Genomic DNA, 56,896 nt, shown 5'->3' with positions numbered 1-56,896 from the left:
CCAATGGCCGGCGCCCTCGAGGATCAGCTTGTGTTTCAGATTGGGCAGCACGCGCTCGAGCTCGTTGACGCGCTTCGCCCCGATCAGGCCGGTGATGACGGCGTCCTTCGAGCCGGCGATGAACAGTGACGGCTGCTGGATCTGTGCATCCTGCCAGGGCGCCGTCAGCTCCCAATTGCGGTCGATGTTGCGGTACCAGTTCAGCCCGCCGCGGAAGCCGCATTTGCGAAAGCTTTCGGTGAAATAGGCTAGGTCAGCCTCGCTCAGCCAGCGGGGCAGTGGCTCCTCGGCGCCCGCATGGCCGAGAAAGCCCTTGCCCTCCTGCACGAACATGGCCGCCGAGGGATCGGCGAGGCCGCGGCCGCCGAGCACGATGCGCATGGTGCGGGCGACGTCGCGCTCGAGCTCGGCCTCGGCGACGCCCGGCGTCTGGAAATATTGCCAATAGAAATTGGTGATGCCGCCCTGGCGCAGCAGATCGAGCGGCTTGCCGCGGCCGCGGAACGGCGGCGGCACGCTCAGGCCCGCGACCGCCGTGAAGATGTCGGGGCGGAACAGCGCGGCGTGCCAGGCGACCGGAGCGCCCCAATCGTGGCCGACCACCATTGCCTTGCTCTCGCCCAGCGCCTGCACCAGGCCGACGACATCGCCGACCGTGTCGAAGATGGAGTAGGCGGCCGCATCAGGGGGCGCCGCGCTCTGGCCGTAGCCACGCATGTCAGGAGCGACCACATGAAACCCGGCGGCCGCGAGTGCCGGGATCTGGTGGCGCCAGGAATAGGACAGTTCCGGCCAGCCATGGCACAGCACCACCAGCGGACCCTGGCCCTGCTCGCGGATGAAGAGCTCGATCCCGTTGGCCTTGATCATACGGGTTGAGGACATTCAAGTTTCCGCCTTGCTTCAGGGGTTTGGTCGGCAAATATAAGATGCCACGATAGGGGCGCGAGGAGAATCGTGCAATCTCAGGGACAGGCGTCCACCTCCGTGTTGTTCGCATCTGTTCCAACTGGTAGAACGCCGCTCTCAGGGCTTGGCCATGACATTTCGTCCTTCTTTGCTTCGTCGCCCCCGGTTCACCGCCGGTGCGCTGGCGCGCGGGCTGATCGCGGCGATTCTGGTCGCGGGCATCGGATGGGGCGGGGCGCTCTACGCCGCCAACCAGAGCGTGCAGGGCGCCAAGAAGGCGGAAGACACCGGCTTCGACGGCGACGCCCCGACTGCGATCCTGATCGAGGCCTCCTCGGGCAGCGTGCTGTTCGAGAAGAACGCCGACGAGCTGCGCGCGCCCTCCAGCATGATGAAGCTGATGACCGCAGAGGTCGTCTTCAACGCCATCAAGAAGGGCGACATCAAGCTGACCGACGAATATCGGATCAGCGAGAACGCCTGGCGCCGGGGCGGCGCGCCCTCCGGGGGCTCGACCATGTTCGCCGCGATCAACAGTAAGGTCTCGGTCAGTGATCTCCTGCATGGCGCGATCATCCAGAGCGGCAACGATGCCTGCATCGCGCTCGCCGAAGCCATCGCGGGCAACGAGCGGATTTTCGCGACCGACTTCATGACCAAGCGCGCACGCGAGCTCGGCCTCACCAGATCGACCTTCGCCAATTCCAACGGCTTGCCCGATCCCGGCAACAAGATGACGGTGCGCGAGCTCGGCATCCTTGCCCGCCACATCATCCTTGATTTCCCCGAGTTCTACAAATTGTTCGGCGAGAAGGAGTTTACCTGGAACAAGATCCGCCAGCCCAACCGCAATCCGCTACTCAATTCGATGGAAGGCGCTGACGGGCTCAAGACCGGCTACACCAAGGAAGGCGGCTACGGCATGGTGGGCTCGGCCGTGCAAAACGGCACGCGACTGATCGTTGTCGTCAACGGGCTCGATGATCCCGAGGACCGTGCCACGGAAGCCAAGAAGATGCTGGAATGGGGCTTTCGCAATTTCGAGACCCGCACCCTGATCGCAGCCGAACAGCCCGTCGGCTACGCCAAGGTGTTCGGCGGCGAGAGCCGCTCGGTCAAGCTCGTGGCCAAGACGCCCGTGAAAGTGATGGTCCACAAGAACGGCAGCGACAAGCTGATCGCCCGCATCGTCTATCGCGGCCCGGTGCGCGCGCCGGTCGAGGCCGGCCAGCAGGTCGGGGTGGTCAAGGTCTGGCGCAGCGGCACCATCGCGGTTGAGACGCCGGTCTATGCCGCCGAAGCGATCGGCACCGGCTCGACCATGCGCCGCGCAATCGACGGCGCCAGCGAGCTCGTGATCGGTATGTTCCGCGCAGGCGCCGAGAAGCTCTGATCATGAGTGAAAGCGCGGTACGCTGGCCGTCGGGACGCGGGCGCTTCATCACCTTTGAGGGCGGCGAAGGGACGGGCAAGTCGACCCAGATCAAGAAGCTCGCCGACCGCCTCACGGCGGCAAGGATGCGCATCCTCGTCACGCGCGAGCCGGGCGGCTCGCCTGGCGCCGAGATCATGCGACATCTGGTGCTGTCAGGCATGGGCAAGCTGCTCGGCCCCGAAGCCGAGACGTTGCTGTTCGCCGCTGCCCGCGACGACCACGTCCGCACCGTAATCCAGCCCGCGCTCAGCCAGGGCGTCTGGGTGCTGTGCGACCGCTTCGCCGACTCGACGCGGGCCTATCAGGGCAGCCTCGGCCGCGTGCCGGATGGCCTGATCAACGCGATGCAGCGGGTCACGATCGGCGATCTCAAGCCGGATCTCACCATCATTCTCGACCTGCCGGTCGAGATCGGCTTGCAGCGGGCAGCCACGCGCCGCGGCAGCGCCGCACCCGACAGGTTCGAGGGCGAGGATCTCAAGTTCCACCAAGGCCTGCGCGACGCCTATCGCAAGATCGCCGCGGAAGATCCCGCGCGTTGTGCGCTGATCGACGCCAATTCCGATCCTGACACGGTTGCCGGGCGCGTCTGGACGGCGCTGCGCGAACGTCTCCTTGCCACGCCCGCGGTGATTTCCGCATGAGCCCGCGTCGGACCGAGCGCGAAACCGCCATTCCGCATCCGCGCGAGGCATCGAAGCTGTTTGGGCATCGCGAGGCCGAGACCGCGCTGCTCGCAGCCTATCGCAGCGGGCGCATCCCGCATGCCTGGCTGATCGGCGGACCGCAAGGCATCGGCAAGGCAACGCTGGCCTACCGCATGGCGCGCTTCGTGCTCGCCCACGGCCAGCCGCTGGCGCCGTCCGTGCAGCGCGCCGAAGACCTTGCGATCGATCCCGACGATGCCGTGGCGCGGCAGGTTGCGGCGAGTTCGCATGGCGGGCTGTTGACGCTGGAGCGCACCGCGAATGATCGCGGCGTGATGCGCACCGTGATCACCGTCGACGAGACGCGCGAGACGATCGGCTTCTTCGGCTCGACGGCTGCCGCCGACGGCTGGCGCGTCTGCATCGTCGACACGGTCGACGAGCTCAATCCAAACGCGGCCAACGCGCTTTTGAAGATCCTCGAAGAACCGCCGCAGCAATCGCTATTCCTGTTGGTGAGCCACGCGCCGGCACGCGTGCTCGCCACCATCCAGTCGCGTTGCCGCAAGCTGCGCCTGCGCCCGCTCGCCACCGATGACGTGATCAGTGCGGCGGCTTCGGCCGGCGACCTCGATCCGAATGATCCGGCGCTGCACGAGGCGGCGGAGGCTTCCGAGGGCAGCGTGGCGCGGGCACTGACGCTGCTCGGCGGTGACGCGCTCAAGCTCCAGCAGCGCACCGCGGCACTGCTCGCGCGTCTGCCGCAGGTCGATCCGCGCGAACTGCACACGCTCGGCGATTCGCTCGGGACCGGCGACCGCGTCGCGCTTGCCGCCTTCATCGACGGCATCGATCGCTGGATCGCCGAACGCCTGCATGCGGACGAAGCCAATACGAACCAGAATCTGCCGCGCCTTGCGCGTCTAGCTGAGGTATGGGAAAAGATCGTCCGCGCCGCGCGCGACACCGAAACCTACAATCTGGAGCGCAAGCCCTTGGTTTTCTCGGTGTTCGGCTGGCTGGCGGACGCAACGCGCTAGGCGCAGGTTCGTTTCCAATTTTCGAGAAGCCGGTAAAGGAATTCGTGGTGGCAACGCGAGCTAAAAAAACCGCCAAGGGCAAGAAGAAGGCTGCGAAGAAAGCGGTCAAGAAAGCCACGAAGAAGGCTGTGAAGGCGCGTGCGCGCAAAGGTGCCAAGACGGTCAAGAAGACCAAGAAGGTTGTCGCCAAAAAAGGCGTGAAGAAGAGCGCAGGGAAGACGGCAAAGAAGGCCGGCCGGGCGGCGAAGAAGCAGGTCGTCGCCAAAAAGGCCTCGAAGAAAACCGCCGCCCAAACGCCGGCCAAGGCTCCGGCGAAGAACGTGGTCAAGAAGGCGAGGGTGACTGCGCCTGCCGTGATCGCCGCGCCAGCTCCTGTCGCCGCTCCTCAAAGAGCCGCCAAGCTGAAGGCGCCGCGTGCGCCAAAGCCCGTCGCAGCGCCGCAAACGGCCGCGCCCGTTGCCACCCCCGCGCGCGATAACGTCTTCTACATCACGACCGCCATTGCCTATCCCAACGGAAGCCCGCATATAGGCCACGCCTATGAGGCGATCGCGACCGACGTGCTGGCGCGCTTTGCGCGGCTCGATGGCAAGGACGTGTTCTTCCTGACCGGCACCGACGAGCACGGTCAAAAAATGGTGCAGACGGCGGCCGGTGAAAACATGTCCGTGTCCGCGCTCGCGACCCGCAATGCCGGCCGCTTCAAGGAGATGGATGAGCGCCTGAACGTGTCGTTCGACCGCTTCATCCGCACCACCGAGGAGCAGCATCATCGCTCCAGCCAGGAGATTTGGCGGCGCATGGAAGCGAACGGCGACATCTATGCCGATACCTATTCGGGGTGGTACTCGGTCCGTGACGAGGCGTATTACGCCGAGGACGAGACGCGCCTGAACGATGACGGGTTGCGGCTCGGACCGCAGGGCACGCCGGTCGAATGGGTCGAGGAGAAGAGCTATTTCTTTCGCCTATCGGCGTACCAGGACAAGCTGCTCAAGCTTTATGCGGATCATCCCGATTTCATCGGGCCCGACTCCCGCAAGAACGAGGTGGTAAGCTTCGTCAGAGGTGGCCTGCGCGATCTCTCGATCTCGCGCACGACCTTCGACTGGGGCGTCAAGGTGCCCGGCGATGAAGAGCACGTGATGTATGTCTGGGTCGATGCGCTGACCAATTACATCACCGGCGTCGGCTTCCCCGACGAGAGCGACGAGAACTGGCGCTACTGGCCCGCCGACGTGCACATCATCGGCAAGGACATCATCCGTTTCCATGCGGTGTATTGGCCGGCGTTCCTGATGTCGGCGGGCATTCCGCTGCCGAAGCGGATCTATGCCCACGGCTTCCTGTTCAACAGGGGCGAGAAGATGTCGAAGTCGGTTGGCAACGTCGTCGATCCCTTCAACCTCGCCGACCAGTATGGCGTCGACCAGATGCGCTATTTCTTCCTGCGCGAGGTGCCGTTCGGCCAGGACGGCAACTACAATCACGAGGCCATCGTCGCGCGCATTAACGCCGATCTCGCCAACGATCTCGGCAACCTTGCGCAGCGCTCGCTGTCGATGATCGCCAGGCAGCTCGGCGGCGTGCTGCCGGAGCCCGGCGAGTTCAGCGACAACGACAACGCAATCTTGGCGATGGCCGACGGCATGATCGCCACGTCGCGTGAAGCCATGGCCACGCAGCAGATCCACCAATGGCTCAACGCCGTGTGGGCCGTGGTGGCGGAGGCCAACCGCTATTTCGCGGGCGAGGCGCCGTGGGCGCTCGCCAAGACCGATCCCGCCAGGCAGAAGACCGTGCTTTACGTCACCGCGGAAGTCGTGCGCCAGATCGCGATTCTGACGCAGCCGGCGATGCCGACCGCCTCGGGATTGCTGCTCGACAGCCTCGGCATCCCGGAAGCCGAGCGCAGCTTCGCCACCCTGGGTGGCACCTCGCGCATCGCGCCGGGCTCGACGCTGCCGGCGCCGAAACCGGCGTTCCCGCGCTACGTCGAGCCGGCGGCCTGAGGCGGTCGCGCGATGCTGGTCGACAGTCATTGCCACCTGGATTTTCCGGACTTTGCGGAAGATCTCGACGGGATCGTGTCGCGTGCGCGTGCAGCCGGCGTCAAACGCATGGTCACGATCTCGACGCGGGTGCGGAAGCTGAACGATCTCGTCGCCATTGCCGAGCGCTACGACGATGTCTATTGCTCGGTCGGCACTCACCCGCACAATGCGGATGAGGAGGACGGCATCGCGCCGGACGAGCTGATCGCGCTGACGCAGCATCCCAAGGTCGTCGCGCTCGGTGAAGCCGGGCTCGATTATTTCTATGACAACGGCTCACCGGAGGCGCAGGCGAGGGGCTTTCGCGCCCACATTGCCGCCGCCCGCGCCACCGGCCTGCCGCTGGTGATCCACACCCGCGAGGCGGACGAGGACTGTGCCAGCATCCTGGAGGATGAGGCCGCACGCGGATCGTTTCGCGCGGTGCTGCATTGTTACACCGGCGGGCGCGAGCTGGCGCTGAAGGCGGTCTCGCTCGGGCTGTATATCGGCTTCACGGGTATCCTGACCTTCAAGAAGTCGGAATCCCTGCGCGCGCTTGCGGCCGAACTGCCGCGCGATCGTATTCTGGTCGAGACGGACTCGCCTTATCTTGCGCCCGGAAAATTCCGGGGCAAACGCAACGAACCGGCCTATGTGGTCGAAGTCGCAAAGGTGCTCGCCGAGACACGCGGCGTGTCGACCGAGGAAATCTCGCGCCAGACCACCGAAAACTTCTTCCGTCTGTTCTCGAAGGTGAAAGCTTGAGACTGGGAGCCGCATGACACTGACGCTGACGATCCTGGGCTGCGGCTCCTCCGCCGGCGTGCCGCGCCCGGCGCTCGGCTGGGGCGCCTGCGATCCCAACAATCCCAAGAACCGCCGTCGCCGCTGCTCGCTGCTGGTCGAACGAAAGTCCGAGCACGGCACCACACGCATCTTGATCGACACCTCGCCGGACCTGCGCGAGCAATTGCTTTCCACCAACGTCGACCACATCGATGCCGTGTTCTTGACCCACGAGCATGCCGACCAGACCCATGGCATGGACGATCTGCGTTCGGTCGTCATGCACATGCGACGGCGCATCCCGACCTACTTCAACCAGTCGACCGCGAAGGACATCCTGTCGCGGTTCTCCTACTGCTTCATCTCGCCGGAGGGCAGCGACTATCCGCCGATCCTGACGCGGCATTCGATCGAGGCGGGCGAAAGTCAGACGATTTTGGGGAAGGGCGGCGCGGTGACGATGACCGCCTTCCTGGTGCAGCACGGCAATATTCCCGCGCTCGGCTACCGCATCGGGGATGCCGCCTACACACCCGACCTCAACGACATCCCGCGCGAGAGCTGGGGCGCATTGGAAAATCTGGACCTCTGGATCGTCGACGGCCTGCGCTACACCAGTCATGTCAGCCATTTCAGCATCAACGATGCGCTGTCGTGGATCGAACGTTTCAAGCCGAAGCGCGCGGTCATCACCAACATGACCGCCGACGTCGATTACGAGGTCATCAGGCAGTCGCTGCCCGCGGGCGTGGTGCCGGCCTATGACGGGCTGCGACTGGAGACGCACTAAACCCGCGGTGGAAATTCTCCTGGCAGCCGGCATACACCTTGCTTGTGGCCGCCTCATCATGTTGATCTAACGTCTGAAAGACAGGCGTCGGACAGGGCGATATTCAAGCAGGACCAGCACTTGACGTGCAATCGCCGGGGTCGGTTGAATCGCCTCATGTGAAGATGGGGATTGCGTTGGCAGCGGACGATGTAGCGGCTCGAGGACTGGTGCGACGCGCTCTGGACCTCCTTTATCTCGGCGCGGGCTACGCCGCGGGCGTCTTCCTGGTTGCGATCTTTGCAATCATGATGGTCATGTCGGTCGGGCGTCAGTTTGCGATCAACATTCCCGCCGGCGACGATTTCGCGTCCTGGTGCATGGCCGCGATGGCTTTCCTAGGACTCGCGCACACCTTCAAGCGCGGAGAGATGATCCGTGTCGGCCTGCTGCTGGAGCGTCTGCACGGGCGGACCAAGCAGGTGGCTGAGATCGTTGCGCTCGGCATTGCCGCGGCGTTCATCCTCTATTTCACCTGGCATGCCGTGCGGATGACCTACGATTCCTGGCGCTTTAACGACGTGGCGCAGGGCGTCGTCGCGCTTCCGCTCTGGATTCCGCAGCTCGGCTTTGCTGGCGGCCTTGCGATCCTGTCGATCGCGCTGATCGATGAAATGGTCAATGTCGTCGGCGGCAACCGGCCGAGCTACGAGAAGGGCTCGCCGGACGAGACGCCCGACGAATTCATCGAGCGCATCTCGCAGGGCGGCGGAGGTTGAGCATGGCCAATCTCGGCATGATCGAGCTGTCGTTCATCCTGCTCGGCGTCATGATCCTGCTGCTCGGCAGCGGCGTCTGGATCGCGGTCTCGCTCGGGCTCGTCGGCTTCGTGGCGATGGCGCTAACGACGAGTTTGCCGCTCGGTACGGTGCTCGCCACCACGACCTGGAGCGCGAGCGCGTCCTGGACGCTGGCTGCACTGCCGCTGTTCATCTGGATGGGAGAGATACTTTTCCGGACAAAATTATCGGAAGAGATGTTCCGCGGCCTGTCACCCTGGGTGCAGTGGCTGCCGGGACGGCTGACGCATGTGAATGTGATCGGCTGCGGCATCTTCGCGGCGGTGTCGGGCTCGTCGGCCGCGACCTGTGCGACCATCGGCAAGATCGCACTGCCGGAACTCGACAAGCGTGGCTACGACAAGGGCCTGAGCCTCGGATCGCTCGCGGGCTCCGGCACGCTCGGGCTCTTGATTCCGCCCTCAATCCCGATGGTGGTCTATGCCGTCACGGCGAATGTCTCCGTGCTCCAGGTGTTCCTCGGCGGCTTCCTGCCGGGCGTGCTCGTGATTGTGCTCTATTCCGGCTACATCATCATCTGGTCGCTGCTCAACCCAAAGAAAATTCCGCCGCGCGATCCGCCGATGCCGTTCCGGCAGAAGCTCCGCGAGTCGGCCAAGCTGGCGCCCTGCCTGCTGCTGATCCTGACGGTCTTCCTGTCGCTCGTGCTCGGCTTCGCGACGGCGACGGAATGCGCTGCGTGGGGTGTCTCAGGCGCGCTGCTGCTGGCGTGGTGGAGCGGCACGCTCACGCGCAAGAACTTCCTCGAGAGCATCATGAGCGCGACGCGCCTGACCTGCATGATCATGCTAATCCTGGCAGGCGCGGCCTATACGACGGCTGCGATGGCCTATACGGGTATTCCGGCGGCGCTCGCCACCTGGGTCCAGGGGCAGCAGCTCACACCCGGCATGCTCGCCCTCTATCTCAGCATCATGTACATCATCCTGGGATGCCTGATCGACGGCATTTCGATGATCGTCCTGACCGCCGTCATCGTACTGCCCATGGTCAGGCAGGCGGGCCTCGATCTGGTCTGGTTCGGCGTCTATCTCATCATCCACGTCGAGATGGCGCAAATCACGCCACCGGTGGGCTTCAATCTGTTCGTGCTCCAGAACATGAGTGGCCGCGATACGTTCACCGTTGCACGGGCGGCCTTCCCATTCTTCGTCCTGCTGCTGGCCGCCGTGTTCATCATCACGGAGTATCCGCAGATCGTGATGTTCTTGCCGAAGCTTGCTTTCCCAGACTGAGCATACCCGTCTTTCAGATTGACCTTAAGGAGAAGCCCGATGATGTCTCGTTTAGTCCGCGCGTGCCTGATCGCCGGCGTCGTGATGGCCGCGGCACCTGCTTTGGCCCAGACCAAATGGAATTTGCCGGCCGCCTATCCTGCCGACAATCCGCACTCCGAAAATCTGATCGCCTTCGCCAAGGACGTCGAGGCCGCCACGTCCGGCAAGCTCCAGATCACCGTTCATCCGGGGGCCTCGCTGTTCAAGGCGCCCGACATCAAGCGCGCGGTGGTGACCGGGCAGGCGCAGATGGGTGAGGTGCTGCTGTCGATCCACGAGAACGAGGACCCGCTCTTCGGTGTCGACGTCGTGCCGTTCCTCGCGACCAGCTTCCCCGACGCGATGAAGCTGTATCAGGCCTCCAAGTCCGCGATCGCCAAGAAGCTCGATGCGCAGGGCCTCAAGCTGCTGTTCGCCGTGCCGTGGGCGCCGCAGGGCGTCTACGTCAACAAGCCGCTCGCGACGATCGAAGACATGAAGGGCCTGAAGTGGCGCGCCTATAATGTCGGCACCGCGCGCATCGGCGAGTTGGTCGGCGCACAATCGGTCACGATCCAGGCTGCCGAACTGCCGCAGGCACTTGCGACCGGCGTGGTGAACTCCTTCATGTCGTCGGGCGGCACGGGTTACGATGCGAAGGCCTGGGAGTCGCTCAAATACTTCTACGACGTGCAGGCCTGGATTCCGAAGGACTACACCTTCGTGAACAAGGCCGCGTTCGAGGCGCTCGACAAGCCGACGCAGGAGGCGATCCTCAAGGCGGCTGCGACGGCGGAAACCCGCGGCTGGAAGGCCTGGCAAGACAAGAGCACCTGGTACATCGAACAGCTCAAGGCCAAAGGCATGACGGTGGAGCCGCCGAGCCCCGCCCTCAAGGCCGGCTTCCAGAAGATCGGCGAGCAGCTCACCGCCGACTGGCTCAAGAAGGCCGGACCCGATGGCCAGGCGCTGATCGACGCCTACAAGAAGATGTGAGGACAAAGCAAAATCCTGCCCCACCAAACAGGCGTGGGAGCAGGATTTACTCGCAGGCTGCGCGAGGTGACCTCAGGCCGAGATCGCCTTGGCCGAGCCGACCTCGTTGCGCAGCAGGAATTTCTGGATCTTGCCGGTCGAAGTCTTTGGAATCGGCCCGAATACGACAGCTTTCGGCGTCTTGAACCCAGACATGTGGCTGCGGCAGAAGGCGATGATGTCAGCCTCGCTCGCGCTGGCGCCGTCCTTCAGCTCGACGAAGGCGCAGGGCACCTCGCCCCATTTCGGATCGGGCTTGGCGACCACGGCGGCGAACAGCACGGCCGGGTGCTTGTAGAGGATGTCCTCGACCTCGACGGATGAGATGTTCTCGCCGCCGGAGATGATAATATCCTTGGACCGGTCCTTGATGATGACGTAGCCGTGCTCGTCGAGCACGCCGAGGTCGCCGGTGTGAAACCAGCCGCCCTCGAAGGCTTCCTTGGTCGCCTTCTCGTTCTTGAGGTAGCCCTTCATCACGATGTTGCCGCGGAACATGACCTCGCCGATGGTCTCGCCGTCGCGCGGCACCTCTTGCATCGTCTGCGGATTGATGACGGTGACGGCTTCCTGAAGCGGGTAGGGCACGCCTTGCCGGCGCTTCATGCGCGCGCGTTCGGCGGGCGGAAGCTCGTCCCAGCCGGGCTGCTCGGCGCAGACGGAGGCGGGGCCGTAGACCTCGGTCAGCCCGTAGACATGCGTCAGCTTGATGCCGATGCTTTCGGCGCCTTCGAGCACGGCGACGGGCGGCGCCGCACCTGCGATCAGGCCGACGACGCGGCGCGCGACCTCGCCCTTTGGCGCGTCGGGCGCATTGATCAGCGTGTTGTAGACGATCGGCGCGCCGCACATGTGGGTGACGCCGTGCTGCCTGATCAGCTCGAAGATTTTGGTCGGCTCGACCTTGCGCAGGCAGACATTGATGCCGGCTGAGGCTGCGATGGTCCAGGGGAAGCACCAACCGTTGCAATGGAACATCGGCAGCGTCCAGAGATACACCGGGTGCTGACCGAGATTGCCGGCGAGGATGTTGCTGACGGCATTCAGATACGCGCCGCGATGATGGGTGACCACGCCCTTGGGATTTCCCGTGGTGCCCGAGGTGTAGCTCAGCGCGATCGCATCCCATTCGTCGGTCGGCAGGACGGCCTCGAAGTTCGGGTCGCCTTGCGCGACGGCGTCCTCGTACTCGATCTCGCCGATGCGCTTGCCGCCCTTGAAGGCGGCATCGTCGACGTCGATCACGAATGGCCTTGGCCCGGTCATGTGTGCGAGTGCGTCACTGATGACACCGGAGAATTCCGGGTCAACCAGGATGATCTTGGCCCCGCCATGGTCAAGCTGAAACGCGATGGAAGGCGCATCGAGGCGGATGTTGAGCGCGTTGAGCACGGCGCCCGTCATGGGGACGGCAAAGTGCGCCTCGTTCATCGCCGGAACGTTCGGCAGCATCGCAGCAACGGTGTCACCGACGCCGATGCCCTTGCCTGTCAGGTAAGAGGCAAAGCGTCGGCAGCGCTCGTGCGTCTGCGCCCAGGTGAAGCTGCGGCCCTCATAGACGCTGCTGACGTGATCGGGATAGACGGCGGCGCTTCGCGCGAGGAAGCTCAACGGGCTGAGGGGCACATAATTGGCGGGGGTCTTGTCGAGGCCGATATTGTACTGGTTCTGCCGCTCACTCATCGACACCTCCTGAAAGCGCCTTAAAGGAATCCGATCGAGATCCAGGGGAAGATCGCGACGATGATCAATCCCACGAGCAGCGCCAGCAGATAGCCCCAGATCGGCCTGATGCCTTCGGCCGGGTCGACGCGTCCAATGGCGCAGGCGGCATAATAGCCGACGCCGAAGGGTGGGGCGAATAGCCCGATACCCATGGCGAGAATGATCACCATCGCATAGTGCACCTCGTGCACGCCGACGGCGCGGGCGATCGGGAACAGCAGCGGCCCGAACAGCACGATTGCCGGAATGCCCTCCAGCACGCTGCCGAGAATGGTGAAGGCCAGAATCGAGACGGCGATGAAGGTCGCCGCCCCGCCGGGCAATCCCGTCATGGCCGCCGCCAGCGAGCGCGAGAAGCCGGATTGGGTCAGGCCCCACGCCATGCCGGTTGCGGTGCCGATGATCAGCAGGATTGCGCCCGACAGCGCTGCGGTCTCGACCAGCATGGGAAACAACCGCCGCCAGTCGAAGCGGCGGTACACCAGAACGCCGACAAGGGCGCCGTAGACGATGCCGATGGTGGAGACCTCGGTGGCGGTCGCGATGCCCTCGACCACGGCGTAGCGGATCACGAAGGGCAGCGCGAGTGCGGGCAGGGCGATGATGAAAGTCCTGCCGACCTCGGATGCCTTGGCGCGGCGGACGTGGCTCATGTCCTCGTGGCGGTAGCGCCACCACACCAGCATGCAGAGCGTGATCGCCAGCACCACGCCGGGCAATAGACCGCCGGTGAAGAGGGCGGCGATCGACACGCCCGTGACCGAGCCGATGGTGATCAGCACGAGGCTGGGCGGAATGGTCTCGGTCTGGGCCCCCGTCGCCGCAAGGAGCGCGACGAGGTCGCCGGGCCTGGCGCCGCGCTGCTTCATCTCCGGGAACAGCACCGGCGCGACCGCCGCCATATCGGCGGCCTTGGCGCCGGAGATGCCGGAGACCAGGTACATCGCGCCGACCAGCACATAATGCAGGCCGCCGCGGACATGCCCGAGCAGGCTCGCCAGGAACGCCACCATGGCCCGCGCCATGCCGGTCATCTCGATCAGCAGCCCCAGGAACACGAACAGCGGCACCGAGAGCAGGATGAGGTGGCTCATGCCCTCATCCATCCGGCCGACCAGCACCATCACCGGCGTGCGCGTGGTCAGCGCCAGATAGCCGAAGATCGCGAGCCCGAAGCCGAACGCAATGGGAACGCCGGCAAAGACGCAGAAGCCGGCAACGCCGACGAAGAAGATGACCAGGTTGAGATTGCCGAGGGGGCGCAGCGATGGCTCCGCCAGCCAGAATGCGCCGATCAGGACCGCAACCGACAATACGGCGGCTGCAACCATCCGGTAATCGGCGGCGCGCAGCAGCCGCAGCAAGGCGAACGCCGCCATCAAGCCGATGCCGGCCGGCAGCGCCGCAGCACGCCACATATTCGAGATCTGGAGCGCCGGTGTGGTGATGTAGCTCTCTTCATAAGCATAGTCGCAGGACGGCCAGACGATCAGCACCAGGAACGCCAGCGCGGCCGATGTCGCGATCAGATCGAGATAGGCCCGCAACGCGGGCCGGGCACTGGCGACGACCGCGGTCATGCGCATGTGCTCGGAGCGGCGGAATGCGACTGCCGCGCCCAGCATGGCGAGCCACAGGAACAGGATCGAGGCGAGCTCGTCTGACCAGATCAGCGGCCGATGCAGTCCGTAGCGCGCAACCACGCCGGCAAACAGGATCGCGATCTCGGCGACGACCAGGATCGCCGCCGGGATCTCCACAAGAAGGCCAAGTGCGCGCTCCAGCGAAGCCAGCAACGAAGGTCGGCGAGGGGACTGAACAGTCGCCTCGCCCGCCACTTCGGTCACCTCGACTTCGACATGAGGCATGACGAGGCCTAACGCGTTACGACAGCTTGCCCACCGCCTTTTCCAGGAGGTCCCAGGCTTGATCGCCGTATTTGCCCTTCCATTCGGCATAGAAGCCGGCGGACCGCAGCTTGTCGCGGAACGGGGCCACGGCCGGCTGGTTGAAGGTCAGGCCCTTGCCCGCCAGCTCCTGCTGGAGATTGGCGTTGAGCTTGGCGGTATCCTCACGCTCCTTGACGGCAGCGGCGTTGATGTTCTTGGCGACGACGGTGCGTACGTCCTGCGGCAGCTTTTCCCAGGCACGGCGGTTGGCCAGGAACCAGAAGCCGTCCCACATGTGGTTGGTCAGCGAGCAGTACTTCTGCACCTCGTACAGCTTTGCGGTCGAGATGATCGCCAGCGGGTTCTCCTGGCCCTCGACGATCTTGGTCTGGAGCGCCGAATAGACCTCGGCGAAATTGATCGAGGCGGGCGCTGCATCGAATGCCTTGAACATCGAAGTCCATAGCGGCGACACCGGCACGCGGATCTTGAATCCCTTGAGATCGTCCGGACCGGTGATCGGCTTGGTCGACGATGTGGTCTGGCGGAAGCCGTTGTCCCAGATCTTGTCCATGACCTCGAGCCCCGCCTTCTTGATCTCGCCGCGGACGAAGGCGCCGAGATCGCCGTCCATGGCCTTCCAGACCGTGTCGTAGTCCGGGAACGCGAAGCCGATGCCGTTGATGGACGCCGCCGGCACCAGGGTCGAGAGGATCAGCCCTGACAGCGTGAAGAACTCGACGCCGCCGGAGCGGATCTGGCTCAGCATGTCGGTGTCCGACCCGAGCTGGTTGTTTGGAAAGATCTGGAGGTCGAACTTGCCGTTGGTCTCGGCCTTGATCGCCGCGGCCATCTCCTTGGCGCGCACGTTCAGCGGATGGCTGTCCGGCAGGTTGTTGGCGTATTTGTAGGTGAACTCGGCGCTCTGGGCGCGGGCCACATGGGGCGCACTGAGGCCGCCCAGGACCGCGGTCGCGGCGGAGGCCTTGAGAAGCGTGCGTCGGGAAAAGCTCATGGGTCTGCTTCCTCGGAGTTTGTTGTTGTTGTGAGATGCAAACCTATACGGACGCCGGGTCAGAAGGTCATCTGCGATCTCGCGAAGGCTCGCTTATTGCAGCCGGACAACGTCGCGGCAATATCGGCTTTCGGAGAGATGGCCGCACAAAAAATGCGAAAACAACCCCATGCACAGTAGCCGCCAAAGAGCCGGTGCGGCGGCCGGCGCAAACCCGAAAATGGGCCCGGATCGAAGGTGTAGTGGCAGGAATTTCATCTAAATGGCTGATCTAATTGTACATAAAGATATTCCATAATATACCTTATGCGAATCGTGGATATGGGCGTGCGCGGGTTGGGGCGCCTGACCTCCGAGCTATTCGGACCCTACTTCCGGCCCTAACATCAGGAGCCAACTGACCACCCGGCTATTAAGTCGGATGGTCATGATCAGGAATTCGCAGGCAGATCAAACCGCCGCGACCATGGGAGGTTCGTCATGCAGGAGACCGTTGCCGTTGCCGGCGCCGCCACCTCGGGCGCCATTCCGTTCGATGCCGCCAAGCTCGACCGTCTCATGGAGGCCGCCGGCCTCGACGTCCTGATCGCGACCTCCAAGCACAATGTGCAGTATCTGCTGGGCGCCGAGCGCGCGATCTTCTTCGGCTACATGGACGCGCTCGGCGTCAGCCGCTATTTGCCGGTCCTGGTCTATCCCAAGGGCGCACCTGAGAAAGCGGTCTATGTCGGCCACCGGCTGGAGACCCATCAGCGCGCGGTCGCGCCGCCCTGGGTGCCGCAGGTCCGGACCGAATCCAATGGTTCGGTGGACGCCATTGCGCAGGCTGCGGGCCTGATTCGGCAGGCCGGCGTGCCATTGAACCGGATCGGTATCGAGATGCCGTTCATGCCGATGGACGCCGGGAAGGCGCTGGCCGACACCCTGCCCGGTGCCGAGCTCAAGGATGCGGTGCTGGTGCTGGAGCGGCTGCGGGCAGTCAAGTCGGCGGAGGAATTGGCGAAGCTGAAGACGGCGTCCGAGCTCGTCGTCGCATCCATGCTGGCGGTGATCGCCGGGCACGGTCGGGGCACGACCAAGCGGCAATTGTCGGAGGCGTTGCGCCTCGCCGAAGCCAACCGCGGCCTGACCTTCGAGTATTGCCTGCTGGCCTGCGGCAGCAGCCACAACCGGGCGCCATCGGCGCAGCACTGGGAGCAAGGCGAGGTGCTGTCGCTGGACTCCGGCGGCAATTATCACGGCTATATCGGCGACGTCGCCCGCATGGCCGTGTTGGGCGCGCCGGATGCGGAGCTGAAGGATTGTCTGGCCGAAATCGAGGCGGTCCAGCGCGCCGCCTTCGCGGCCGTCCGGCCGGGCGCCTTGGGCGGCGACATCTACGTCGCGGCCGAACGCCAGCTCGCCCAGATCACCCAGCGCGACTGCACCGATTTCCTCGCCCACGGCATGGGGCTCGTCAGCCACGAAGCCCCTCGCCTGACCGCCAGAGGTCCGATTCCCTACGACGACACCGACGCCCGTCAACCGCTCGAAGCCGGCATGGTGGTCTCGATCGAGACCACAATGAAGCATCCGAGGCGCGGCTTCATCAAGCTCGAGGATACAGTTGCGGTGACGTCGACGGGCTACGAAATTTTCGGCGAAGGTGGCCGCGGGTGGAATCTTGGCGGCAGCGCCTTAGCGTAGCGGCGGTTGATCGAGCTGGCTCTGCGCCCTTCTTGACGCCCGCCGCGAACCAGCTCTGGCTCGGCGCTTCCTTGGCGAAGCATTTCGCGCAGGTCGAGATAATGCCGCTCGGCGCGGCCGCATAGCTGGGCGATGCCACGCCCTACTCTGCTGGCGTGAGCTGCTGCTGGCCGAGGCGCATCGCCGCGGTCTCGCGCGCGCGGACGCGGGCACGGCGCTTGCGCCACCAGATCACGACGCCGGTGACCGAGAGTGCCGCCACGACGAGGCCCATGATCGAGATCAGGATGCGGCCGAACAGCCCGACGATGCGGCCCGAATGCAGCGGGAATTGCGCCTGCACGAAGATGTCGGCGGCGGTGCCGACCCAGGGCAGCCGTGCGCCAATGGGGCGGCCATCCTCGCTGTCGTAATAAAGCTGCGCCGGGCCGACGCCGCCGGCGCCGTGATCATCGCCAGGATGGAAAAAAGCGGCGGCATAGACGCCATGGGCCGGGCCGTAGCTGATCGCGCCGACCGGGGTGGTCCACCCTCGCCCCTTGCCGTCGGCCGCCGCGCGCGCCGCAATCTCGGCAAAGGTGACCTTGGGCTCGATGGGATCGTCGAGATCGCGATAACGCCGCTGCTCATAGGGCGTCGGGGTGTAGTTCGACACCATCTTCATCAGCGGCGAGAACACCTCGAAATAGAGGTTCAGCGAGAATGCCGTGAAGGCGATGACGAACAGCACGCCCCAGGTCCACAGGCTGAAGGCACGGTGGATGTCGAAATTGATCCGGTAGGCGCTGCCCGAAGTCTTGATGGTCCAGGCTGGCGCCCAGCGCGCCCAGAAACCGCGCTCGAGCTGGCGCGTGACTTCCGGCGCCCGCGCCGCCTTGGCGCGCCTGCGCGAGGGCAGCGTCAGATAGAAGCCGACGAAGCAATCGATGGTCCAGATGATGGCGATCACGCCGAGCACGCGCATGCCCCAGCGGTCGCTGCCCCAGAATTCCGGGATGTGCATGGTGTAGTGCAGCTTGTAAAGGAAGGAGACGAAATTCTCCCGCGTCACCGGCCATACCGCGCCCCAATAGCGCCGGCCGAGCTCGGCGCCGGTGTTGGGATCGAGGAAGACCTGATTGTAGTCGAGCGGGTAACGCTTGCCGGTTGCGGGATCGATCCGCGGCATGACGAAGAACCACAGCGAGTGGCCCTCCTCCGGCGTCATGAAGAGATAGACGACGCGCGCGCGGGGATCGCGCTGCTCGATCATCTTGGCGAGCTCGATCGAGGGAATCGCCGGACCCTTGCTGCTGACGTCGAACAGGTGACTGTTCAGGACATCGTCGATCTCGTGATCCCAGGAGATGATCGCCCCGGTGATGCCGGAGAAGAACAGGAAGCCGGCGGTGAGCAGTCCCGCCCAGCGATGCAACCTGCCGAATATCGCTCTCATCGTCTCCCACTCTCATCCATCAGGTCCGGCTCCCCATTCCCGGACCTCGGTGCGAACTCACCAGCGGTAGGTCAACTTGCCGATCGCTTTGCGCCCCTCGGCATACATGCAGCCCGACAGGCTGTAACACGCAGCGACATAGCGCGTGTCGGCAAGGTTGGTCACGTTGAGCGACAGCCGCCAATTGTCACGGGTGTAGGCGAGCAGCGCGTCGAGCACGGTCGAGGATCCCACCTTGAACGTGTTGGCATCGTCACCCCAGGTCGCGCCGACATAGCGGATGCCGCCGCCGAACTGCAGGCCTGCGAGCGGCCCGTTTTGAAGCGTGTAATCGCTCCACAGCGAGGCGCGGTTGAGCGGCACGGTGACGGGGGCCTTGCCGACATTCACCGGATCCTGCGTGACCATGGCGTCGACATAGGCATAGGCCGCGCGCAGGTTCCAGCCGTCCGCGAGCGACATCGTGCCTTCGAGTTCGATGCCGCGCGATTTCACCTGACCTGTCTGTTCGGCAAAGACGATCCCAGGCGCGTAGGTGACGACGTTGTCGCGCGTCAGGTCGAAAGCGGCGAAGGTGAACAGCGCATTCCATCCGATCGGCTGGTACTTGACTCCGACTTCGTACTGGACGCCCGTCTCGGGATTGAGCATCTGCCCGGCCGGTCCTGTCGCGAGCACCGGCAGAAACGACTCGGAATAGCTGAAATAAGGGGCGATGCCGTTGTCGAAATTGTACATGACGGCGGCGCGGCCGGTGAAGGCCGAAGCATCCTTCGAGACCGACGTGTTGGTGATACCGCTGTCGAGCTGCGTCGTCACGAAATCCTGGCGGCCGCCGAGCTGAAACGACAGCCGACCGAGCTTGATCTGATCCTGCGCGTAGAGGCCGACCTGCGACTGCTTGACGCCGGTGTTGTCGTACATGCCGCCGAGGGTCCAATCGTAGCTGTAGACCGGGTTGAAGACGTTGACCTCCGGCGACGACGTCGTGACGGCAAAGGCTGTGTCGCGAAATGCGGTGTTGCGATAGTCGATCCCGACCAGCGTGGTATGGCTGAGGATGCCGGTGGTGAACTTGCCCTGGAGCTGGTTGTCCACCGCGAAGGAATTGATGTAGGAGTTGCTGTAGCTGCCGAAACGCCCCAGCTGCCCCGCCGCCTCGTCAGTGTATCCCGTGCCGTAGAAGGTCTTTTCCTCGTTGTGCTGATAGGCGTAGCGCAGGTTCTGGCGGAACGTGATGTTGTCGGTGAAATTGTGCGAGAGCTGGTAGCCGGCGGTCGCAATCTCGGTGTTGAACGCGTTGAAGCTCGGCACTCCCGCGAAGAACGAGACGGGGATGGTGCGGCCGTTGTTCGGCCACACCGTGCCCGAAGCCGGCAGGAACTGAAGGCCCCACCCTGCCCGATCCCTCTGATAGTTGGCGAGGAGCGTGATCGTCGTGTCCTCGTTCGGCTTGAAGGTGACGGCGGGCGCGATGAAGACGCGGTTGTCCTTGGTGAAGTCGACTTGGGTCTCGCCGTCGCGGACCACACCGGTGAGGCGCCACAGCACGGTGCCTTCCTTGTTGGCAGGGCCGCCCATGTCGAACTGGCCCTGATAGCGATTGAAGCTGCCGCCCGAGATCGAGGCCTCGCCGAACTGCTGCGCGGTCGGCAGCTTGATCACATAGTTGAGGATGCCGCCCGTGCCGCTGCCGCCATACATCGCCGAGGACGGCCCCTTGAGGACCTCGATGCGCTCGGCCCCGTAGGGATCGAGGCCGTTGAAGTGCACGTAGTTGCTGGATGGAATCCGCAAGCCGTCGACGTAGAGGCCTGACATGGTCGTGTCGAAGCCGCGGATCTGGAGGGCGCCGAAGCGCGTGTCCGATCCGCCATTGACGTCGCCGCTGATGCCCGCGCTGTAGCGCAGCGCCTCGCCGATCGAGACCGCACCCTGATTCCTGACCTGATCGGTGGTGACGACGGATACTGATTGTGGGGTTTCGATCAGCGGCGTATCCGTCTTGGTGGCGGTGCCGCTCCGCGTGGCAACGAAACCGCGCACCGGGCCATTGGCGCGTTCGCCGGTACCGCTGTTCGATGCCGATGCGGACTGGGTTGGCGCAGCCTGTTGCGCCGGAGCGCGACGATTGGCACGTGCGGTGCGTGTTGCCGACGACCGCCGGGACGAGGCAACGGCGGCCGGACGGCCGCGCTGCGCCGGCGCGTCGACGGTGACAGCGGGAATCTGAGTCTGCGCCTGCACGGAACTGAAGGGCACGGCGAAAGAGAATGTGCTGACCGCTCCGAGGAAAAGCACCTGAATCTGTCGAAGACGCGTATCGGAACGCGAAGGAAGTCGGAAGTCGGTCACGTCGCTCAAGGCCCCACGCACTGCCGGCTTTGCCGGTATCGTTTTTGATGCCCCGGCCTAACTCAGGCTGTTTCGGAGTGCGATAGGAACAGCGTTAGAATCTCTCCAGACGTGTGCGCAGCAAGTGCGGCGAATGCGCTCAGTCGCGATTCGGAATTTGGAATGTTTCCAGGCAGACAAGAATCTGCCTGTCGGGAATATCTCGAAACGGCGTCAGCGATGCCGCAGCCGCCGGTTGACGCGGCGCGCCAGATAGTCGCCCGCGCTCTGAACGAGTTGTACCAGCGCAATCAGCACGACGACGACGGCGAGCATCATCTCCGGCATGAAGCGCTGATAGCCGTAGCGAATGCCGAGATCACCTAAACCTCCGCCCCCGACGGCACCGACCATGGCGGAATAGCCGAGCAGGCTGACCACTGCGAGTGTCAGCGCCAGCAGCAGGCCCGGCAGCGCCTCGGGGATCAGCACCTTGAGCACGATCTGGATTGGCGAGGCGCCGAACGAGGACGCCGTCTCGATCAGTCCACCATCGACCTCGCGGATGGCGGCTTCGACGAGGCGTGCGATGAACGGTGTCGAGGCAATCGTCAGCGGCACGATCGCCGCGGTCGAGCCGATCGAGGTGCCGGCGACGAGGCGCGTGAACGGGATGATGGCCACGACCAGGATAATGAAGGGCGTGGAACGCGTCGCGTTGACGATGACGCCGAGCACGCCGTTGATGGCAGGCGCTGCAAACAGCTCCCCCTTCCGGCTGGTTGCGAGAAAGACGCCGAGCGGCAGCCCGAAGACGGTGCCGAGCAGCGCCGCGGTACCGACCATGAACAGGGTTTCGCCTGTGGCCTGGATGATCAGGTTGATGAGTTCAGGCGACATGGCCGAGACGCTCCGCCGGGAATTGATATCGAGAAAGCCAGGCGAACGTCCGCGTCACCGCGTCCTCTCCGCCAAAAATGCCAACGGGAATGCCAAGAACGAGTGAGCCGACGTGCTGACCGCTGATCTCGTCGATGCGCGCCGAGAGCAGTGCAACGTCGAGATCGAGCTCACGGGCAAGCCGCGCCACCAGCGTATCGCCGGCGCCGGCGCCGCGGACCTGGACTCGGATCACGGCCTGCCCGCCTGCGACCGGCTCCGGAACAATGCGGCTCGCCAGCGATACCGGCAGACTGTCGCCGATCACCTCCGCCAGGAAGGATTGCGTGATCGGGTGCCTGGGATGGGTGAAGATGTCGGCGACGTGGCCGCTCTCAACCACATGGCCGGCGTCGAGCACCACCACTTCCTTGGCGAGCTGACGCACCACCGACATTTCGTGCGTGATCAGCACGATCGTCACGCCCAGCTCGCGATTGATGCTCGCGAGCAGGTCGAGGATCGCGCGCGTGGTCTGCGGATCGAGCGCGGAGGTCGCCTCGTCCGACAGCAGCACACTCGGCCGCGTCGCCAGCGCCCGCGCGATGCCGACGCGCTGCTTCTGGCCGCCGGAGAGCTCCGAGGGATAGCGATCGTGCTTGTCGGCGATGCCAACCAGCGCCAGCAGCTCGGCGACACGGGCCTTGGTGTCGGCCTTGCCCCAGCCAGCGATTTCGAGCGGCAGCGCGACATTATCGGCCGCGGTGCGCGACGACAGCAGGTTGAAGTGCTGGAAGATCATGCCGATCGAGCGCTGCGCCAGCCGCAGCTCGCGCCCTGCAAGCGCCGAGATGTCTCTGTTATCGACGATGACGCGGCCCGTGGTCGGCTTCTCCAGCCCATTGATCAGCCGGACCAGGCTCGATTTGCCGGCGCCGGAGCGGCCGATCACGCCGGTGATGGAGCCGCGCGGAATCGCGAAGTCGATGTCTTGCAGCGCCTTGACCCCGGGCTTGCCGCGATAGGCCGGATAGGTTTTTGAGATGCCTGCGAACCGGACCATCGCGTCCGACTCGGTCATGGCGGGTGAAATCGCTTCAGACGTCTGGATCGGCTGTCCGATCGCAAGCGATTGGTGGGCGTTCATGGCGGCGGCCTTCATGCACAATGGTCGCTTGCCCGCAAAAGCGCGCGGGAAGCCGGGTCGCATCGCGCGACGGAGATGGAACTGCGATGAGGGCTCAGAAAGCGCGCTGCATCGCAGCACGCACCATCGCCCTTTCAGACCCTTCTTGCAATCTCAGATATCGGCGGGCAGTTGGACAAAGTTTTCCCGATCGCTCCTTGGCGAAGAAAAATCATCTGCCGGGCTGTCGTCTGATCCGAGCACGGCGAATCCGGACCTGCGGCCCTGGCATCGACCTCACTTTGCATCCTACCGTGGCGCCAGCACGCATCCTCGACAGGCGGGGACCTTTGCGCCTATCTTTCGTCCCATGAGCCATGATCACGACCACCATCACCACGATCACGATCATTCCGAACTATCGGAAACCGAGCTGCGCGTGCGCGCGCTCGAGACGATCCTGACCGAAAAAGGTTACGTGGAGCCGGCCGCGCTCGATGCCATCATCGAGGCCTACGAGACCAAGATCGGCCCGCATAATGGCGCGCGCGTCGTCGCCAAGGCCTGGACCGATCCGGCGTTCAAACAGGCGCTGCTGGAGGACGGCTCAAAAGCCATCGGCACGCTCGGGCATGTCAGCCGCGTCGGTGACCATCTCGTCGTGGTCGAGAACACGCCGCAGCGTCACAACATGGTCGTGTGCACGCTATGCTCCTGCTATCCTTGGGAAATGCTGGGATTGCCGCCGGTCTGGTACAAGGCCGCGCCCTACCGCTCCCGTGCGGTGAAGGACCCGCGCGGCGTGCTCGCCGATTTCGGCGTCACGTTGCCGAAGAAGATCGAAATCCGTGTCTGGGATTCTACTGCCGAGACGCGCTTCCTGGTGCTGCCGATGCGCCCCGAAGGCACGGAAGGCTGGAGCGAAGAGCAGCTCGCCGAGCTCGTCACCCGCGACTCCATGATCGGCACCGGCTTTCCCAAGACGCCGGGAGCGCCGTCGTGAACGGCGTGCACGACATGGGCGGCATGGACGGGTTCGGTAAGGTCGAGCCCGAGCCGAACGAGCCGATGTTCCACGCCGATTGGGAATCGCGTGTCCTCGCGATGGTGCGGGCGATGGGCGCGGCCGGTGCCTTCAACATCGACACCTCGCGGTACTATCGCGAGACGCTGCCGCCGGACGTCTATCTGTCGAGCTCCTACTACAAGAAGTGGTTTCTCGGGCTCGAGGAGATGCTAATCGAGAAGGGCTATCTCACCAGGGAGGAGGTCGCTGCCGGCCACGCGATGCAGCCCGCAAAGCCGCTCAAGCACGGCAAGTTCGATCTCGCCAATGTCGAGCGCGTGATGGTGCGCGGCAAGTTCGCCCGCCCTGCCCCGGCCCCGGCGAAATTTGCGATCGGCGATCGCGTGCGCGCCAAGAACATTCATCCGGCGACGCATACACGGCTGCCGCGCTATGTGCGCGGCCATGTCGGCGTCGTCGAGCTCAACCATGGCTGCCACGTGTTTCCTGACACGGCGGCGATGGAGCGCGGCGAAAATCCGCAATGGCTCTACACGGTCGTGTTCGAGGGCCGCGATCTCTGGGGGGCGGACGGGGATCCGAACTCGAAGGTCTCGATCGACGCGTTCGAGCCCTATCTGGATCCGGCGTGATGAGCCGCACGCTTGCGGCCGCCGCGACGGCGGCCATTCCGAGCATTCCCCGTGACGACGACGGCCCGGTGTTCCGCGCGCCCTGGGAGGCGCATGCGTTTGCGATGGCGCTCACCCTGCACGAACGCGGCGTGTTCACCTGGCCGGAATGGGCCGCCGTACTGGCCGACGAGATCAAGCGCGCACAGGCCGCTGGCGATCCCGATACGGGCGAGACCTATTACCTGCACTGGCTCGCCACGCTGGAAGGCCTCGTCGCACGCAAGGGCGTCGCCTCGACGGAGACGCTTCACCGCTACCGCAACGCCTGGGACCACGCCGCCGATCGCACGCCGCATGGCAAGCCGATCGAGCTGCGGCCGGAGGATTTTTTTAAGGCGTAGCTGTCGCTGCCTTCGTCATTGCGAGCGTAGCGAAGCAATCCAGAATCCCTCCGCGGCGACAGTCTGGATTGCTTCGTCGCAAGGGCTCCTCGTCGACAGCAATGACAACGGAGCGAGACGCCTACCGCCCCGCCGCAAACTCCCGCCACCCCTTCGCACGCAGGCTGCAGGCCGGGCACTCGCCGCAGCCGTAGCCCCACTCATGCTGCGCGCCGCGTTCGCCGAGATAGCAGGTGTGCGACTGCTCGCGAATGAGATCGACGAGGCCGTCGCCGCCGAGATCGTGGGCCAGCTTCCACGTCGCGGCCTTGTCGATCCACATCAGCGGCGTATGCAGCTCGAAGGCTCTCGCCATGCCGAGCGAGAGCGCGGCCTGCATGGCGCGGATGGTCTCGTCGCGGCAATCGGGATAGCCGGAATAATCGGTCTCGCACATGCCGCCGACGATGTGGCTGATACCGCGCCGGTAGGCCAGCGCCGCGGCGAAGGTCAAGAACACCAGATTGCGCCCGGGCACGAAGGTGTTGGGCAGGCCGTCGGCGCCCATCGCGATCGCGACGTCCCGCGTCAGCGCCGACTCGGACACGGCCGCCAGCGTCGGGATCGACAGCGTGTGGCTGTCGCCGAGCCTTGCGGCCCAATCCGCGCGCAGGCCCTTGATGCCCTCGAGCAGGCGGTCGCGGCAGGCGAGCTCGATGGCATGGCGCTGGCCATAGTCGAACCCCAGCGTCTCCACGCGGGCGAAACGGCTGAGTGCCCAGGCGAGGCAGGTGGTGGAATCCTGGCCGCCGGAAAACAGCACCAAGGCGGTCTGCGATGAAAATGCGTCGCTCATGGTCCGCGCTTTAGCACTGCGCAGACCGCCCGCCAATCGGTGGAAATCGGCCTGTTCCGCCGCGCTCCGCTGGGAACGGGCGCCCGCTTTTGGCATAAGGTTTGGAGCCAGGAGACTGCCCCGCAATGACCCCTTCCCGCGACATCTCCCGCCTGATCGAGATCATGGCGGCGCTGCGCACGCCGGTGACCGGCTGCCCCTGGGACCTCGAGCAGGATTTCGCGACCATCGCGCCCTACACGATCGAGGAAGCCTATGAGGTGGTCGACGCCATCACACGGGGCGACCTCGACGATCTGCGCGAGGAGCTCGGCGACCTCCTATTGCAGGTCGTGTTCCACGCCCAGATGGCTGAGGAGCAGAACGCGTTCGCGTTTGGCGACGTCGTCGAAGCCATCACCCGCAAGATGATCCGCCGCCATCCTCATGTCTTCGCCGACAAGGACGGAAATCTCGCCTCCTCTCACGTCAAGGAAGTCTGGGACCGCATCAAGGCCGAGGAGAAAGCCGAGCGCGCCGCGCGCCGGCCGCCGGAGGACGCGCCGGCGCGCAAATCACTGCTGTCGGGCGTGAAGGCCGGCCAGCCCGCACTGACGCGCGCCATGGAGCTTCAGCGCACGGCCTCCACCGTCGGCTTCGACTGGAACGATCCGCGCGCGGTCTTGCAAAAGATCCGCGAGGAAGCCGACGAGATCGAGGCCGCGCTCGACCGCAACGACAAGCAGGAATTAGCGGAGGAGACGGGCGACCTGATGTTCGCCCTCGTCAACCTCGCCCGCCATGTCGATGCCGATCCGGAAAGCGCCTTGCGGGCGACGAATGCAAAATTCGAGCGGCGCTTCGCCTATATCGAACGCGCGCTGGAGGCGCAGGGGCGCACGCTGGAGCAGGCCTCGCTCGCGGAAATGGATGCGCTATGGAACGAGGCGAAGGTCGACGAAAAGCCGGCGTCGGAGGGACGCAAAGAAGTTCGCCGTTAACCAAAATGTCGTCCTGGACAAGCGCGCCTCAAGCGCGCGCAGATCCGGGACGACAGCGTCTACGCTGAGAGATGCGGCACCGCATCGAACCTAGACACCACGATATCCCGCTTGGTCTCGTCGACCCGCACGGTCATGTCGAAGCGGCCGTCGTGCAGCTTCTTGGACAGCACCTCGGAATTGCGATGCAGCCAGGAGATGCCGGCGCCGTCGGCGGCGTCGATGGAGAGATCCAGCGTGGTGCGTTTGGCCGCGAGCCGTTGCTCGATCGCGGCGAGCAGTGCTTCCACCCCTTCGCCCGACACGGCGGAGACCAGCATCGCCGGATGGTCCTCCGGCCTGCGTGCGGCGATGTTCAAAAGCTCTTCGCGCTGTTCGGCATCGTAACGATCGATCTTGTTCCAGACTTCGATGATGCGGCCGGAATCATCAGGGTTGATGCCGAGCTGGCGCAGCACCGCGTCGACGTCGCTCTGCTGCGCTTCGGCATCCTCATGCGAGATGTCGCGGACATGCAGGATGACGTCCGCCTCCAACACCTCCTCCAGCGTGGCGCGGAAGGCGGCGACGAGCTGTGTCGGCAGATTGGAAATGAAGCCGACCGTGTCGGACAGCATCGCCTTGCCGCCGTGCGGCAGGTTCAGCGCCCGCAGGGTCGGGTCGAGCGTCGCGAACAGCATGTCGGCGGCCTGCACGTCGGCGCGCGTCAGGCGATTGAACAGCGTCGATTTGCCGGCATTGGTGTAGCCGACCAGCGCGACGACGCGATACGGGACGCGCTGGCGCCCGGCCCGGTGCAGGCGGCGCGTCGCCTGCACCTTCTTCAGTTCGCCCTCCAGCTTGGAGATGCGCTCCTGGATCAGGCGGCGGTCGGCTTCGATCTGCGTCTCGCCGGGACCGCCCATGAATCCGAAACCGCCGCGCTGGCGTTCGAGATGGGTCCATGAGCGCACCAGGCGCGAGCGCTGATAGTTGAGATGCGCGAGCTCGACCTGGAGCGAGCCTTCCCTGGTCTTGGCGCGGCGGCCGAAGATTTCCAGAATAAGCCCGGTGCGGTCGAGCACCTTGGCGTGCAGCTCCTTCTCGAGATTGCGCTGCTGGATCGGCGCCAGCGCGCAATCCATCACCACGAGCTCGACATCGAGGCTTTTGATCAGCCCCGCGATCTCCTCGACCTTGCCCTTGCCGATATAGGTCGCCGGCCTGATCTGGCTGATCGGCGCGATAATGGCGTCGGCAATGACGAGATCGATCGCGCGCGCGAGGCCCGCGGCTTCATCGAGCCGGGCCTCGGCGTTACGCAGGACTTGATTAGACAAGCCATGGTTTTCCGATTGCACGTCGGCACTGCCCGCGCGCACACGCAAGTAGGGGCCGATGACAAGCACCCGCCCCGTCTGCTTAGCCCCTGCCGGCCGCGGACGGTCGGCATCCCCGTCGAAATTTCGGGGTTCCAATCAGATCACTCTCAAGCCGGCTGATCCTCGCCGCCTTCGAACAACTGGATCGGCGCACCCGGCATGATGGTCGATATCGCATGCTTGTAGACAAGCTGCGAGTGACCGTCGCGCCGAAGCAGCAGACAGAAATTGTCGAACCAGGTCACGATGCCCTGGAGCTTCACTCCGTTGACCAGAAAGATCGTCAGTGGCGTCTTGGTTTTGCGAACGTGATTAAGGAAGGTGTCCTGCAGGTTTTGTGCGCGGTCTGCCGCCATTGTTTTTATCTCGCTTTGAGTTTCTTTTTATTGCGCCGGTTGCGGCCCTCTTTTGAAATTCGGAGCCTCTTCCGGTTGCCGTGCCTCATGAGATCCCCCTCGGAAGGAACAGCTGTGCAATTAGAGGACAGGTGGGCTTATTAGGCAAGCCGCTTCACGCGGCAGCCCCAGCCGTATTGCCCCGAAAAACTACGGAAATCGATGATTTTCCTCGCTTATCTTTGATCTCTGACCGCCACCTGGCCGCGCTAGCCGACACCAAGCGCCTTCAGCTTCCGGTGCAGCGCTGAACGTTCCATGCCAACAAACTCGGCCGTGCGAGAAATATTTCCCGAGAAACGGCTGATCTGTGCAATCAAATAGTCGCGCTCGAATACTTCGCGCGCCTCGCGCAGCGGCAGCCCCATGATGTGCTCGCCATTGTTGCTGGTCGGCATCGCCGGCACCATGGAGCCGACGTCCTGCGGTAACATGTCGGCCGTGATGATGACTTCGGGCCCGCCCGCAGCCAGAATCATGACTCTCTCAACATTGTTGCGGAGCTGGCGCACATTGCCCGGCCAGACGTGCGATTGCAGCACCGCCATCGCATCCTGCCCGATCTGACGCTTCGGCAGGCCGCTGCCGGCCGAGATCTGCTCCATGAAGTAATCGATCAATTCCGGAATGTCCTCGCGCCGCTCCGACAGCGCGGGCACCCGGATCGGCACCACCGAGAGCCGATGATAGAGGTCCTCGCGGAAATGACCGGCCGCGATCTCCTCTTCGAGATTGCGCGCGGTGGAGGAGATGATGCGGACGTCGACCTGCACCTTGGCGGTGCCGCCGACGCGCTGGAACGACTGCTCGACCAGCACGCGCAGAATCTTGTTCTGGGTCTCGCGCGGCATGTCGGCAATTTCGTCAATGAACAGCGTGCCGCCATGGGCTTCCTCGAGCGCACCGGCCTTGCGCGGCTGTTCGCCGTTGGACTGCTCGACGCCGAACAGCTCATGCTCCATCCGCTCGGGCGTGATGGCGGCTGCATTGATGACGACGAAGGGTCCGTCGGCGCGGCCCGAGGCCATGTGCAACGTGCGCGCCGTCAGCTCCTTGCCGGCGCCGGCGGGGCCGACGATCAGGATACGGCTGTTGGCCTTGGCCGCGCGCTCGATGGTCTGGCGCAGCTGGTTCATGCTCGGCGAGCGGCCGACGAGCTGGCTGGCGCTCGGCGCGAGCTGCTTCAGCTCCTTGACCTCGCGCTTGAGGCGCGAGTTCTCCAGCGCTCGGGTCGCGACCAGGATCAGCCGGTCGGCCTTGAACGGCTTCTCGATGAAGTCATAGGCGCCGCGCTTGATCGCTGCGACCGCGGTCTCGATGTTGCCGTGGCCGGAGATCATCACGACCGGCAGATCGGCGTTGTCCTTCTTGACCTGCTCCAGGAGCTGCAAGCCGTCGAGCTTGGAGCCCTGGAGCCAGATGTCGAGGAACACCAGATGCGGTCTGCGGTTGGCGATCTCGGCCAGGGCCGTATCGCTGTCGCGCGCAGTCCTTGTGACGAACCCCTCGTCTTCGAGTATGCCGGCAACGAGGTCCCGAATATCGGCCTCATCATCGACAATCAGAATTTCACTTGCCATGGGTCGCGCCTGCCTTGTCAGCTACCTGTTGAGGCTTCGATTTTCGTTGAATCATTGGTCTTTTCAGTCGGCTTTTTGGTTCCGGCGGCCGGCTCTTTCGTTTCCGGGTCCTTGATGGATTCCGTAACGGCTTGCTTGTTGTCCGACTTGGTTGCTTCCTTGGCCGCGGCCGCCGGCTCGGCCGTCTCGGACTTCGCAGGTTGCCCGGAGATCGCAAAGCGCAACCGCATCCAGGCGCCGCGCTGGCCTTCGCGGAAGTCGGAAGCGTCCTTCAGCTCGATGCGTCCGCCGTGGTCTTCCAGCACGCGGCCGACGATCGCCAGCCCCAGGCCGGTGCCCTTGGCGCGCGTCGTGACGTAGGGCTCGAGCAACCGCGAGCGCGCGACCTTGGGCAGGCCGATGCCGTTGTCGATGACGTCGATCAGCACGTCCTCGCCCTCGCGCGACACCACGACGTCGATGCGGCCCTTTCCGTTTTCCTTGCCGAGCTCCTCCGGCGGGACCTGCTCGATCGCCTCGGTTGCGTTCTTGACGATGTTGGTGACCGCCTGGGAGATCAGTCGCCGGTCGAACTGGGCGCGCAGCGGATCCTCCTTGAACTCAGCCTCGATGTCGATCTCGGGATGGGCGACCTTCATCAGGAATACCGCCTGCCGCACGGTGTCGGCGACGTCCTCGCCTTCCATCACCGGCTTCGGCATCCGCGCGAAGCGGGAGAACTCGTCGACCATGCGCCTGATGTCGTCGACCTGGCGCACGATGGTGTCGGTGCACTGGTCGAAGACCTGCTTGTCCTTGTCCTCTGTGATGGTCTTGCCGAACTTGCGGCGGATGCGCTCGGCCGAGAGCTGGATCGGCGTCAGCGGGTTCTTGATCTCGTGGGCGATGCGGCGCGCCACGTCGCCCCAGGCCGAGGTGCGCTGCGCCGACACGAGCTCGGTGATGTCGTCGAGCGTGATGATGTAGCTGTCGCGCGGCTGGCTGGTCTTCTCGGCGCTGACGCGGACCGAGAGATTGCGCTCGGTGCCGTCGCGGGTGATCGTGATCTGGCCCTGCACCAGGCGCTGGGTCCCTTCCCGTGCCGTCTTCATCATTTCGTCGAGCTCGGGCAGCACGTCGGAGAGCGGGTGGCCGAGCGTCTCCGCTTCGGAGTGCCCGATCAGCTTCTCGGCGGAACGGTTGAGGATGCCGACGCTGCCGGAGGTGTCGACGCCGATGATGCCGGCGCTTGCCGATGACAGCACGGCCTCGATGAAGCGGCGGCGGCTGTCGATGAGGTCGCTGGCGTTGACGAGCTCGTCGCGCTGGCTGCGCAATTCCTGCGTCATCTTGTTGAAGGTCTCACCGAGCTGGGCAAGATCGCCTTCCGACTGGTGCACGGGCACCTGGACATGCAGATCGCCGGTCGAGACCGTGTGGGCTGCATTCATCAGCCGTCGGATTGGCGAGACCAGCGAGTTGGCGAAGTTGAGGCCGATCAGCACCGAGGCCATCAGGATGGTCAGCGCGATCACCGCAAACATCAGCGCAAACGCGACCTGGATACCGAGCCGTCGCGACTCGATCTGAGCGTATTCGGCGACGCTGACCTCGGTCTGCTTGAGCTGGTTGACGACGTTCGGATCGAGTGGCCGGGCGACGTAGAGGAACGTGTCGCTGAAGGCGCGCAGGCGGATCACCGCGGCGACGAAGCTCGCGTCCGGCAGCACCGCGATCTCGGGCTCGGACTCGTTGACGTTGCTGAGAAAGTCGGGCGCCGGCGGCGAATAGGCGAGCCGCATGCCGGTGTCGGCGGATTCCAAAATGTTGGTGTTCTTGTCGATGATCATTGCGCCCGGCAAATTGCGGGAGCCGGCGCTGGCGGTCAGCATCTCGCGGAACGAGCGGCGGTCCTGGTCGTAGAGCGGCCGGGCGTGCGCGATGTCGTTTGCCATGCCGAGAATGTCGCCGCGGATCAGCTGCGCATGGTCCTGCATGTAGGCCCGCGCGATCGTCAGCGAATTCTGGATCACCTCCTTGGTCGGCCCCGAGAATAGCCGGTCGAGGCCGCGCTCGATGGTGACGTTGGCGACCACGGCGACCAGCACCGCCGGCAGCACCGCCACGATCGAGAACAGGCTGACGATCTGGACATGGAGGCGCGCTGCCGCCCTGCCCCGCCGTCGCGCCAGGATCAGTTGCCAGAGTTCCCGGACGATGATCCCGACCAGGAGCAGGATCGTGGCCGCATTGATCAGATAGAACGAGCGGACCACCTCCGGCGTCGGCTCGATCTTGGTGAGGCCGGTCAGAACCAGGAAGGTCAGGAGGGCCGACAGCAGCGCCAGGGCCACGGCGAAGGGTGCCAGCCAGCGCCGCAGCGACCAGCGCTTGGGCTCTTCGGCTGGGGCCGTGTCAAAGGATGCGGCCGAGGTATCTGCGCTGGTCATTCCGGCAATGGGCTGCTGAAAACGGGTCCGCGGGCGCGCGGATACTGATGTATTCGTACCACATTGTTGCCGAATTGCGACAATTCCGCGGCGTCTCCGCCGCGACGGACGGCACATCCACAAGCAGATTCCGGTTGGACGGGAACGGATTCCCGCCGTCCCGGCTTGACGGGGATGGATAGATTTTTTCTCGCGACGATGGTCTCGGCCGTGCTTCTACTGATCGTGGCCGCCGACCTCCTGGTTAACGGGCTCGGCCTTCAGCAGCCGCTGGTGAATGTCGCCAGCGTGATGCCGGCATCCAGCCGACTTGTCAGGTAGATGATGCAGCGCCTTGCGGCCGAATGACCAATTTGTACGTGCGAGCGGAACATTTCAGTCCGATGCGGACTTCTGCCCACCGCGTCAGCCACAACGGCCAGCGCGATCCGGACAGGCTCAGCTCTGCCTTGGTAGGGGGAGCTGAGCCACCGTCCGTCCGGCACGACTATGCCCCGCTGCGGTAGACCTGGATGTCCAGATCCCGGATCTTCTTGCGTAGCGTATTGCGGTTGAGGCCGAGCAGGTCTGCGGCGCGGATCTGATTGCCGCGGGTGGCAGCGAGCGCGGCCGTGAGCAGCGGCACCTCGATCTCCTTCAGGATGCGGTGATAGAGACCCGGCGGCGGCACGCCGTTCGGGAAGCCCTGGAAGTGCGAGGATAGATAGGCCTCCACCGCGCCGCCCAGATTGTCGACGCCCTGCTGGACCGCCGCACCCGGGCTGACCGAAGGCGGCGCGAGCTCGCCGTCGATGACGGAGGCCGTGATCACGTCCTGCGGATAAAGCGCGGCCAAGCGCCGGGCGAGGTTTTCGAGCTCGCGCACATTGCCCGGCCAGCGGTGCTGCTTCATCCGCTCCAGCGCCAGCGCATCGAGTTTCTTCGGCGGCAATCCGTCCTTCTCGGCCAGCGTGAAGAAGTGCCGCACCAGATCAGGCAGGTCCTCGATACGCTCGCGAAGCGGCGGCAACCGCAGCGGCACGACGTTGAGACGGAAGAACAGGTCTTCGCGGAACAGGCCCTGCTGGATCAGGACGCGCAGATCCTTGTTGGAAGCCGCGACGATCCGCACGTCGGTCTTGATCGGGGTGCGGCCGCCGACGGTGGTGTATTCGCCCTGCTGGAGCACGCGCAACAGGCGGGTCTGCGCCTCCATCGGCATGTCGCCGATTTCGTCGAGGAACAGCGTGCCGCCCTCGGCCTGCTCGAACCGGCCCGAGGCGCGGGTGTTGGCGCCGGTGAAGGCGCCGCGCTCATGGCCGAACAGCTCGGATTCGATGAGGTCGCGCGGGATCGCCGCCATGTTGACGGCGACGAAGGGGCCGTTGCGCCGCTTGCCGTAATCGTGCAGCGCGCGTGCCACCAATTCCTTGCCAGTGCCGGACTCGCCCGTGATCATTACGGTGAGGTCGGTCTGCATCAGGCGCGCCAACACGCGATAGATCTCCTGCATCGCCGGCGAGCGGCCGACCAGCGGGATCGCCTCCATTTCGGCGTCGTCGTCCGGCGTCGAGACCCGCTCCTTCGGTTCGGCGAGCGCGCGGCCGACGATGGCGATCAGCTCCTTCAGGTCGAAGGGCTTCGGCAGATATTCATAGGCGCCGCGCTCGGAGGCGCGGATCGCCGTCATGAACGTGTTCTGTGCGCTCATGACGATGACGGGCAGATTGGGCCGCATCTTCTTGATCCGCGGCAAGAGGTCGAAAGCGTTCTCGTCGGGCATCACCACGTCGGTGATGACGAGATCGCCCTCTCCCTGGCTGACCCAACGCCATAAGGTTGCGGCATTGCCGGTGAGCCGCACTTCGTAGCCGGCGCGGGACAGTGCCTGATTGAGAACGGTGCGGATGGCGGTATCGTCATCAGCTACGAGAATGCTACCTGCGGGCATCGTTAATCCTCATCTTGCCCCCTGTGATGCAGGCGACGGCTTCCCGGCAGAGTCGGCGCGGCTGCTTTGATCGGCATGTTTCGCCGATGTGGAATACATCGGCATCAGCACGCGGAAGGTGGTCTTGCGCGGCTGAGATTCGCATTCGATGATGCCCCCGTGATCGCCGACGATCTTTGCGACCAGCGCGAGGCCCAGCCCCGAGCCGGTCTGCTTGGTGGTCACGAAGGGATCGAACAGGTTGGGCAGAAGGTCGTCTGGCACGCCTGGTCCGTTGTCTCTCACGCAGAATTCAAGCGGCAGGGATACCCGGGATTTTTGACCGGGGACTGACAGGCGCACGCCGGGGCGGAACGCGGTGGTGAGCTGGATCTCGGCGTCGGGCGCGTCGATCAGGGCTTCGGCGGCGTTCTTGACGAGATTGAGGAACACCTGGACCAGCTGGTCCTGGTTCGCCAGCACCGGCGGCAGCGAAGGATCGTAATCCTCGATGAAGCGGATGTTGCGGGCAAAGCCGGACTGCGCCAGCCGCTTCACGTGATCGAGCACAGAGTGAATGTTGACGGGACCGCGCACCACGGGGCGCTCGTCGCCGAACACCTCCATGCGGTCGACCAGCGTCACAATGCGGTCGGCCTCGTCGCAGATCAGGCGCGTCAGCATGCGGTCCTCGGACGAGGCCTGCTGCTCCAGCAATTGAGCCGCGCCGCGGATTCCCGACAGCGGATTCTTGATCTCGTGCGCCAGCATCGCGGCGAGCGCGATCACCGAGCGCGCGGCGCTGCGATGGGTGAGCTGACGGTCCATCTTGTCGGCGATGCTGCGCTCCTGGAGCATCACCACGATATGGCCGGGCCGCTCGGTGAGCGGAGCCACATGCAGGTCGACCTGGCGGTCGCCGCCCATGCGCGGTGTGCCCAGATCAACCTTGTATTCGTTGACCGGCGAGTTCGACGAGCGCACCTGGTCGATCAGTGCCAGCAGCGGGCTGCCGAACGGCACCAGCTCCTTGAGCGATTGCCGCTTCAAGAACTGCGTCGAGATTTCGAAGAAGGCTTCGGTCGCGATGTTGGCGGCGACGATCTTGCCGTCCGGGCCGATCATCAGCACGGGATTGGGCAGCGCATCCAAGATCGCATCGCTGTCGGACGGCCGGCGATGTTCGGCGGCTGAGCTCATGCAGCGGCCCTCCATGCGAAGTCGTCGAAGGCGTCTTGCAGCGATTGGTGAACGCGGCGCGGTTCCTCCGAGGTGAGTATCTTCTGGCGCCACGATTTCAGCGTCTCGGCCGGCGCGCCGCTGACCTCCGCCGCGACGTCGAGCGCCCAGCCCAGATGCTTGCGCGCATGCCTGAGGCCAATGCGCAAGCCGTATAGTGCGCAAACACCTTCATAGAGCGTGCGGACATAATGCAGCTGCGTCTCGAGCGCCGGCGTTGCTTCCTCTGCCCCGCCCTTCAGGCGGCGGCCGATCTGGCCGGGCAGCCAGGGCTGGCCCTGCGCGCCGCGGCCGATCATCACGGCATCGGCGCCGGAGGCCTCCAACGCCGCGAGCGCCTTCTCATAGGACGTGATGTCGCCATTGACGACGAGCGGAATGGAGATGGCCTCGCGCACGGCGCGGATCGCATCCCAATCGGCCTCGCCCTTGTAGAACTGGCAGCGGGTGCGGCCATGCACGGCGACGAGCTTGATGCCTGATGCTTCCGCGCGCCGCGCCAGCTCCGGCGCGTTGCGGCTGCGGTCGTCCCAGCCGAGCCGCATCTTCAGTGTCACGGGCACCTTGACCGCGGCGATCGTCGCCTCGATCAGGCTGACGGCATGGTCGAGGTCGCGCATCAGGGCCGAGCCGGACTGGCCGCCGGTGACGTGGCGGGCCGGACAGCCCATATTGATATCGATGATGTCGGCGCCTTCGGCCTCAGCGATCCGGGCGCCTTCGGCCATCCAATGCGCCTCGCAGCCGGCGAGCTGGACCACATGCGGACCGATTCCCGTCGCTTCGCAACGCAACCGCGACATCCGGTGGCCGTTGGCGAGTTCATCGCTGGCTGTCATTTCCGACACGACGAGACCCGCCCCAAGCTCCGCGGCCAACCGCCGAACGGGCGAGTCAGTCACCCCCGACATCGGTGCCAGGAAGACCGGGGTGGCGACATCAATATCGCCTATTTTCAACGGCTTAGAGCCGGATATTGCCGAGCCGGTCACAGGGGTCTCGTTGACTGGACAGGGCCTCATCGCGCCTGCCATGATCTATCTTGCGCACAGTTCTTGTGCAGTCAAGCGTCATGCCTACAGTTTAGACAGTTCTGCAAATCTTTCAAGTGCAGTGCAGCAAAATGCTGTTGCCCACAATGCGCCGGAAACCCCTTTTTTTGCGGGCCTGCCGTGCTAGAGGCATGCCACCAAATCACCCCACTCCCCGACTCGTCATCATCAACTGAGTATTTGAGTCCCATGGCGAAATCACAACGCACCGCGGCCGTCCTTGTCGCAGCCGGACGCGGCTTGCGCGCCGGCGCTGGCGGGCCGAAGCAATATCGCGAGATCGGCGGTGTGCCCGTGATCCATCGCGCCATGGAAGCCTTCAGCCGCCACCCCGAGGTGTTTGCGGTGCAGCCGGTGGTGAATCCCGACGATACCGCCATCTTCACGGCAGCGGTCGCAGGCCTCAAGCACGAGCCGCCGGCCAACGGCGGCGCCACCCGCCAAGCCTCGGTGCTCGCCGGCCTCGAAGCGCTCGCACGGCACAAGCCCGATATCGTCCTGATCCATGACGCCGCCCGCCCCTTCGTCTCGGAAGGCGTGATCTCCCGTGCGATCGAGGCGGCGAGCCGCACCGGCGCAGCGATCCCCGCCATTGCCGTCACCGACACGATCAAGCTCACCGGCGAGAACGGCCATGTCGAGGGCACGCCGGACCGCGCGCGGCTGCGAATCGCGCAGACGCCGCAATCCTTTCTTTTCGACGTCATCCTCGAGGCGCATCGTCGCGCGGCAAAGGAAGGACGCTCGGATTTCACCGACGATGCCGCCATTGCCGAATGGGCAGGATTGACGGTTGCAACCTTTGAAGGCGATGTTGCCAATATGAAGCTCACCACTCCCGAGGATTTCGTGCGCGAGGAAGCACGTCTCGCCGCCCAGCTCGGCGATATCAGGACCGGCACGGGCTATGACGTGCACGCCTTCGGCGACGGCGACCACGTCATGATCTGCGGCGTGCGCGTCCCTCACACCAAGGGTTTTCTCGCCCATTCCGACGGAGATGTCGGCCTGCATGCGCTGGTCGACGCCATTCTCGGTGCGCTCGCCGACGGTGACATCGGCTCGCACTTCCCGCCGAGCGACGCGAAGTGGAAGGGTGCTTCCTCCGACCAGTTCCTGAAATATGCCATCGAGCGCGTCGCGGCGCGCGGCGGCCGCGTCGCCAATCTCGAGGTGACGCTGATCTGCGAACGGCCGAAGATCGGTCCCTTGCGCGACATCATGCGCGCGCGCATCGCCGAGATCTCCGGCGTCGACATCTCCCGCGTCGCGGTGAAGGCGACGACCAGCGAGCGGCTCGGCTTCACCGGCCGCGAGGAAGGCATCGCGGCCACCGCGAGCGCCACCATCCGCCTGCCCTGGAGCCTGTAGGACCATGGGCGGCAGCGACGCACGCGCCCTCTCTCGCTCGCTGCTCGATTTGTGCCGGATGCGCAAGCTGACGATCGCGACGGCCGAGTCCTGCACCGGCGGCCTCGTCGCCGGCGCGCTGACCGACATCCCCGGTTCTTCCGACGTGATCGACCGGGGCTTCGTCACCTATTCCAACGACGCCAAGCGCGCGATGCTCGGGGTCGAGGCGAGCACGCTCGCCAATTTCGGCGCGGTCAGCAAGGAGACCGCAACCGCCATGGCGATCGGTGCCCTGGAGCGCGCCGATGTCGATCTCGCGGTCGCCATCACCGGAATTGCCGGCCCCGGCGGCGCAACGCCTGGCAAGCCGGTCGGCCTCGTGCACTTCGCGGCGGCGGCGCGCGACGGCCGCATCATCCATCGCGAGCACCGCTTCGGCGCGATCGGCCGCAGCGCCGTGCGCGCGCGCTCCGTGGTCGAGGCGCTGCGCATGCTGATGGACCTCGCCCGCGGCCCGCAAGTCCAGGTCAAGCCGCGCCCCGCAGCCGCAAGCCGTCTGCGTCCCCGCGTCACCCGCTCGCCACGCCGACACGCGGTGAAGCGCAGGCCGCCGCGCTCGCCGCGGGGCTGAGGCGCTCTCAGTCCGTCGACAGCAGCGCGCTTGCACGATCGAGCACGCGCTGCCTAACCGCATCGGCATCTGATGGATTGACCTTCGCGCTCACCGTCAATTCCACGACGGGTGCTGCGGGATCGGCAGCGATCACCTTTGACACATTGACCGACGGCGCGGTCCTGTCGTCGATGCGGGGATCGTCACGCAGCTCCTTCAGGATCTGGTCGGCCAACGCATTGGCCGCACCTGCCCTGACCGGAAACGCCACCTTGACTTCCCCCGTACCTGGATAGGCGCTGTGGTTGATGATGGCCGCGCCCCACACCTGCCCGTTCGGCAACAGGATCTGCGTATTGTCGAGCGCGACCAGCTCGGTCATGAACAGCGACAACGACTTCACCTTCCCCGCCTTGCCGGCGACCTCGACGTCGTCGCCGATGTGAAAGGGACGAAACAGCAGCAGCATCACGCCGGCGGCGAGGTTGGAGAGCGTGCCTTGAAGCGCAAGGCCGATGGCGAGTGAAGTCGCGCCCAGCACGGCAACGAGGCTCGCGGTCTGGATGCCGAAGAGCTGCAGCACGGCGATGCCGACCACCGCGAGCACGGCATAGCGAGCCACACTGGCGACGAACAAGGTCACCAGCGGATCGACCCGGTGCGTGACACTCAAGACGCGCGTGACGAAACGCTGCATTGCGCCGGACAGATACCAGCCGACCGCGAACAGCAGGATCGCGTAAATCGCGTTCAAGCCATACAGGACGAGCGATGCTTTCAACGTATCGAAATTGATGGTCATGGAAGCTCCAACCCGGACGAATCGGTTGAGAACTCGCGGCGGCGCGAAATGATCCCGGCGGATGTCGATGGGAACGCCAACCTGGTAGCCCGGATTGCGCTGCTCTCCATCTGGGCCACAACCCTTTGTGTTGCCCGTCGGGCAAGACACACAATTGCGCGGTCAATCCGCTCGCGTCAAAATATTCGCTTTTACAGAATTTCTGATTTTGCACATTGTCCGGCCACCTCATCCCTGTCAGAGGGGCGGATCGCGATCGTCACGAACGCGGGATGGGCCGTGGTGGACGCTGGCAGCACCGGCGCGAAGGGCATCGCAGGGCGGGAACCGTGAGCGATCGCCGCGCGCAAACGACCGATGCGATCAGCGTACGGCAAAACCGTGTCGTCCTGACGCCCGGGGCCTGTGCGTCAAGTCTTGCGGTGATGCGTTTTCGTCCAACCGGGCGCGCGCATCAGCGATCCGCAAGGCGACGGGGGCAATAGTGCATCGCTCCCCGGGGAGAGCTCGGCATAAGCCGTCAAACCACTGCGCAGGGAAGGCCGGTTGTTTGGCTTCACCTGTATGCCGCTGTGCAGCTCTTCGTAGCGTAACTCCCGCACAGTGGACCGCGGGTGCCCAGCCGGCATCCGGTCTTCCCTGCGCCCTCTGACTTCAAGAGGGTGTCTCGACGAAGCAAAGCTCGGGCGAGAGAAAGCCGCGAGGACGCGCAGGTGTGTCTGCGATTGAGATGCCAATTGGAAAAGCTACCTGGATGCTCATCCTCAGTCATTTCCCAGCGGCTTGTCCGCCGAAGCTCGGAGAGCGAAGGCGGAAGCGAAGCAATCCAGAATGTTCCTCAGAGGGATTCTGGATTGCTTCGTCGCAAGAGCTCCTCGCAATGCCGGTGGAAAGAGTGCGGCCTACGTCGGCGCCAGCTTCGGCCGGCCATAAATCGCGTCCGCGCGTTTTTCGAACGCAGTGGAGAAGCGCGCGAATGCGGCGTCGAACATCGAGCCCATCAGCATCGCGAGCATGCGGCTCTTGAATTCATAGGCGAGAAAGAAACCGACATCGCAGACGCCCTCACCCTTGGGCTCGAACGTCCAGCGGTTTTCAAGATTTCTGAAAGGACCTTGCAGATATTCGACCAGGATTTTCAGATTGGCGCGGTCGAGTGTCACCCGGCTGGTGAAGGATTCCTTGACCAGCTTGAACGACACTGTCATGTCGGCGACCAGCACCTCGGTGCCGTCAGGTTTCGCCATGCGCTGACGCACTCTCAGCGCGCTGCACAGCGGCACGAATTCCGGGTATCGCTCGACGTCGGCGACCAGATCAAACATCTCGGATGCGCTGTGACTGACACGGCGCTTGCTCGAAAATTTGGGCATAGCGGTTCAGCGGGCGTTAGCTGCCCGCGCGGCCTTCAATCTCGCAAAATCCTCGCCGGCATGATGGGACGAGCGGGTCAGCGGGCTCGCCGACACCATCAGGAAGCCCTTGGTGTAGGCGACCTTCTCGTAGGAGGCGAACTCGTCGGGCGGCACGAAGCGCATCACGGCGTGATGCTTACGGGTGGGTTGGAGATACTGGCCGATGGTCAGGAAATCGACCTCGGCAGAGCGCAGATCGTCCATTACCTGGAGCACCTCGTGGCGCTCCTCGCCAAGGCCGACCATGATGCCGGACTTGGTGAAGATGGTGGGATCGAGCTCCCTAACCCGCTGCAGCAGCCGGATCGAGTGGAAATAGCGCGCGCCGGGCCGCACCGTGAGATAGCGCGACGGCACGGTCTCGAGATTGTGGTTGAACACGTCGGGCTTCGCCGCAACGACGACCTCGAGTGCCCCCTCCTTGCGCAGGAAGTCCGGCGTCAGGATCTCGATCGTGGTCGAAGGACACGCGGCGCGGATCGCACGAATGGTCTGGGCAAAATGCTCGGCGCCGCCGTCGGCGAGGTCGTCGCGGTCGACCGAAGTGATGACGACGTGCGCCAGCCCCAGCTTGGCCACGGCCTCGGCGACGTGCTGCGGTTCGGACGCATCGAGCGCGTTGGGCAGGCCGGTCTTGACGTTGCAGAAGGCGCAGGCACGGGTGCAGGTGTCACCCATGATCATGAAGGTCGCGTGCTTCTTGTCCCAACACTCGCCGATATTCGGGCAGCCCGCTTCCTCGCACACCGTGTGCAGGCCGTTGGCCCGCACGATGTTGCGGGTGTCGGTATAGCCGCGGGTATTGGGCGCGCGCACGCGAATCCAGTCCGGCTTCGGCGGCGAAGCGGAATCGGGCCGGTTCACCTTTTCAGGGTGGCGCGGGCGCAGCGGGTTCGTGATGGTATCGACAATAACGACCATGGGGTGTCCGGTCTGTTCAGGTCCTACCTAGTCGGTCTGGCTGAGCATCGCAACCCGGCTCGCCCCGCTTCAGCGAACATGGCAGATATGGGCAATATCCTGCTCTGTTCTCAGGCGATTCTCACCTCGAATGGCTCCAAGATCGAATGCCTCTCCGTTGCGGCTTGGCAAGCCGCTGAAGCGGACCTTTTTCGACCGCAGCGTCCACGAGGTCGCGCCCGACCTGATCGGCGCCACCATGCTGGTCGACGGCGTCGGTGGAATCATCGTCGAGGTCGAGGCCTATCATCATACCGACCCGGCCGCGCATTCCTATCGCGGGCCGACGCCTCGGAACCAGGTGATGTTTGGGCCGCCCGGCTACGCCTATGTCTACCGTTCCTACGGCATCCATTGGTGCGTGAACTTCGTCTGCGAGGAGGAAGGTTCGGCCAGCGCCGTGCTGATCCGCGCGCTGGAGCCGACCCATGGCTTAGCCGCGATGCGACGCCGCCGCCATCTCCAGGATTTGCACGCGCTGTGCTCGGGCCCGGGCAAGCTGACCGAAGCGCTCGGCATCACGATCGCGCACAACGCGCTGCCGCTGGATCGGCCGCCGATCGCCCTGCACGCGCGGACGGAGGATGTCGAGGTCGCTGCCGGGATTCGGATCGGCATCACCAAGGCGGTCGAGCTGCCCTGGCGCTATGGCATCAAGGGCTCGAAATTTTTGAGCAAGCCGTTTCCGAAGTAACGATCATTCCGGGATGGTCCGAAGGACCAGACCCGGAATCTCGAGATTCCGGGTTCGGCTCTTCGAGCCGCCCCGGAATGAGGACCAGATTAAGACGCCTGCTTGAGCCGCTCCAGCGCCTCCAGCAGCTTGGCCTTGCGGGCCAGCGCCGCCTCGCGCTTTTCGCGCTCCTCCTCGACGACCTCCTCGGCCGCGTTGGCGACGAACTTCTCGTTGGCCAGCTTGGACTCGGCGCGCTTGATGTCGGCGTCGGCCTTGCCGATCTCCTTGTCGAGACGCGTGCGCTCGGCGGCGACGTCGATTACGCCCTTCAGCGGCAGCGCGGCCACCTCGCCGCGCACAAGCAGTTGAACGGCGCCGTCAGGTGCGCGGTCGGCGAAAGAGATGTCGGAGAGCCGCGCCATGCGCTTGATGACTTCGGTCCAGCGCGGCGCGCGCTCTTTCGTCTCTGCCGAAACGCCCACGAGCACCAGCGCCGTCAGCGTCGCCGGCGGGATATTCATCTCGGCACGCACCGAACGGATCTGGGTGACGAGATCGATCACCCAGCCGATCTCGGCCTCGGCCGCGGGATCGCTGAAGTCGGCATGGTCGAAGATCGGCAGCACCCAGGCCGGCGAGACGAGCGGATCGGTCGGTCCCGTCGTCGCGGCGAGCATCGCAAGCTGCTCCGGCGTCGGCTCAACCGGCTTGAGCGGCCACGGCGCCAATGCGAGCAGGCTATCGCGCTTCGCCGTCACCTCCCACAGCTCTTCGGTGATGAAGGGCATGAAGGGGTGCAGCAGCTTGAGGATCTCGTCGCGCGCCCAGGCCACCATAGCGCGGGTTTCGTCCTTGGCGGGACTGTCGGGACCGAGCAGCACGGGCTTGGCGAGCTCGACATACCAGTCGCAATAGACGTTCCAGACGAAGCGGTAGATGCTGCCGGCGGCATCGTTGAAGCGATAGGCTCCGATGGCCTCGGTCACTTCTCGCGTGGTGTGCGCGCTCTCGTGCGCGATCCAGCGGTTCAGCGTCTGCTTCGCCTTCGCCGGCTCGAAGCCGTCGGGAACGGCACAGTGATTCATCTCCGCGAAGCGACAAGCATTCCAGAGCTTGGTCGCGAAATTGCGGTAGCCCTCGACGCGGCTGGTGGCGAGCTTGATGTCGCGGCCCTGCGCCGCCATCGCGGCCAGCGTGAAGCGGAGCGCGTCCGCGCCATATTCGTCGATCAGATGGAGGGGATCGATGACGTTGCCCTTCGACTTCGACATCTTGGCGCCCTTCTCGTCGCGGACGAGGGCGTGGATGTAGACGGTCGAGAACGGCACCTCCTTCATGAAGTGCAGGCCCATCATCATCATGCGGGCGACCCAGAAGAAGATGATGTCGAAGCCGGTCACCAGCGCATTGGTCGGATAATAGCGCTGCACCTCGGGCGTGTCGTCGGGCCAGCCGAGCGTCGAGAACGGCCACAGCGCCGACGAAAACCAAGTGTCGAGCACGTCCTCGTCGCGCGTGATGAAGCCTTCGCGCTTGTTGCGATCGAGCGCCATCTCACGCCCCTGCTCGGCCGTGATGACCTCCTGCTCGACGTAGTAGCCGAGCGCGTGGCTGACGGCCTCCTCCTCGGTCTCGGCGACGAACACCTTCCCATCCGGACCGTACCAGGCCGGGATCTGGTGGCCCCACCAGAGCTGGCGCGAGATGCACCAGGGCTGGATGTTCTCCATCCACTCGAAATAGGTCTTTTCCCAGTTTTTCGGCACGAACGTCGTTTCGCCCGAACGCACCGCCGCGATCGCGGGCTTCGCCAGCGTCTTGGCATCGACATACCATTGATCGGTCAGATACGGCTCGATCACGCTGTTCGAACGATCGCCATGCGGCACCATGTGGGTGTGCGGCTCGATCCGCTCGACGAAGCCGAACGATTCCAATCGCTCGACGATGCGCTTGCGTGCGACAAAGCGGTCGACCTTGTGGAATTCCTCGGCGAACTGCCCGGCGCCTTCCGGCAGGTCACGCAGATAATCCTCGTTGTCGAGGAGATCGAGAGAACCCTCCCTGTCGAGGACGCTGATCCGGCGCAGGCCGTGGCGATTACCGAGCTCGAAATCGTTGAAGTCGTGCGCCGGCGTCACCTTCACCGCGCCCGAGCCCTTGTCCGGATCCGAATAGTCGTCGGCGACGATCTGGATCTTGCGGCCGACCAACGGCAGGATGACGTTCTTGCCGATAAGCTTCTGATAACGCTCGTCCTCGGGATGTACCGCCACGCCGGTGTCGCCGAGCATGGTCTCGGGGCGCGTGGTGGCGACGACGATGAAGCTCGAGGGATCCTCAGGGCTGAACGTCTTCCCCTCGATCGGATAGCGCAGATACCAGAGGCTGCCCTTGACCTCGACCTGCTGCACTTCGAGATCGGAGATTGCGGTCAAGAGCTTGGTGTCCCAGTTCACCAGCCGCTTGTCCTTGTAGATCAGCCCCTGGCGGTGCAGCTCGACAAACACCTTGACGACGGCCTTCGACAGGCCCTCGTCCATGGTGAAGCGCTCGCGCGACCAGTCGCAGGACGCGCCGAGCCGCTTGAGCTGATTGATGATGGTGTCGCCGCTCTCGGCCTTCCACTGCCAGACCCGCTCCAGAAACTTCTCGCGGCCCATCTCGCGGCGGCCGGGCTCTTGACGCTCCATCAGCTGGCGCTCGACCACCATCTGGGTCGCGATGCCGGCATGGTCGGTGCCGGGCTGCCACAGCACGTCGCGGCCGCGCATGCGCTCGAACCGGCACAGGATGTCCTGAAGCGTGTTGTTGAGGGCGTGGCCCATGTGCAGCGAGCCCGTCACGTTCGGCGGCGGGATCACAATGGTGAACGGCACCGCGTCGCGGCGGTCGGGGCGGCCGGCCTTGAAGGCAAGGCTGTCCTCCCACACCACGGACATGCGGGTTTCGATATCGGCGGGCTGGTAATTTTTCTCGATCATGGGGCTGTTAGAAAGCCGCGCGCGCGGTTCAAGTCAACGGGAAGCTCGACGACAGGCGTTTTCGGCCCGGGCCGCAGGCCGAATATGACGCCGGAGCAGGGCTTTATCTTGGCCGCACGGCCCTTCTCAGCGGCCGCCGCGCGAGACTCGCTCGATTTCGGCCTTCACGATGCGTTCAACCAGGCCCGGCAGATTGTCATCGAGCCAGGACTTCAGCATCGGACGCAACATCTCCTTGACCAGATCCTCCAGCGTCCGCGCATTGCTGCTCAGAACCGTGTGGGCCAGCGAGTTGAAGGCAGATTCGACCGCGGAGACCGTCGATTGCGCCAGGATCGGCTGTTGCGGCGGCACCGGCGGCGCATCGTAGTCCACCGGCGTGTAGGACGGCGGCGACGGGGGGCGCGGCTGCGGCGATTCCGTGAATTCGAGATCGTCGCGCGGCTCGACCTTGTGGAAGGTGGGTGGCGGCGGAGGCGGTGTCGGGTCCATCGCCATCTCGTCGGTCAACTCGAGCACGTCGGGCTCCGGCTCCGGCTCGGGAGCGCGGACCTCCGGCGCAGGCGTTGCTGCGTCGAGCCCGGCCAGCAGCGCGTCGATATCGTCTTGGCTATTGGATGCGTCCGCCGCAGCTGCGGACGGCGGCGGCGCCGGCTTTGCAGCCTGCGGCGGTGCGGGCTTCTCGGCGGCGGGTTTGGGCGGAGCGACCTTGGATGGCGGAATGTCGTTCATCGCCTGCGGCTTTGGCGCGGCGGGCGCCGCAGCCTTCTCGGGTTTTGCGGCTTCTGTCGGCGGCGGCTTGGCCTCATCGTCGGCGATGATGCGCCGGATCGAGGCCAGAATCTCCTCCATCGAGGGTTCTGTAACCTTTGCAGGCTGCGTCATCTCCGACTCCACATCATCAACGCCCTCGCATGCGTTGTTTTACACCAAGCACGGCAGGATTGGCCGGTTCCGGACCGGCGGCCCGACGATTTTCGTCGCAGCAGCCCGACTTGTCCCCAGATCACGGCTCAACGTGCGGCGGTGCGCCCCTGCCCCCGGCACTCAAGCTTTACGCACACGGCATCGATACGGGCGAATCGACCCGCATCTTCTTGGCAAGGCTATGTCAGGGATTTTGATGATTGCAAGCAAAGCGCCAGTCGGCCTCGGCACTTCGCGAGACCGACCGGATCACTACGGACATCAGCGTCCGTCAGGCGTGCGTACACCGGCCCAGCTGTCGCGGACCTGCTGGTAATGCACGGAGGGATCGTAGACCGTGGTCGCGAGGCCGAGCACCTGCGGCGACAGGCGGCCAACAGCCGCGAGAACGTTATAGGATGCAACCACGCGGTCATGCTGCGCGGTGACCAGCGCGACGCGCGCGTTGACCAAGGCCTGCTGCGCGTTGAGGACGTCGAGCGTGGTGCGCTGACCCGCCTTGGCTTCTTCGCGCACGCCATTCAGCGCGATCTCGGATGCCGCAACTTGCGCCTGCGCGGACTGCACCTGCGCCTTACCGGCCTGCAACGACCCCCACCACTGAACCACGGTCGCACGAATCTGATCGCGCGTGGTTTCGAGATTGAGACGCTGCTGCGCCAGGTTTTCCTTGGATTGACGGATCAGCGCATATTGATTGCCGCCATCATAGAGCTGCCACGAGGCCTGTGCGACCGCGGCTGCGCTAAACGACCTGTATTGAATCAGCGACTGTTCATTGGCCTGCGTTGCGCTGGCCTGCAACGTGACCGTGGGCAGCAGCGCGCCTTCGGCGACCTTGACCTGCAGATAGTTGACGTCGATGCCGAACATTGCGGCCGTGACGTTGGGATGCTCGACCAAGCTGAGCTCGACGGCCGAAGCGAGCGTCGCAGGCAGGAACCGGTCGACCGGCGAGCCCGGCGCGAGGTTTGTCGGCTCGTTGCCGATGATGCGACGGAAATTCGCGCGCGTCGTGGTGAGATTGGCTTCGGCGGTAAGCGCCTGCGTCCTGCCGGCAGCGAGTTGCGCTTCCGATTGGGCGACGTCGGTACGCGTCACTTCGCCGACATTGAAGCGGTCACGGGTCTGCTTCAGCGTCTGCTCGAGCACGCGCACGTTGCTGCGTTGGACTTCCAGCGTGGCGGCATCGCGCAGATAGTCCATGTAGGTCGTTGCAGCCTGAAGCAGCACGCTTTGATCGAGGCTGCGCAGCGCTTCGCGAGCACCGGACACCTGGCTCTCTGCCGCGCGCGTCCTGTTGGCGGTCTGGTTGCCGTTGTAGAGCGTCTGCGAAACCGTCAGGCCCGCGCTGCGGGGAACGGTGGTGCCATTGATTGGGGCGCTGCCCGGCGCGGTCAGCGTGTCCTGATATTGATAACCGGCGCTCGCCGTCAGCGCGACTCTGGGGCGATATCCCGACAATGCCTGAGGCACGTTCTCGTCGGTCGAGCGCACCTGGGCACGCTGTGCGTTGAGCTGCGGATTGTTCTGATAGGCGCGCACCAGCGCGGACTCGATCGTGTCCGCCAAGGCAGGCGTCGGCCCGGCTAGCGACAGCAGCAGGACCGAAACCGCAGCTCCGGTGAAGAGCTTCACCCCATGCATCCCTGAAATTCCGTTCATTCTAACGCCCGGCTCGTGCCCGCGAGCTGGGTACCGTCTATCGAGTGGAGTCGTTGCCCCGCCGCAACATAGGACGGGGATTGTCGCGGCGGAACCACCTCAGGGTAGTTCTCGGTGGAAACTCTTCACGTGCAGCATCCCGGCCACACTTCTGATTCAGAACGGGATTTTTCGGCTCCGGGCCTCAGAAAACGAAGGCGGCGGCCCGTTCCATCCCGGGAAGGACCGGGGCGGCGGCGTCGAACAACGCCCGATGGCCGAATTCACCATGAGTCTTTGTCACGATCATGGCCCGCGGCGGCCTGGATTCGGCCGACACTCCCACGAGGCGCCCGCCTTCCTTCAGCTGCCCGAGCAGCCCCTCCAGGGTTATCTCGGCAGCGCCATTGAGGACGATCACGTCATAAGGAGCGGTGGACGGATCACCCTCGCTGCAGGAGCCGACTTTGCAGGTAACGTTGGCGAGCCCAAGGGCAGCGAAGGCGTCCTTGGCCTTCGCCGCCAGACCCGGATCACATTCCGTCGCCGTGACCTGGCGCGCGAGCTTGGCGGCAAGCGCGGCCAGATAGCCCGTCGCGCAGCCGACGATCAGCACATTGTCTCCTTGGCCGATTTCGGCGGCCTGGAGCAGCTTGCCGGTCAGTTGCGGCTTGATCAGGAACCGCTTGGCGCCGCCCTCGCTCACATCGAGGTCGAGGTCGAGATAAGCCAACGCCTGCCTGCTGGCCGGCACGAAGGCCTCGCGCGGAACCGTAAGCATGGCATCGAGAATACGACGGTCGGTAACGTCATTGGTGCGCACCTGGCCATCGACCATTTTTTGGCGCGCAGTCGAGAAACCGGACATTTGCGGACCCTGGAATGCGGACGATGCCGCGGAGATGAATTGGCGGCATCTTTGAAACATGCCCGCCGAAAACGCAACATGGCCGTTGGCCGCGAGGAGCCCCATGGGCTTGCGCAGCTCACCGCATCAGGATCAGGGTGCGGGACGCATCATTCGATCGCCACCGCGAGGCGGCCGATCAGAGCGGCGACCTCGTCCAGCCGTGCCGAATCGGGTGCCTCGACCGCACGCGCAAGACAAGCGATGCATTCGTCGTCGCTGAGTTCGGGAATGTCGGCCGGCAGGATCGAGGGTCCCCTATGAGAACGGTCGATCTGAATGTCTGGCATGGGAATCAGCTCCGTAAGGATCCGGCACGGGGCAAGCTCGATTTGAATTGAGTCGATTTGGCGCCGTCCTCATGGCGCCAAGGCGCTATTGCACACGTCTGGTTGAGTTTGATTGCGCGTCGGGATCGTGGAAGCAGTTCAGATATTGCCGCAACGAAATCGCGCGGCACGTGAAGGCGCTATCGCAACTCGTTGAACTGGCGATAAAATTTGGCTCCCCGGGCTGGATTCGAACCAGCGACCATCCGATTAACAGTCGGATGCTCTACCGCTGAGCTACCGAGGAAAAGGCGAACCAGTCGTTCGCGCGCGGCTGCGTATAACAAAGCCAGTTGCGCTTGCAAAGGACGAATTCGTCGTCCTTCGCAATGCGTTCGCAATAATGGCAGGCGGCGAACTTAGGTTTCTCGTCCCCTCTGACTGGGATGAGGTGGCCGGACAATGCGCTAAGTCAGAATTTCTGTAGAGGCGAAGCTCCGATGGAGCAAAACGTAGTCCGAGACGTTCCGTCATTGGGATCGACGCGTGCGGACCGACGTTGGCTTTTCGATCACTCAACAGCCTGTCCGCAGCATATTCACAAGCGCGGATTCAACAGATTTGCGTGGCGCGCACGCCACTTGCTGCGCACAAATCCACAGAGACGACTACCCGCCGGCCTGGTCGAACACGCCGCGGCACGCTTCGCTCAGGCTGGCCCGGTGACGTCGCAGGCACGCGGTGATGGCACGGACGTTGGGGATTTCGCCGGCGCAGAGACGGTAGACGTCGGGCGTGCAGGCCCGGCGCTGCTCCGGCGTTCCCTGCGCATGGGCGGCGGAGGCAAACATCGTCAGGAAAAGCCCGACCGTCGAGGCGCGGCGCGCCCGGCTCTTCACAATTGCAAACCGCAAGAACCTCACCTTCATGACCGCTCTCCCGTTCTGCTCTGCCCGCCCGGCGGCGTTGGCCGGGGTCGCGACAACGTTTGCGAGAAATAAAGCGGGGACGATGTGACTTCTTTCACACTGCGGGCAAGGCTCAGGAACCTAAGTTCCAAGGGGATTTTCAGGACTCGCTAACCAATCGGGACCCGAGCGCCGGATCGTTAAAATGCGAACGACCGGGTCAATCGGGAAACAAGCCGGCTTTGCGATATTGGGCCGTCTGCTTTCCGGAGGGTGCGATGAGCGAAGCCGAATTCAACTTGCTGCTGGATGCCGTCGGGGGCGCCATGATTCACGAAGATTGCACGCCCGCGCCGAAGGAGGAATTCGTGCCCCGTTCGTGGTCGTGCGTCGCAACGCCCAGGGCCGCCAATGATAATGAGGGCGCCTGGCCTCTCCTCCCCTTTCCGGACGGCTGGTACGCAGCCTGCTGACTACCTTCATCGTAAACGGAAGCGTCCCGCCCTTGCGGGATTTTTGAACGATGCTGTTAAGCATCGCGCGCCCCACGAATGAGTCGAGCTCCCTCCAGCTCGGATTTCGGGATAGATCGGACGATGCCACCCACGATCTTTCCAGCGCTCGATTGATAGGCGTGGTTTTGCGGGACAGGCACGCTCCTTGCCTATTGGACCTGCCCAAGCATGGAGGCGTGCACTGATGGGACAGCGAGCTCGTATTTCAAAGCGTCCGAAGTCCAATTTGACACATGCTGCCCGCGACAAGCTGCTCGCGTTGTTAGACGCAATCGAGGAACTTGAAGATCTCAGAGAGAAAGTCCGGCTCGCCGAAGCCGCCCGCGTGCTGCACTAGGATTAGGTGGAGAATCCATTCTCTTCGGGGGCGCTTCGGCGCGTCCTAGACTAGCCCGGGGGTCACCGCGACTGACCGACACGCCTCTCGTCGCAGAGCCGTTTCGAACAGCAATCTCGGCCCAGAGACATCAGCGGGCCGCCGTACTGTCGCGAACTCGGTGGGACCGGTCTTGCTGTGCGCCGCTACCTAGAATTTGCAATCCGCTGGCCGGCCGGATCAGCGGAACTGAGACCGAATGAAGTCTACAAGCAGTTTCCGTAGCTTGTAATGGAGGCCACGACCAGAATTGAACTGGTGTACACGGTTTTGCAGACCGTTGCGTAACCACTCCGCCACGTGGCCCCGTAAGGCCGGAGCAATATAGGGGATGAAAGGTTTAGGCAACCCCGATGGGCCAGCTGTCCCTTTACCCCATCGGTCGGTTGGTAGATGCAGGCGAGAACGCGCAGCACGATGTAGGCTTGGGTCAGGCTCGTTTGCGACGCCGGAAGTCGCGGCGGCCCTTCGGGGCAGGTTTGGGCGCCAGTTCCGGCATCTCGGCCTGGACCTCGCGGTAGCGTGTCAACAGTCGTTCAAAACTGGCGTGCAGGGTGTCGGCGATATCGGGACGCCGCTCGACGGCCGCGAGGATCGTCGCCGCGGCCTCGATGGTCGAAAGACCGTCGCGGCGTGGCTCCTTGCGCAGGCGGCCGTAGCGCGAGGGGTGCGCCGGGTTCAGGATCACGCGCTGGCATTTCAGCATCCAGGGATTGCGCCACCACAGCGCCTTGGCCTGGCTCCAGGTGCCGTCGAGCAGCACGACGCCTTCGAGCTTGCCGAGGATCGCGCGCTGGTTGTCCGCGATCTCACCCTTGCGGTTGAGCGCGACGATCTCGCCCTCGGCCTCGAGATCGGCGGCGCGAGCCGAGCCGAGATAGAGCACGGCCCACCGCGCGGCATTCTCGACCGGCCGGCCCAGCGCCTTGGACAGGCTCGGCCAGGACAGGCCAACGCGCAGCGTGGCATCTACGAAATGCTTAGCGAGCAGCCGCGCGGTGCCGAGCGCCCTGTCCTGTTCCTGCGGATGCTGGAGGATCAGGAGCGACAGCCGATTTTCAATGGGCGTGACGGTGTCGCAGATGCACAGCGGCATCGGCTTCTGGCAGTGCGGGCATTCGGGGATCGGCTCGGTCGGCGCGGCAGCGGGCTGGTTGGACATGGCGCCGCTATACGCTCCAAGCGACGCTTCAACAACCTATTCCGCCGGCGCGGGCAGCGGGCGCGGCGCGGTTCGCCGTCTCAGACGGTCGATCAGGAGGTAGATCACTGGCGTCGTGTAGAGCGTCAGGATCTGCGAGACGAACAGACCGCCGATGATGGTGATGCCGAGCGGTCGGCGCAGCTCCGTGCCGGGGCCGGTCGCGACCACCAGCGGAATGCCGGCGAACAGCGCCGCCATTGTCGTCATCAGGATCGGGCGGAAGCGCGCCTGGCAGGCCTCGAAGATCGCCTCCGCCGACGACAATCCGCGCTGGCGCTCGGCATCGAGAGCGAAGTCGACCATCATGATGCCGTTCTTCTTCACGATGCCGATCAGCAGGATGATGCCGACGAAGGCGATCACGGTCAGCGGCGTATTGGTCAGTTGAAGCGCAAGCAGCGCGCCGAGGCCGGCTGACGGTAGCGTGGAGATGATCGTGAGCGGGTGGGCAAGGCTCTCATAGAGCACGCCGAGCACGATATACATCGCGACTAGCGCACCGAGGATCAGGAGCGGCTGACGCCCGCTGGTCTTGGCGAAATCGCCGGCATTGCCGTCAAAGCTGCCACGGATGCCCTCGGGCATGTGCAATTCCTCGACCGCACGCTGGATATTTTGCGTCGCGGCCTGGAGCGGCACGTCCGGCAAGAGGTTGAACGAGACTGTCGTCGAGGGGAACGACTGCGAGTGATAAACCGCGAGCGCGGCAAGTCCGCGCGTTGCGTGCACCACGGCCGACAATGGGACCTGAGCGTCGCCGGCGCCGGCGACATAGATGCGATCGAGATTGGAGGGATCGACCTGGAATTTCGGGTCGATCTCCAGCACGGTCATGTACTGGTTGCGCTGGGTGTAGATGATTCCGATCTGCCGCTGCGCGAAAGCGTTGTTCAACGCATTGTCGATGTCCTGGACCCTGACGCCCAGCGCCGAGGCCTTCTGGCGATCGATGCTGAGCGTAAGCTGGAGCCCACCGGGATCGCGGTCGCTGGAGATATCGGTGATGCCCTCGATGCTTTCCATCCGCTTGGCCACGATCGGCGCCCATTTCTGCAGCAGGCCGAGATCGGTGCTGGTCAGCGTGTACTGGTAGTCGGAATCGCTTTGCCGCCCGCCGGCGCGCACGTCCTGGGCGGCGAACATGAACAGGCGGATGCCGGGCACGGGATACAATGCGCGCCTGAGACGGTCGATGACGACCTGCGTCGAGACGTGCTCGCGCTCCTCCGGCGGCTTCAGGCTGATGAACATGGTGCCGCGGTTCGAGGTCGCCGCCCCCGGGCCGCCGCCGCTACCGACGGTCGAGCCGATGCCGGCGACGGCCGGATCCTGCATCACGATGTCGGCGAGCCGCTGCTGGAGGCCGAGCATGGACTGGAACGAGATGTCGGCCGAAGCGCGGGTCGCGCCGATGATGAAACCGGAATCATCGGTCGGGAAATAGCCCTTGGGCACCTTGATGTAGAGCGTCACCGTGAGGCCGATGGTGGCGAAGAATACGAGCAGCGTCAGCAGCGGAAATTCCAGTACGGTGCGCAGAGTGCGGGTGTAGAAGGCGACGATGCGCGACAGCGAGCCCTCGATCAGGCGGTCGAACAACGTCGCGGTGCCGGACGTGGTCTGCCGGATGTAATGGGCGCAGATCATTGGCGTGACCGTGAGCGACACCAGCGTCGAGACCAGGATCGCGAAGGTCAGCGTCAGCGAGAATTCGCGCAGGAGACGGCCGACGATGCCGTCCATGAAGATCAACGGCGTGAACGCTGCGATCAGTGACAGGCTGATCGAGACCACGGTAAATCCGATCTGCTTCGCACCCTCCTGCGCCGCCCGAAACGGCCGCATGCCGTGCTCCAGATTGCGGAACATGTTCTCGATCATGACGATAGCGTCGTCGACCACGAAGCCGACGGAGATCGCCAGCGCCATCAGCGAGAGATTGTCGATCGAGAAGCCCGCGACCCACATGCCGGCGCAGGTGCCGGCCAGCGCCAGCGGCACCGAGATGCCCGCTGCGATCGTCGGCGTCAGCCGCCGCAGGAACACGAACACCACGACCATGACGAGGAGCGCGGTTGCCAGCAAGGTCCATTGCATATCCAGGACGCTGGCGCGGATCGTACCGGTGCGATCGACCAGCGTCGAGATCTCGACGCCGGCCGGGATCCACTGCTTCAGCGCGGGGATCAGCGCCTTCACCCGATCGACCGTGCCGATGACGTTGGCGTCGCCCTGCTTGGTGATCTGGATCAGCACCGCCGGCTGCTTGTTGAACCAGGCGATCGAGCGGGCGTTGCGGACGGAATCCTCGATATCGGCGACGTCGGACAGCCGCACGAAATTGCCGTTGGAGCTTTTGATGACGATGTCGCGGAACTCTTTCGCCGTGCGCATCTGCCGATTGAGGGCCAGCGTCTCGCTCTGGCGCTCGCCGTTGAAGATGCCGACGGGACCGAGCGGGTTGGCGTTGATGATCGCGGTCCTGACGTCGTCGGTGGCGATACCTGCATTCGACAGCGCGACGGGATTGAGCTGCACCCGCACGGCCGGCTGGTCGGCGCCGGAGACCGTGACGTCGCCGACACCAGGCACCTGTGAGATACGCTGCGCGATGACCGTATCTGCGACGTCGTAGATCGCGCTGGCCGACAGCGTCTTCGAGGTCAAAGCGAGCACGAAGACGGGCGCGCCGGCCGTGTTGGCTTTGCGGAAGCGAGGCAGCGTCGGCAGGTCGCTGGGCAGATCGACGAGCGAGGCGTTGATGGCTGCCTGCACGTCGCGGGCGGCCTTGTCGATGTTGCGGCCGATGTCGAACTGGAGCTGGATGTTGGTCGTGCCGAGCGAACTTGTGGACGTGATCTGGTTGATGCCGGCGATCTCGCCGAGCCGCCGTTCCAGCGGCGAGGCCACGGTCGCGGCCATCACGGACGGATCGGCGCCGGGGCGACTGGCAGAGACGAAGATGGCGGGAAAGTCGACATTCGGGACCGAGGCAACGGGAAGGAACTGGTAGGCGACGACACCCAGCAGGAACAACCCGATCGACAGCAGCGTGGTCGCGACCGGGCGGCGGATGAAGGGCTCCGAGATCGATGCCATCACTGCATCCCCTCGGTCGCGCCGGCAATCGGCGGGCCGCCGGATTCGGCCGGCGGCAGCGCCTGCTCGAGGCGGCGGTTGATGCGGTCGAGCGCGAGGTAGATCACGGGGGTGGTATAGAGCGTCAGTAACTGGCTCAGCAGCAGGCCGCCGATGATGGAGATGCCGAGCGGAAAGCGCAGCTCGGCGCCGGTGCCGCTCTCGATCGCCAGCGGCAGCGCGCCGAACAGCGCCGCCAGCGTCGTCATCATGATCGGACGGAAGCGCAAGAGGCAGGCCTGCACGATCGCCTCGTTCGGCGACATGCCCTGCCTGCGCTCGGCCTCCAGCGCGAAGTCGATCATCATGATCGCGTTCTTCTTGACGATGCCCATCAAGAGGATGATGCCGATCAGGCCGATCACCGAGAGGTCCTGGCCGCACAGCACCAGGGCCAGGATAGCGCCGACGCCGGCCGAGGGCAGCGTCGAGAGGATGGTGATCGGGTGGATGTAGCTCTCATAGAGCACGCCGAGCACGATGTAGATGGTGATGACGGCGGCAAGCAGCAGCCAGGGCTGGCCGGCCAGCGCCTTGGCGAATTCGGCGGCATCGCCGGCATAGACGCCGACGATGCTGTTGGGCATGCCGATCCGGGTCTCGATCGTCTTGACCGCCTCGACCGCATCGCCCAGCGCCGCGCCCGGCGCAAGATTGAAGCTGAGCGACACGGAGGGGAATTGCGCCTGGTGCGAGATCGCGAGCGGCGCCGTGGTGCGCTTCAGCGTCGCCACGGCCGACAGCGGCACCTGGGCGCTTGGCGCGCCGACGGTGGTGCTCGCGGCGCCCGGCAGATAGAGCTTTGACAGGATCGAAGGGTCGCGCTGGTACATCGGCAGCGCCTCCAGCACGACTCGGTACTGGTTGGCCTGGCCGTAGATAGTCGAGATCTGCCGCTGCGCGAAGGCGTCGTTCAGCGTGTCGGTGATGGCCTGGAGGCTGACGCCGAGTTGCCCCGCCCGCGTGCGATCCACGTCGAGCTGCGCCCGCAGCCCGCCTTCCTGCGCCTCCGAGGAGACGTCACGGAACAGCGGATTCCGCCGCATCTCCGCCACCAGCTTGCCCGCCCATTCCGAGACCAGCGTCGCATCGGTGCCGGTCAGCGTGTACTGGTATTGCGAGCGGCTCGACTGGGTCGAGATCTGCACGTCCTGCACCGGCTGGAAATAGACCGTCATGCCGGGAATGCCAGATACCCTCTCCTTCAGGCGAATCACGACCGCGGCGACATCGTCGCGCCGTTCGCCGCGCGGTTTCAAGGTCATCACGATGCGCCCGACATTGGTGGTCGGGTTGACCGAGCCCGCCCCGATCACGGAGACCACGCCAACCACGTCGGGATCGGCCTTGATGGCGGCGGCGGCCTCGGCTTGCCGCTTCTGCATCTCCGCGAACGACACGTCGGGCCCGGCCTCCGTCACCGCCGTGATCGAGGCGGTGTCCTGGAGCGGCAGGAAGCCTTTTGGCGCGACGACATAGAGGACGAGGGTCGCAACCAGCGTGGCAAAGGTTACGACCAAG

Annotated in this window: 49 protein-coding genes and 2 tRNA genes (2 of these 51 only partly in view); 21 read left to right on the top strand and 30 right to left on the bottom strand. The window is 64.6% G+C overall.

Translation table 11 applies throughout. The annotated features are described in order from the left end of the window. A protein-coding gene (locus tag IVA78_RS07715) for an alpha/beta hydrolase (RefSeq protein ID WP_247281108.1) crosses the window boundary here: on the bottom strand, positions 1-885 show its 5' portion. 72 nt of this gene lie to the left of the window's left edge; only the first 885 of its 957 coding nucleotides appear in the window; the start codon lies at positions 883-885; the stop codon falls past the left edge of the window. A 154-nt stretch (positions 886-1,039) separates the two neighbouring features. Between IVA78_RS07715 and IVA78_RS07710 the strand changes: the two genes are divergently transcribed. The 9 genes from IVA78_RS07710 (at position 1,040) to IVA78_RS07670 (ending at position 10,734) form a co-directional block, all read left to right on the top strand. Beyond that, positions 1,040-2,302 (top strand): D-alanyl-D-alanine carboxypeptidase family protein, encoded by a 1,263-nt coding sequence (locus IVA78_RS07710; RefSeq protein ID WP_247281107.1) that lies wholly within the window; start codon positions 1,040-1,042, stop codon positions 2,300-2,302. Between the two features lie 2 nt (positions 2,303-2,304). Beyond that, the gene (tmk, locus tag IVA78_RS07705; protein ID WP_247281106.1) at positions 2,305-2,988 is read left to right on the top strand and encodes a dTMP kinase; all 684 of its coding nucleotides are present in this window, start codon (positions 2,305-2,307) and stop codon (positions 2,986-2,988) included. After that, a complete protein-coding gene (locus IVA78_RS07700; RefSeq protein WP_247464950.1) occupies positions 2,985-4,031 on the top strand; it encodes a DNA polymerase III subunit delta' in 1,047 nt (348 codons plus the stop codon). The genes tmk and IVA78_RS07700 overlap by 4 nt, the downstream gene beginning before the upstream one ends. 47 nt (positions 4,032-4,078) lie before the next feature. Continuing rightward, positions 4,079-6,043 carry a methionine--tRNA ligase gene (gene metG / locus IVA78_RS07695; RefSeq protein ID WP_247281104.1) on the top strand — a complete coding sequence of 655 codons (1,965 nt, stop codon included), beginning with the start codon at positions 4,079-4,081 and terminating at the stop codon, positions 6,041-6,043. 12 nt (positions 6,044-6,055) lie between these two features. Beyond that, complete coding sequence (locus IVA78_RS07690; protein ID WP_247281103.1) at positions 6,056-6,832, top strand: TatD family hydrolase; 777 nt, start codon at positions 6,056-6,058, stop codon at positions 6,830-6,832. Between the two features lie 13 nt (positions 6,833-6,845). Further along, entirely contained in the window at positions 6,846-7,643 is a 798-nt protein-coding gene (locus IVA78_RS07685; RefSeq protein ID WP_247281102.1) for an MBL fold metallo-hydrolase, read from the top strand. Positions 7,644-7,807: 164 nt separating this feature from the next. Then, a complete protein-coding gene (locus tag IVA78_RS07680; RefSeq protein ID WP_247281131.1) occupies positions 7,808-8,401 on the top strand; it encodes a TRAP transporter small permease in 594 nt (197 codons plus the stop codon). 2 nt (positions 8,402-8,403) lie between these two features. After that, the gene (locus IVA78_RS07675) at positions 8,404-9,717 is read left to right on the top strand and encodes a TRAP transporter large permease subunit (RefSeq protein ID WP_247281101.1); all 1,314 of its coding nucleotides are present in this window, start codon (positions 8,404-8,406) and stop codon (positions 9,715-9,717) included. Between the two features lie 39 nt (positions 9,718-9,756). Continuing rightward, positions 9,757-10,734: a TRAP transporter substrate-binding protein gene (locus IVA78_RS07670; protein WP_247281100.1), complete on the top strand. Its 978-nt coding sequence runs from the start codon at positions 9,757-9,759 to the stop codon at positions 10,732-10,734. 72 nt (positions 10,735-10,806) lie between these two features. Here IVA78_RS07670 and IVA78_RS07665 read toward each other — a convergent pair whose 3' ends face one another. Genes IVA78_RS07665 through IVA78_RS07655 form a run of 3 tightly spaced genes read right to left on the bottom strand, consistent with a single transcriptional unit; the run spans position 10,807 to position 15,402 of the window. After that, complete coding sequence (locus IVA78_RS07665; protein ID WP_247281099.1) at positions 10,807-12,456, bottom strand: acyl-CoA synthetase; 1,650 nt, start codon at positions 12,454-12,456, stop codon at positions 10,807-10,809. A gap of 20 nt (positions 12,457-12,476) precedes the next feature. Further along, entirely contained in the window at positions 12,477-14,366 is a 1,890-nt protein-coding gene (locus IVA78_RS07660; protein ID WP_247281098.1) for a TRAP transporter large permease subunit, read from the bottom strand. A gap of 16 nt (positions 14,367-14,382) precedes the next feature. Next, the gene (locus tag IVA78_RS07655; protein ID WP_247281097.1) at positions 14,383-15,402 is read right to left on the bottom strand and encodes a TRAP transporter substrate-binding protein; all 1,020 of its coding nucleotides are present in this window, start codon (positions 15,400-15,402) and stop codon (positions 14,383-14,385) included. Positions 15,403-15,882: 480 nt separating this feature from the next. On the opposite strand from IVA78_RS07655, the gene IVA78_RS07650 reads away from it, so the two are divergent. Further along, the gene (locus IVA78_RS07650) at positions 15,883-17,088 is read left to right on the top strand and encodes a Xaa-Pro peptidase family protein (RefSeq protein WP_247419516.1); all 1,206 of its coding nucleotides are present in this window, start codon (positions 15,883-15,885) and stop codon (positions 17,086-17,088) included. Between the two features lie 142 nt (positions 17,089-17,230). Here IVA78_RS07650 and fsrB read toward each other — a convergent pair whose 3' ends face one another. The 4 genes from fsrB to IVA78_RS07630 form a co-directional block, all read right to left on the bottom strand. Further along, positions 17,231-18,523, bottom strand: coding sequence for a siderophore utilization protein FsrB (fsrB, locus tag IVA78_RS07645; protein WP_247281096.1), 1,293 nt, complete (start codon positions 18,521-18,523; stop codon positions 17,231-17,233). Positions 18,524-18,580: 57 nt separating this feature from the next. Continuing rightward, positions 18,581-20,569 carry a TonB-dependent siderophore receptor gene (locus tag IVA78_RS07640; RefSeq protein ID WP_247281130.1) on the bottom strand — a complete coding sequence of 663 codons (1,989 nt, stop codon included), beginning with the start codon at positions 20,567-20,569 and terminating at the stop codon, positions 18,581-18,583. Between the two features lie 522 nt (positions 20,570-21,091). Then, positions 21,092-21,757 carry a methionine ABC transporter permease gene (locus tag IVA78_RS07635; protein ID WP_247281095.1) on the bottom strand — a complete coding sequence of 222 codons (666 nt, stop codon included), beginning with the start codon at positions 21,755-21,757 and terminating at the stop codon, positions 21,092-21,094. Beyond that, entirely contained in the window at positions 21,747-22,898 is a 1,152-nt protein-coding gene (locus tag IVA78_RS07630; RefSeq protein ID WP_247281094.1) for a methionine ABC transporter ATP-binding protein, read from the bottom strand. Before IVA78_RS07630 ends, IVA78_RS07635 begins: the two co-directional genes overlap by 11 nt. A 334-nt stretch (positions 22,899-23,232) precedes the next feature. On the opposite strand from IVA78_RS07630, the gene nthA reads away from it, so the two are divergent. The 3 genes from nthA to IVA78_RS07615 are packed head-to-tail and all read left to right on the top strand — an operon-like array spanning position 23,233 to position 24,904. Beyond that, positions 23,233-23,865 carry a nitrile hydratase subunit alpha gene (gene nthA, locus IVA78_RS07625; RefSeq protein ID WP_247281093.1) on the top strand — a complete coding sequence of 211 codons (633 nt, stop codon included), beginning with the start codon at positions 23,233-23,235 and terminating at the stop codon, positions 23,863-23,865. After that, positions 23,862-24,521, top strand: coding sequence for a nitrile hydratase subunit beta (gene nthB, locus IVA78_RS07620; protein WP_247281092.1), 660 nt, complete (start codon positions 23,862-23,864; stop codon positions 24,519-24,521). The genes nthA and nthB overlap by 4 nt, the downstream gene beginning before the upstream one ends. Continuing rightward, the gene (locus IVA78_RS07615) at positions 24,521-24,904 is read left to right on the top strand and encodes a nitrile hydratase accessory protein (RefSeq protein WP_247281091.1); all 384 of its coding nucleotides are present in this window, start codon (positions 24,521-24,523) and stop codon (positions 24,902-24,904) included. The genes nthB and IVA78_RS07615 overlap by 1 nt, the downstream gene beginning before the upstream one ends. A 121-nt stretch (positions 24,905-25,025) precedes the next feature. Here IVA78_RS07615 and queC read toward each other — a convergent pair whose 3' ends face one another. After that, a complete protein-coding gene (gene queC, locus IVA78_RS07610) occupies positions 25,026-25,739 on the bottom strand; it encodes a 7-cyano-7-deazaguanine synthase QueC (RefSeq protein WP_247281090.1) in 714 nt (237 codons plus the stop codon). A gap of 125 nt (positions 25,740-25,864) precedes the next feature. Between queC and mazG the strand changes: the two genes are divergently transcribed. Continuing rightward, complete coding sequence (gene mazG / locus IVA78_RS07605; RefSeq protein ID WP_247281089.1) at positions 25,865-26,719, top strand: nucleoside triphosphate pyrophosphohydrolase; 855 nt, start codon at positions 25,865-25,867, stop codon at positions 26,717-26,719. 59 nt (positions 26,720-26,778) lie between these two features. Here mazG and hflX read toward each other — a convergent pair whose 3' ends face one another. The 4 genes from hflX to IVA78_RS07585 form a co-directional block, all read right to left on the bottom strand. Next, positions 26,779-28,176, bottom strand: a complete 1,398-nt coding sequence (gene hflX, locus IVA78_RS07600) for a GTPase HflX (RefSeq protein ID WP_247281088.1) — start codon at positions 28,174-28,176, stop codon at positions 26,779-26,781. Positions 28,177-28,187: 11 nt separating this feature from the next. Continuing rightward, complete coding sequence (hfq, locus tag IVA78_RS07595; protein WP_007591126.1) at positions 28,188-28,436, bottom strand: RNA chaperone Hfq; 249 nt, start codon at positions 28,434-28,436, stop codon at positions 28,188-28,190. A 248-nt stretch (positions 28,437-28,684) separates the two neighbouring features. After that, a complete protein-coding gene (locus IVA78_RS07590; RefSeq protein ID WP_247281087.1) occupies positions 28,685-30,055 on the bottom strand; it encodes a sigma-54 dependent transcriptional regulator in 1,371 nt (456 codons plus the stop codon). 17 nt (positions 30,056-30,072) lie between these two features. Next, entirely contained in the window at positions 30,073-32,484 is a 2,412-nt protein-coding gene (locus tag IVA78_RS07585) for a PAS domain-containing sensor histidine kinase (RefSeq protein WP_247281086.1), read from the bottom strand. 174 nt (positions 32,485-32,658) lie between these two features. Between IVA78_RS07585 and IVA78_RS07580 the strand changes: the two genes are divergently transcribed. Further along, positions 32,659-32,805, top strand: coding sequence for a hypothetical protein (locus IVA78_RS07580; RefSeq protein WP_247281085.1), 147 nt, complete (start codon positions 32,659-32,661; stop codon positions 32,803-32,805). A gap of 166 nt (positions 32,806-32,971) precedes the next feature. Here the strand turns inward: IVA78_RS07580 and ntrC are convergent, their stop codons facing one another. From ntrC to dusB, 3 genes are read right to left on the bottom strand one after another with little or no spacing between them, the layout of a single operon-like run. Next, positions 32,972-34,414 carry a nitrogen regulation protein NR(I) gene (ntrC, locus tag IVA78_RS07575; RefSeq protein WP_247281084.1) on the bottom strand — a complete coding sequence of 481 codons (1,443 nt, stop codon included), beginning with the start codon at positions 34,412-34,414 and terminating at the stop codon, positions 32,972-32,974. A 9-nt stretch (positions 34,415-34,423) separates the two neighbouring features. Continuing rightward, positions 34,424-35,593, bottom strand: coding sequence for a nitrogen regulation protein NR(II) (locus IVA78_RS07570; protein ID WP_247281083.1), 1,170 nt, complete (start codon positions 35,591-35,593; stop codon positions 34,424-34,426). Continuing rightward, positions 35,590-36,591: a tRNA dihydrouridine synthase DusB gene (dusB, locus tag IVA78_RS07565; RefSeq protein WP_247281129.1), complete on the bottom strand. Its 1,002-nt coding sequence runs from the start codon at positions 36,589-36,591 to the stop codon at positions 35,590-35,592. The genes IVA78_RS07570 and dusB overlap by 4 nt, the downstream gene beginning before the upstream one ends. Here dusB and IVA78_RS07560 point away from each other — a divergent pair. The 3 genes from IVA78_RS07560 (at position 36,563) to IVA78_RS07550 (ending at position 38,668) form a co-directional block, all read left to right on the top strand. After that, positions 36,563-36,811 carry a hypothetical protein gene (locus tag IVA78_RS07560; RefSeq protein ID WP_247281135.1) on the top strand — a complete coding sequence of 83 codons (249 nt, stop codon included), beginning with the start codon at positions 36,563-36,565 and terminating at the stop codon, positions 36,809-36,811. The genes dusB and IVA78_RS07560 overlap by 29 nt on opposite strands. 62 nt (positions 36,812-36,873) lie before the next feature. After that, positions 36,874-38,055, top strand: coding sequence for a bifunctional 2-C-methyl-D-erythritol 4-phosphate cytidylyltransferase/2-C-methyl-D-erythritol 2,4-cyclodiphosphate synthase (locus IVA78_RS07555; RefSeq protein ID WP_247281082.1), 1,182 nt, complete (start codon positions 36,874-36,876; stop codon positions 38,053-38,055). A 4-nt stretch (positions 38,056-38,059) separates the two neighbouring features. Continuing rightward, positions 38,060-38,668 carry a CinA family protein gene (locus IVA78_RS07550; RefSeq protein ID WP_247281081.1) on the top strand — a complete coding sequence of 203 codons (609 nt, stop codon included), beginning with the start codon at positions 38,060-38,062 and terminating at the stop codon, positions 38,666-38,668. Between the two features lie 7 nt (positions 38,669-38,675). Here the strand turns inward: IVA78_RS07550 and IVA78_RS07545 are convergent, their stop codons facing one another. From IVA78_RS07545 to lipA, 3 genes are all read right to left on the bottom strand, one after another. Next, positions 38,676-39,452, bottom strand: a complete 777-nt coding sequence (locus IVA78_RS07545) for a mechanosensitive ion channel domain-containing protein (RefSeq protein WP_247281080.1) — start codon at positions 39,450-39,452, stop codon at positions 38,676-38,678. A gap of 902 nt (positions 39,453-40,354) precedes the next feature. Continuing rightward, complete coding sequence (locus tag IVA78_RS07540) at positions 40,355-40,825, bottom strand: type II toxin-antitoxin system RatA family toxin (RefSeq protein ID WP_247464946.1); 471 nt, start codon at positions 40,823-40,825, stop codon at positions 40,355-40,357. 6 nt (positions 40,826-40,831) lie between these two features. Continuing rightward, on the bottom strand, positions 40,832-41,788 hold the full coding sequence (gene lipA, locus IVA78_RS07535) for a lipoyl synthase (RefSeq protein WP_247464944.1): 957 nt from the start codon (positions 41,786-41,788) through the stop codon (positions 40,832-40,834). Between the two features lie 130 nt (positions 41,789-41,918). Here lipA and IVA78_RS07530 point away from each other — a divergent pair, with 130 nt between their 5' ends. Then, complete coding sequence (locus tag IVA78_RS07530) at positions 41,919-42,521, top strand: DNA-3-methyladenine glycosylase (RefSeq protein ID WP_247281077.1); 603 nt, start codon at positions 41,919-41,921, stop codon at positions 42,519-42,521. 89 nt (positions 42,522-42,610) lie between these two features. Here the strand turns inward: IVA78_RS07530 and IVA78_RS07525 are convergent, their stop codons facing one another. The 7 genes from IVA78_RS07525 to IVA78_RS07495 all read right to left on the bottom strand — a co-directional run bounded on the left by IVA78_RS07525 (position 42,611) and on the right by IVA78_RS07495 (position 50,163). Further along, positions 42,611-45,487, bottom strand: a complete 2,877-nt coding sequence (locus tag IVA78_RS07525; protein WP_247281076.1) for a valine--tRNA ligase — start codon at positions 45,485-45,487, stop codon at positions 42,611-42,613. A gap of 126 nt (positions 45,488-45,613) precedes the next feature. Next, positions 45,614-46,372 carry a DUF2497 domain-containing protein gene (locus tag IVA78_RS07520; protein ID WP_247281075.1) on the bottom strand — a complete coding sequence of 253 codons (759 nt, stop codon included), beginning with the start codon at positions 46,370-46,372 and terminating at the stop codon, positions 45,614-45,616. Positions 46,373-46,675: 303 nt separating this feature from the next. Continuing rightward, positions 46,676-48,061: a TolC family outer membrane protein gene (locus tag IVA78_RS07515; RefSeq protein ID WP_247281128.1), complete on the bottom strand. Its 1,386-nt coding sequence runs from the start codon at positions 48,059-48,061 to the stop codon at positions 46,676-46,678. A 202-nt stretch (positions 48,062-48,263) separates the two neighbouring features. Then, entirely contained in the window at positions 48,264-48,926 is a 663-nt protein-coding gene (locus tag IVA78_RS07510; RefSeq protein WP_247281074.1) for a protein-L-isoaspartate O-methyltransferase, read from the bottom strand. Between the two features lie 149 nt (positions 48,927-49,075). Continuing rightward, positions 49,076-49,255, bottom strand: coding sequence for a hypothetical protein (locus tag IVA78_RS07505; RefSeq protein ID WP_247281073.1), 180 nt, complete (start codon positions 49,253-49,255; stop codon positions 49,076-49,078). Between the two features lie 211 nt (positions 49,256-49,466). Next, positions 49,467-49,541 (bottom strand) — tRNA-Asn (locus tag IVA78_RS07500). Between the two features lie 361 nt (positions 49,542-49,902). Next, the gene (locus IVA78_RS07495; protein WP_247281072.1) at positions 49,903-50,163 is read right to left on the bottom strand and encodes a hypothetical protein; all 261 of its coding nucleotides are present in this window, start codon (positions 50,161-50,163) and stop codon (positions 49,903-49,905) included. Positions 50,164-50,420: 257 nt separating this feature from the next. On the opposite strand from IVA78_RS07495, the gene IVA78_RS07490 reads away from it, so the two are divergent. Together IVA78_RS07490 and IVA78_RS07485 are read left to right on the top strand one after the other, a co-directional pair. Then, positions 50,421-50,615 carry a hypothetical protein gene (locus IVA78_RS07490; protein ID WP_247281071.1) on the top strand — a complete coding sequence of 65 codons (195 nt, stop codon included), beginning with the start codon at positions 50,421-50,423 and terminating at the stop codon, positions 50,613-50,615. Positions 50,616-50,841: 226 nt separating this feature from the next. Next, a complete protein-coding gene (locus IVA78_RS07485) occupies positions 50,842-50,994 on the top strand; it encodes a hypothetical protein (protein WP_247281070.1) in 153 nt (50 codons plus the stop codon). A gap of 271 nt (positions 50,995-51,265) precedes the next feature. On the opposite strand, the gene IVA78_RS07480 is transcribed toward IVA78_RS07485, so the two are convergent. The 4 genes from IVA78_RS07480 to IVA78_RS07465 form a co-directional block, all read right to left on the bottom strand. After that, positions 51,266-51,339: transfer RNA gene (locus tag IVA78_RS07480), tRNA-Cys, on the bottom strand. Between the two features lie 124 nt (positions 51,340-51,463). Continuing rightward, on the bottom strand, positions 51,464-52,195 hold the full coding sequence (locus IVA78_RS07475) for a tRNA-uridine aminocarboxypropyltransferase (RefSeq protein WP_247464940.1): 732 nt from the start codon (positions 52,193-52,195) through the stop codon (positions 51,464-51,466). 36 nt (positions 52,196-52,231) lie between these two features. Further along, a complete protein-coding gene (locus IVA78_RS07470; RefSeq protein WP_247281068.1) occupies positions 52,232-55,336 on the bottom strand; it encodes an efflux RND transporter permease subunit in 3,105 nt (1,034 codons plus the stop codon). Beyond that, a protein-coding gene (locus tag IVA78_RS07465) for an efflux RND transporter permease subunit (protein WP_247281067.1) crosses the window boundary here: on the bottom strand, positions 55,336-56,896 show its 3' portion. It continues 1,589 nt past the right edge of the window; only the last 1,561 of its 3,150 coding nucleotides appear in the window; its start codon lies beyond the right edge, outside the window — the gene reads right to left on this strand; its stop codon occupies positions 55,336-55,338. Before IVA78_RS07465 ends, IVA78_RS07470 begins: the two co-directional genes overlap by 1 nt.

The organism is Bradyrhizobium sp. 137, assembly GCF_023074095.1.
Classification (GTDB): Bacteria; Pseudomonadota; Alphaproteobacteria; order Rhizobiales; family Xanthobacteraceae; genus Bradyrhizobium.
The sequence above is the reverse complement of the archived record's forward strand: the minus strand, read 5'-3'. Positions and strand labels throughout refer to the sequence as shown.

Excerpts from the sequence above, each read along its gene's own strand:
- IVA78_RS07545 (WP_247281080.1), bottom strand. The coding sequence starts at position 39,452 with ATGACCATCAATTTCGATACGTTGAAAGCATCGCTCGTCCTGTATGGC.
- IVA78_RS07585 (WP_247281086.1), bottom strand. The coding sequence starts at position 32,484 with ATGACCAGCGCAGATACCTCGGCCGCATCCTTTGACACGGCCCCAGCC.
- nthA (WP_247281093.1), top strand. The coding sequence starts at position 23,233 with ATGAGCCATGATCACGACCACCATCACCACGATCACGATCATTCCGAA.
- IVA78_RS07530 (WP_247281077.1), top strand. The coding sequence starts at position 41,919 with ATGGCTCCAAGATCGAATGCCTCTCCGTTGCGGCTTGGCAAGCCGCTG.
- IVA78_RS07580 (WP_247281085.1), top strand. The coding sequence starts at position 32,659 with ATGGATAGATTTTTTCTCGCGACGATGGTCTCGGCCGTGCTTCTACTG.
- mazG (WP_247281089.1), top strand. The coding sequence starts at position 25,865 with ATGACCCCTTCCCGCGACATCTCCCGCCTGATCGAGATCATGGCGGCG.
- IVA78_RS07660 (WP_247281098.1), bottom strand. The coding sequence starts at position 14,366 with ATGCCTCATGTCGAAGTCGAGGTGACCGAAGTGGCGGGCGAGGCGACT.
- IVA78_RS07655 (WP_247281097.1), bottom strand. The coding sequence starts at position 15,402 with ATGAGCTTTTCCCGACGCACGCTTCTCAAGGCCTCCGCCGCGACCGCG.
- IVA78_RS07470 (WP_247281068.1), bottom strand. The coding sequence starts at position 55,336 with ATGGCATCGATCTCGGAGCCCTTCATCCGCCGCCCGGTCGCGACCACG.
- IVA78_RS07670 (WP_247281100.1), top strand. The coding sequence starts at position 9,757 with ATGATGTCTCGTTTAGTCCGCGCGTGCCTGATCGCCGGCGTCGTGATG.
- tmk (WP_247281106.1), top strand. The coding sequence starts at position 2,305 with ATGAGTGAAAGCGCGGTACGCTGGCCGTCGGGACGCGGGCGCTTCATC.
- fsrB (WP_247281096.1), bottom strand. The coding sequence starts at position 18,523 with ATGAGAGCGATATTCGGCAGGTTGCATCGCTGGGCGGGACTGCTCACC.
- IVA78_RS07550 (WP_247281081.1), top strand. The coding sequence starts at position 38,060 with ATGGGCGGCAGCGACGCACGCGCCCTCTCTCGCTCGCTGCTCGATTTG.
- IVA78_RS07690 (WP_247281103.1), top strand. The coding sequence starts at position 6,056 with ATGCTGGTCGACAGTCATTGCCACCTGGATTTTCCGGACTTTGCGGAA.
- IVA78_RS07635 (WP_247281095.1), bottom strand. The coding sequence starts at position 21,757 with ATGTCGCCTGAACTCATCAACCTGATCATCCAGGCCACAGGCGAAACC.
- IVA78_RS07490 (WP_247281071.1), top strand. The coding sequence starts at position 50,421 with ATGAGCGAAGCCGAATTCAACTTGCTGCTGGATGCCGTCGGGGGCGCC.
- IVA78_RS07570 (WP_247281083.1), bottom strand. The coding sequence starts at position 35,593 with ATGAGCTCAGCCGCCGAACATCGCCGGCCGTCCGACAGCGATGCGATC.
- IVA78_RS07630 (WP_247281094.1), bottom strand. The coding sequence starts at position 22,898 with ATGAAGGCCGCCGCCATGAACGCCCACCAATCGCTTGCGATCGGACAG.
- IVA78_RS07650 (WP_247419516.1), top strand. The coding sequence starts at position 15,883 with ATGCAGGAGACCGTTGCCGTTGCCGGCGCCGCCACCTCGGGCGCCATT.
- IVA78_RS07710 (WP_247281107.1), top strand. The coding sequence starts at position 1,040 with ATGACATTTCGTCCTTCTTTGCTTCGTCGCCCCCGGTTCACCGCCGGT.
- IVA78_RS07475 (WP_247464940.1), bottom strand. The coding sequence starts at position 52,195 with ATGTCCAACCAGCCCGCTGCCGCGCCGACCGAGCCGATCCCCGAATGC.
- IVA78_RS07665 (WP_247281099.1), bottom strand. The coding sequence starts at position 12,456 with ATGAGTGAGCGGCAGAACCAGTACAATATCGGCCTCGACAAGACCCCC.
- IVA78_RS07615 (WP_247281091.1), top strand. The coding sequence starts at position 24,521 with ATGAGCCGCACGCTTGCGGCCGCCGCGACGGCGGCCATTCCGAGCATT.
- IVA78_RS07495 (WP_247281072.1), bottom strand. The coding sequence starts at position 50,163 with ATGAAGGTGAGGTTCTTGCGGTTTGCAATTGTGAAGAGCCGGGCGCGC.
- IVA78_RS07485 (WP_247281070.1), top strand. The coding sequence starts at position 50,842 with ATGGGACAGCGAGCTCGTATTTCAAAGCGTCCGAAGTCCAATTTGACA.
- lipA (WP_247464944.1), bottom strand. The coding sequence starts at position 41,788 with ATGGTCGTTATTGTCGATACCATCACGAACCCGCTGCGCCCGCGCCAC.
- IVA78_RS07540 (WP_247464946.1), bottom strand. The coding sequence starts at position 40,825 with ATGCCCAAATTTTCGAGCAAGCGCCGTGTCAGTCACAGCGCATCCGAG.
- IVA78_RS07520 (WP_247281075.1), bottom strand. The coding sequence starts at position 46,372 with ATGACGCAGCCTGCAAAGGTTACAGAACCCTCGATGGAGGAGATTCTG.
- IVA78_RS07675 (WP_247281101.1), top strand. The coding sequence starts at position 8,404 with ATGGCCAATCTCGGCATGATCGAGCTGTCGTTCATCCTGCTCGGCGTC.
- IVA78_RS07685 (WP_247281102.1), top strand. The coding sequence starts at position 6,846 with ATGACACTGACGCTGACGATCCTGGGCTGCGGCTCCTCCGCCGGCGTG.
- ntrC (WP_247281084.1), bottom strand. The coding sequence starts at position 34,414 with ATGCCCGCAGGTAGCATTCTCGTAGCTGATGACGATACCGCCATCCGC.
- IVA78_RS07680 (WP_247281131.1), top strand. The coding sequence starts at position 7,808 with ATGGGGATTGCGTTGGCAGCGGACGATGTAGCGGCTCGAGGACTGGTG.
- IVA78_RS07590 (WP_247281087.1), bottom strand. The coding sequence starts at position 30,055 with ATGGCAAGTGAAATTCTGATTGTCGATGATGAGGCCGATATTCGGGAC.
- queC (WP_247281090.1), bottom strand. The coding sequence starts at position 25,739 with ATGAGCGACGCATTTTCATCGCAGACCGCCTTGGTGCTGTTTTCCGGC.
- IVA78_RS07700 (WP_247464950.1), top strand. The coding sequence starts at position 2,985 with ATGAGCCCGCGTCGGACCGAGCGCGAAACCGCCATTCCGCATCCGCGC.
- IVA78_RS07525 (WP_247281076.1), bottom strand. The coding sequence starts at position 45,487 with ATGATCGAGAAAAATTACCAGCCCGCCGATATCGAAACCCGCATGTCC.
- IVA78_RS07510 (WP_247281074.1), bottom strand. The coding sequence starts at position 48,926 with ATGTCCGGTTTCTCGACTGCGCGCCAAAAAATGGTCGATGGCCAGGTG.
- IVA78_RS07505 (WP_247281073.1), bottom strand. The coding sequence starts at position 49,255 with ATGCCAGACATTCAGATCGACCGTTCTCATAGGGGACCCTCGATCCTG.
- hfq (WP_007591126.1), bottom strand. The coding sequence starts at position 28,436 with ATGGCGGCAGACCGCGCACAAAACCTGCAGGACACCTTCCTTAATCAC.
- IVA78_RS07515 (WP_247281128.1), bottom strand. The coding sequence starts at position 48,061 with ATGCATGGGGTGAAGCTCTTCACCGGAGCTGCGGTTTCGGTCCTGCTG.
- IVA78_RS07555 (WP_247281082.1), top strand. The coding sequence starts at position 36,874 with ATGGCGAAATCACAACGCACCGCGGCCGTCCTTGTCGCAGCCGGACGC.